A 57,671-nucleotide genomic window follows, 5' to 3' on the forward strand; every position below is an offset into this window, starting at 1 on the left:
GTCGGTGATTTCAATTTGCTCCAGCACTTTGCCTTTTTTGTCCAGCCAGACTGCAGCAAAGTTGGCCTGGGCCAGATTTGCCTGCGCGTCGGCGTAGGCTCTGGCAATCAATCCGGTATGGCCATTGGTGTGCGCCGTGGTTAAGGCCGGCGGGGTATCAACGGTGATGGTAAATTTGGTGGAGACCGGCACTGTTTCAGATTCAGTGGCCGGCTCACTATCACCGCCGCCGCCGCCACAGGCGGCAAGCAATAAACTACCTGCTGCGATCAGGCAGCATCCGAGATAAGCACGCATAATCATTTCCCCAAACACGCTTTTCTTATGTTTTGGGCTGAGTATAGGTTGCACCCCTGCGGCGGTTGTTAAAGCTGCGGCAGAGTCTTGCAGATTGAGCAGGGATCTAAGTTGTAAGAATGGTGACGACTCGTGAGGGCAGAAGGTATACGGCTTTCGGCGGAAGGTTGAAATGAAGCCGGTTGCGACAGGGTGCAACCGGCGCAGCAATTCAGGCAATCGCCAGGTACTTATGGGTCTGGATCGAAAGACGCCAGTTGCGTTTGACACAGGTCTCGATACACAGCGCGGTGGCGCGCGGTTTCTGGCTGATCGGTTGCAGCGCGATGCTGACGTCGGGCTTGAGCGAAATACCGGTCAGGAGTTGGTCGAGCTGTTCGATGTCTTTTTCAGTGCCAACCGGATGTTTGATTTCATCAGCGCGCATCAGGGCCGAAGGAAGGACCGGCAGCTTGGCTTTCATGTTGATCTTCGGAGACACCGTGACCCAGGTATTGTCCGTGGCCTGCACTTGTGAGGTACCGCTGGTTTCGATCTGGCACCGGAAACCAACCTGTTCGAGTGCTTCGGTCAGCGGGACCAGGTCGTAGATACAAGGCTCCCCGCCGGTGATCACCACGTGACGGGCAGTATATCCTTCTTCTTGAAGTAAATTTACCACGCCTTGAGCATCGAGGTTGGTCCATAGCGGGGAGTCTGAAGTCTTGGCCATGACCTGATCCAAACTTGTGAAATCCTCCGGATCAGCGCTCCAGGTCTGTTTGGTATCACACCAGGCACAGCCGACCGGACACACTTGCAACCGGACGAATATGGCTGGTACGCCGGTAAATACACCTTCACCCTGAATGGTTTCAAAGACTTCGTTAATTTTATACACCGCTAACCTCGTGGCGAATCGAATCTGTCAGTATGGTGCTCTTTTGAGCAGCAGAGCATTATCCCAAAACTGACGACGCTTGTCTCTGTTAGGGTGATTTTATTTGTAAAATAACTACGAGGTGATGCGAGTGAAAAGTGGCTCAGGACACAGAATTGACGGCTGTCGGGCATTCATCGTGATGAGTATCACGTCCTGGACACAAGCGGCTTCACAATTACTTCGCAAAGTAAAAAAATTAATCACCACGTTTTTTATTGCTATTTTGTTCGGAGTATTGGCATGTATGTCGCTCAGCCTGGTCATATCGACCATATTAAGAGAAACAATGCCGGCAGCGTCTACAAGCTTATCGATCTGTACGGGCCAATCTCCCGAATTGAGCTGTCAAAACGCAGTCAGCTTGCACCTGCAAGTATCACTAAAATTACCCGCGAACTGATTGATGCACACCTGATTAAAGAAACTCAATACCAGGAGTCAACGTCGCGGGGCCGCCCGGCCATTGGGCTGTTGCCTGCTAACGAGGGATGGCAGTTTTTGTCGATCCGGCTGGGCCGGGGCTACCTGACCATAGCGTTGCATGAGCTTGGTGGTGATATCCTGGTCGAAGAACGTCAGGACATTGAAGTGCTGCACCAGGATGCTGTGCTGAAGATCCTGCTCGATGAAATCAACAGCTTTTTTGCGCGCCATGTCAGTGAATTGGATCGGATCACGGCCATTGCTGTCTCCCTGCCGGGTTTGGTCAATACCAAGCAGGGGATTGTGCTGCAGATGCCCCATTACGATGTTCATAATCTGGCGTTGGGGCCGGCCATTCATGAAGCGACCGGCTTGCCTGTATTTATCGGCAACGATACGCGCTCCTGGGCACTGGCGGAAAAGCTATTCGGTAACTCGCGCGATGTGGCCAATTCGATTCTGATTTCAGTCCATCACGGGGTCGGCGCCGGGATTGTGGTGGATAATAATGTCCTACTGGGGCAGACCGGTAATATCGGGGAACTGGGCCACATTCAGATCAAACCATACGGCAAACGCTGCTTCTGCGGTAACCACGGTTGTCTGGAAACGGAAGCCAGCCTGAGTGCGGTGATTGAAAAAGTCGAGCAGCGGCTGCGGGAAGGGCATCTGTCGACCTTGCATGGCCAGGTGCTGACCATCGAAAAAATCTGTGACGCGGCGGTCGAAGGCGATACCCTGGCACGTCAGGTGATGGTTGAGTTAGGGCATAACCTGGGCCAGGCCATTGCGATTATGGTGAACTTGTTTAATCCGGATAAGATTCTGATCGGCAGCGAATTAAACCGGGCCAAAAGTGTGCTGTATCCGGCGATTATGGAGTGTGTCCGCACCCAGTCCCTGCCGATTTACAACCAGCATCTGACCATCGAGCAGAGTTGTTTCTATACCCAGGCAACCATGCCCGGCGCGGCGTTGGTCAAGCAGGCAATGTATGATGGCCACCTGCTGATGAAATTGATTGAAGGTTAGCAGAACAACGAATTGAACTGACAATCGGCATCAAGGAATGCGATGAACCAAACCGGGCGAAAGTCCGGTTTTTTGATCGTTACGCCGCCTTGGGGTCGCATTCAGAGTGCTTGAACATTAAAGATAAATGGGTCAAAACTGGGCGGTTTCACTCAATAATGAATGCCATCCTTTGAATTGTGTCGGAAAATCCTATTTTGCTCCTGAATCGCTTCTGATTATCGAAAAATAAGTGTGCCCGTAGAGGTGGAACAAGCATATCTTAGCCGCGTTTTCGATCAGTAAGGAGTTGAACATGAAGTTGAAAACGCTCGCGGCCATGGTGACACTGTTGTCTTTGGTCGGCTGTGGTGGTAGCTCAGGGGATGGAAAGTCGGCACAAGGTCCTAAAATCAGCGAAATGACATTTTCAGACCCCGGATTAAAACAGTGCGTGCTGGATGCTGGTGTGACCTATGCCCATGAGCTGAAGGTGCTTTTTTGTGAAGAGAAGGGACTCACGGATGTGTCAAGCTTGCAGTACTTTCCTAACTTACATGCGTTGGAGCTCAGGGATAATGCAATTGAGCAAATTGACCTGTCAACCCTGACTGAGCTCGAATGGCTGACGTTGTCGGGGAACTTGCTTAGTAGTTTGGATTTAAGCCGGAATACGAAGTTAGCGGGGATTACTGTTGACAATAATTTGCTGACTTCACTCGATGTGTCCCAAAACCCTGATCTGTTATCTATCGGGGCGGTGAATAACCGTTTGTCGGCTCTGGATGTGACGCATAATGCGAAGTTGACTCATTTAGATTTGGATGCGAATGCAAATACAATTGCGACGATTGATCTGACAGGCAACCCGCAGCTTGAAAGCCTGGGAATGAGCGGTAATCAACTTGAGAGCATTGATCTCAGTGCCAACACCAAGCTGAAAGAGTTGGATCTTACAGATAACAAGCTGACCACGGTGTCGCTGAAGTTCAATCTGCAACTAGAAGATGTCACTCTCGATACGAATCAGATCACTACGCTTGATCTGTCGGCGAATCCCAAACTGACCCGTGTCAGCGCCAGCAGTAATGCACTGACTGAAATTGATGTTTCGAAAAGTACAGCACTGAAAGATCTATTGTTGGCTGATAATCAACTCACGACGATTGATTTGTCACAGAACCGTCAGCTGGAGTGGCTGCTGCTGCGAGACAATCAGATAACAGACATTGATCTGAGCCAAAACTCATTGTTGAAGACGCTGGCGATTTCGGCGAACCCTTTGAATGCCATTGATGTTGGCCAAAACCCGAAGTTGGAGTCGATCTTCCTTCATGCCGATACGTTGAACTATCCGCTGTCGGGGCTGACAGCAATTAACCTGTCGCAGAATGTGTTGCTCAAGGATTTAATTATCAGCGGACATTCATTGGATAGTCTGGATTTAAGTCAGAACGCCAACCTTGAATACCTCAGTGCCGGTAGTAATAACCTATTGACTATTGATTTGCAGCATAACCCGAAGTTGACCACGGTGAATCTGGAGGGGAATCAGCTCGCGACGATTGATGTGTCACAGCAACGCATGCTTTCATGGCTTCAGGTATCGAGTAATCAGCTGACAGATATCAACCTGGATCAAAATCCTAAGCTGGTCAGTGTGACTGCTACACTGAACCCGCTATCAGAACCAACCAAGACTTATCTGGATGCCCTGGTAGAGCGTGGGGTCCAAGTGACCTATTAATGACATCTTGGAAAGAAGCAAAGGCGCATTGGTTGATGCGCCTTTTGCTGTGTGTAAGGCATGTGGCATTACTCATTTGTGGTCAACACTTTGTTTTTGTGAACTCACCGCGGATACTGAAACGCTATCTGGCTAAAGCAATGCCATCGATTGGTGTAACAGGGGGGCGGCGCTTTCGGAATCAGACTGACCCAGTGTGGCAAAGCCTGATTCAGGGGAAGTCGATGTCATTCATTAGGTATTACAGAGAGAAATAGCGGCAAGGATAGCTTATGAATATGAATCAAATCACGTTAGCGGTGCATGATATTGATTTGGCCGTCGAGTTCTATAAAACACTCGGCTTGGTCCAAATCGTTGCTGACGAGCATTATGCTCGGTTTTCTTGCCCTGAAGGGGAGTCGACATTTTCAGTATATTTAGACACGGAAAAGCAAGGGGTCGAATGTCGAGGTGTCGTTTACTTTGAACACCAACAACTTGATGAGCTCGTCGATGACTTGAAATCAAAAGGGCTCCAATTTACCCAAGAGCCGACCGATCAACCCTATCTCTGGCGAGAGGCCTCTTTAAAGGATCCATCGGGAAATATCATCAAGCTTTATTGGGCAGGGGAAAATCGACTCAATCCGCCCTGGAAACTTGAAGAGCGTGCCTAACGCTCATAATTTGGGGGGCCAGCGTGAATCATTCAGGTTATCTCGTATCGAAGATAGCCGTCTATCCGCGTTTCTTTTGAAGCACACCTTGCGGCAATCGATCCAGAGCCGGACTCAGAACCGCTCCTGAATGGCGAGGTAACGCTCACGAATGTGTTCGATCAGCGCCTGGATCCGTTTGGCCGGTTTGCGGGTGTATGGGTAGACGGCATAGATCCCCACCACTTTGCCGGTGTGCTCGGGCAATACTGTCACCAGCTTGCCTTGCTGCAAATCATCGTAGATTAAACAAGTGGGCAAATAGGCCAGGCCATTGCCCGCCAGTGCGGCCTTGCGCAGGGCAGCGGCATTGTCGGAGGCGAAATTTCCGGCCACTTTGACGGTGTAAATCTCGCCGTTGCGGGTAAACAACCAGTCAAATGCGCCGGTGCTCTGCTTGTTGTAGCCGAAGCAGTTGTGATGCTGCAGGGCTTTCGGGGTCATCGGCATGCCGTGCTTTTCGATATAGCCTGGTGAGGCGCAGATCTGCCAGCGCGAGTTGAAGATATGCCGGGCGATCAGGCTGGAGTCTTCCAGGTAACCGGTACGGATCACCAGATCGATATTTTCCGACAGCAAATCGACAAATTCATTGTCCAGCGACATTTCCACCGTCATGCCCGGATGTTTGGTGCAGAAATCAGAAACAGCTTCGGCCAGCAGCATTTCACCGGAGATGGTCGGGACCGACATTCGGATATGGCCCGACAGGGCTTCGCTGTAGCCGGTGACGGCATCAAACGCCGAATGGGCCACCTGGCGAATATCTTTGGCTCGGTGATACAGCACTTCACCCGGCTCGGTCAGGGTGAGCTTACGGGTGGTGCGGTAGATCAGCTGGACGCCCAGCTCGGATTCGAGCTTACTCACCCGCTTGCTGACCACGGATTTGGTGATGTTGTTCAGTTCGGCAACTTTGCTGAATGAGCCGTGCTCGATGACTTGGGTAAACAGGACGAGATCGTCAATTTGCGGCATGGGAATCGTCATTTATCAATACTGAATGCATTATAAATAACAAGGCGGCAGAAATACAAAAGATGCGCCATCGGGCGCATCTTTCATTGGAGTGAACCGGGAGCTAAATCGGTTACATATCGTCGATAATAATGTAGGTCGCGTAAACCGGGCCGTGAACCCCGACGACCTTAATCAGTTCGATATCGGCGGTCGAACTCGGACCGGAGATGAAGTTCACGCACGATGGCATGCGCTCCCCATTCCTGGCTTTCTCATGCAGTGCAGCAGTGGCCTGAGTCAAACGGGCAACCAGCGTGCTTTTCGGCACGACAAAAACCGAGGCTTCCGGCAGCAGGCTGACGGCTCGACCTTGTTTCGGATTGCTGTAGAGCACCATAGTGCCGGACTCTGCCAGCGCCTGTTCGGCAAAGACCACCCCGACTTTGGCGCGCTCGGCAACCGCGATGTTCGGCTCGTATCCCGCCGCCTGATCCCAGATATGGATCTGGTGGCCGTCTTCGGCCAGAACCGCCGGGTTGACCAGTGCCAGCAGACGCGGATCTGCGGAAAGGATGGTTTCTCCGGCGTACTGCGCAGCGTCACCGGCTTCGCTGGCTTCAGTGCGGCAGTAATCCAGGCAAACTGATTTCAGGGTTTGTGCCAGCTCGGCCTGGGTTGTAGTGATCGCCTGTGAACCCAGTGCAGTCTGCGTATACTCGATCAGCACGTCTTTCAGCTCATCCTGGCTTTTGTCGGCCATCACGTCATGGTGGCAGCGGTATTTCAGGGCAGGGCGCTCGACCGGCGTGGTGCGGCGCTCACGGCCCAGCTGCTTAGCAATGTTGTCCAGAAAGCTGTCGCGGTTATAAATACGCGGTTGGTCAGCGGCTGGTGCGGTCTTTTCAGTGTGATTCGCCATCTTATTCCCCTTTACCCTGCTTGCGTTTTTTGAACCAGCTGCGGAACGATTCACCATCGCCCTGCGGTAGATCGCGTGACTCGGTCCAGGCTTTCAGGCCGATGTTCACCGGCAGCTTGCCGTTGCGGATCAGGCCGCTGGTGACCGTGGCACCGACTTTCACCGTGCTGCTCCACAGCAGTGGGCGGGCATTGATAAAGTTGAAGGCACCCACGGCTGCACGCTCGAGCAGCGGCGTCTGATCGGACTCTGCCATCTTCTCGCGGTGTTTGAGCAGCAGATCAGAGAGCGGGATCTTCACCGGACACACGTCATGACACGCGCGGCACAAACTACAGGCGTACGGTAGCTCTTTAAAGTCGTCATAATCGCCCAGCAGCGGCGACAGAACGGCGCCAATCGGACCGGAATAGATCGAGCCGTAAGATTGGCCGCCGATATGACGGTATGCCGGACAGGTGTTGACGCAGGCAGCACAACGAATACAGCGCAGAATGTCGCGGAACTCAGAACCGAGGATCTCGGAGCGGCCGTTATCGACAATGACCAGGTGGAACTCTTCCGGGCCATCGCAATGCTCATCTTCGCGCGGGCCGGTCAGGGCCGTGACATAGCCGGTCAGCGGCAGGCCGACGGCGCTGCGACACAGTAGGCTGACCATGATATCCAGCTCTTCAAAGGTTGGAACCATCCGTTCCATGCCCATCACCGCAATATGGGTTTTCGGCAGGCTGGTCGACAGGCGGGCGTTGCCTTCGTTGGTCACCAGGGTCACGGTGCCGGATTCGGCGACGGCGAAGTTACAGCCGGTGATGCCGATATCAGCCTCGAGGAAATCATGGCGGATGTAGTTCCGGACATAGCGGGTCAGCTCTTCCGGATCGTCGGAGCCGTCATAGCCGATTTTGTCTTTGAACACATCGCGGATTTGCATCCGGTTTTTGTGCAGGGCTGGAACCACGATATGTGACGGTGGATCGCAGTCATCAACCTGGAGAATGTATTCACCGAGATCGGTTTCTACCACTTCGCAGTCATTGCGCTCAATGATCTGGTTCAGGCCGATCTCTTCAGTGACCATCGACTTGGACTTGACGACTTTTTTGGCATTTTTCTGCTGGATAATGCCTTCGACATATTTGGTGGCTTCTTCGGCCGTTTTGGCGAAGAAGACGTGGCCGCCGTTCTTCTGAACGTTGTCGCTCAGTTGCTGTAAGTAGTAATCCAGGTTTTCCAGTACATGGTTGCGGATGTCCATCCCCATCTCACGCCACTCTTCCCAGTTGCCAAGCTTTTCGGCAGCAATCGCGCGGTTGGTAAACATACGCTCTTGAGCGTTGGCGACCGATTTGCGCATGAATTCGTCTTTCATCTGAACGTCAATACGTTCCTGAAAGTTGACCTGACTGGTTTTCATCGACATAACAACGCCCCTCTTAACGGCTCATCAGCACATCGACAATGTGCATCACTTTGATCGGGCGACCTTCGCGGGTCATGCGGCCACCAATGTTGATCAGGCAACTGATATCGGCGCCGATCAGGTAGTCTGGTTCAACCGTGCTGATGTGGTGAACTTTCTCTTTCACCATCTCACCGGAAATTTCGGACATTTTGACCGAGAAGGTCCCGCCGAAGCCACAGCAGGTTTCCTGGTTTTTGATTGGCACCATTTCCAGCCCGTCAACATTGGCCAGCAGGCGCAGCGGCTCTTCACGCACGCCCAGCTTACGGATTAGGCTGCAGGACGGGTGATAGACGGCGCGACCTTCGAGGCGGGCACCAACGTTGTCGACACCCAGGATGTTGACGATAAACTGGGTCAGTTCGTACAGGCGATCGGCCAGTTTCTGTGCTCGGGCTGCCCACTCCGGCTCATCGGCCAGGTATTCCGGGTAGCGTTTGATCGAGGCGGCACATGAGCCGGCCGGGGTGACGATCAGGTGATCATTCTCCTCAAACGCCATAATCATATTTTTCATTGCCGGTTTGCTGCCTTCAATGTAGCCACTATTCAATGAAGGCTGACCGCAACATCCTTGTTTTTCAGGAAAGATGATTTCGCAGCCAAGCTGTTCCAGCAGCTCGACAGTCTTTTTGGCAACTTCGGCTTTGACTGTGTCGCACAGACAGGTGGCAAAAAAGTTTACCTTCATGATATCGCTCCAGTGACGGTTGAACCGTGGTTATCTTTTTATTATATCTTCAGTGACCGGCGGTAAATTTCCGCCGGCATCGGGATTGCTCAGTCGTGCTTAGATAAAGGCACTGACCAGGCCGACAATCACCCCGTAGATCACCATAGGGACCACGGTACGCTTGATGATGTAGCCTTCTTTGTTGGCAATCCCCAAAATGGTTGAAACAGCGATGATGTTATTGATACATACCATGTTCCCCATCGATGCGCCGACCGATTGCAGGGCCAGAATTGTTGTTTCCGGCAGACCGACTGTGTGGGCAATGGTCTGTTGGATCCCGCCGAACGTCAGGTTCGAGACCGTCGCAGAGCCGGAGAAGAACGCGCCCAGCGCACCCAGGTAGGAAGCAACCCACTGCCAGTTGGCACCCATCAGATCAGCAAAAGCTTGGCCTGTGGTCATGATGGGTGAACTCTCATCACCGACCATCATAAACTTCACCATGATCAGGGCACCGACCAGGGCGATGAACGGGATTTTGATCCGGCTGGCCGTTTCTGTGAACGCCTGCTTGGCCAGTTGGCCACTCATGCCCAGCACTGGAATGGAGATCAGCACCACCAACAGAAATGGGATCAGCGCTGGAACATACAGAGTCTTATAGGCCCAGCTGGTGTCGGTACCCAGAATGTTGCTGAGTTTGAAGATCAGCGCCTGGCTCACACTCAGGTCGGCAAAACCCAGGTTGAAATTAAACATCTGAGTACTGTCGTTCAGCATCCCTTTGATACCCAGCTGCTGAATGCGGGTCACGATCAGGATCCCAATCAGCATCAGAGTCGGGCTCATAGCTTTGAGTACAGTCCCGAACGGTATTTTTTCCGGTTTGGCATGCGTGCTTGGTTCCTGTGTTTCCAGGCCAACATTCATGCGGGCCAGTAGGATTGACAGCGACAGGCCGATTGCTCCGCCAACCAGAGCCGGGAACTCATAGTTCCACTGTGCGAACAGCCAGTAAGGCAGAGTACAGGATACGATGCTCAATTGGATGAACAGCAGGTTACGGCGAATGGCTTGCCAGCTGACCACAAATTTCAGCGCGATGATCGGAATAATGAAAGCGGCAATGGCATGAAGCAGGGCAGACTGGCGACCGGTTTCCAGCAGGGCGGTTTCATCCAGGCCCAGGCCGGCGAGGCCAAACCAGGTCGGGGTGCCGACGGCGCCGAAAGAAACCGGGACTGAGTTCATCACCAGCGCCAGAATCGCGACTTTCAGGGGATTGAAGCCGAGGCCGACCAGAATTGGGGCGGCAATGGCTGCTGGCGTCCCGAAGCCCGAGGCACCTTCAATCATAAAGGCAAATGCCCAACCGATGATCATCAGCTGCGCGACCTGGTTACGGCTGATCCCTTCCAGCCACTGGCGGATCACATCTTCGGCACCGGACAGGGCGATGACGCGGTTAAGCAGGATGGCACCGGCAATAATAGAGATAGGGGTGATCGCAGACAGCATGCCGGAAATCATGTTGGCAGAAAGCAGGGTGGCATCTGTCCCAAAGTAAAAGAGTTGCAGCAAGCCGATAATCAACGCGGTGACCGGCAGTGCGATATGTGACGGTAGCGAGTTGCGCTTGGTCATCATCCAGATGAGGAGCAAGATCGGTACGACAGATATTGCAAGGTTTAACATGAATTATCCCACTCTATATAGGTTTGTGTTCTTGTCGTGATTTGACGTTATTTTTCTAATTGTCAGTTGCGGGTGGTTTCCAAACGACCCGGCCACATTGTGGGGGGAGTATTCTAGGAGGGAAAATCTGTGTGGCTATTAGTTTTTAAATTGTTAAATGTATGACAAATGATGGGTTTGTGACAATTCTCCGAATGTTAAAAAAATACGGGTATCAACATTGATTTAAATCAATGGCTTATAAGTAACCCCACCTGTCACTCAGGCTTATTGGTTTAGATTTGGAAACAATAAATTTTCGATTGTTCATTAATGATTTTGGTGTTTTTTTAACGGGTTTTGGGTTGAATTTTCTTAATTGGGAATAGTTATTATTTGTTTTGGCTCTAAATGTTGTAATTTTACGACAGGTTTGGCGCTTTATTGCTGGATATTGTGACGCTTTACCTACACTGTAAGAGGGAAAAAACATCAAATTTGGCACCGGAGGAGATGCATGAATAAACCCAGGTTGATCGTATTTTATGATGGTGCCTGTGAAGGGTGCGTGAAAGACCGGGCGCGTTATGAGCGCTGGCTCGGACGGGACACCGCGCGAGTACACTGGTTCGATATTACGGATCAGGAAGCGCAATTGGAAGCGCGCGGTATTGATCCGGCACGGGCATTGCGCGAGCTACACGTTGAAGATCAGCGTGGTGTCGTTCGGCGTGAGCTGGATGCTTATATTCTGTTATTTTCGCTGATCTGGTGGCTCAAACCCCTGGCCTGGTTAGTCAGTTTGCCGGGGATCCGGCCGCGGGTTTCTCGCTGGTACCGGAGACATGTCGATGCGCGGCTGAATCGCGATGGACGCGGATAGTCTTGATTGTGGTGGTTTGTATTGTGGTTGGAGCCTGTACTCTGGATAAGTCTGCTGGGTTCACCTCAACCACTGTCTATGTGTAATCAGCACGTCCGGCAGACAGAGATTGAGAGCAAGTTGCTCAGGTAATTATTCTTCTTTCAGTTGCTCATCGATGATGTTGTGGAGAAACGAGAGTGCGGCGCGGTGGTCATTGCGGCTCATGAACCACTGTTTCTGATTGGTCTCCAGCGGTAGGAGTTCCAACCAGCGCTGACACACCCAGGTGGTGTCATTGAAGTCGGGCTCCGGGTAGTTGGTTGCGTGTTCCGGGTACTCTTCAAACAGCGCCTGCAGACTGTGGGCTATCCCCCGATCGGCAAACTTCACCGTCACCGGCGACCAGTTTTTGATGGGCGAGATATCGCCAAAGCGGAGTCCGTCATCCTCCTGCCAGTGATCATTGATCACGAACTTTTCAACCGCCTGGACCGTGATTCCGAGTAGGCCGTCGGAGAGGCGCTCAAAATCGGTGATGATAGTTCGGGTGCCAAAATGGCATAAAGCGTCGCCATCTTTCATACAGAGACCAAAGCCTTCGCCGGATGCCATCGCCAGTTTGACCAGGCGAATGTAGCGGGGCTCAAAAATTCTCAGTTTGCTGATCCCACCCGGCAATAAGTAAAGCTGTAACGGAAAAAGGGGTAGCTGCATAGTATTAGCCTTTACTGACGTATTATTTTGATTGTGACGTTAGCCATAGTATAAGCAGACAGGATTGGGAATCTGTCTGCTTTTCGATACTAGCCAAGAGTTATCAAAATTGCGGAAGTAAGACGGCTAAGTTCCTGTTGATTAATGATAAATGGCGGCATGATGTAGACAAGTGTGCCAAAAGGGCGAATCCAGACACCTTGGTCGACAAAACGCTGCTGAATTTCAGCCAGGTCGACCGGTTCATGCAGCTCTACAACGCCGATGGCACCGAGCCAGCGGACATCTTTCACGGTTTTAAGCTTGCCAATTTCAGGTAAAGTTTCCGCCAGCTGTTTTTCAATGCTTTCAACCTGTTGTTGCCACTCACCGGTTTGCAGTAGGGTTAAGCTGGCATTTGCCACGGCACAGGCCAGTGGATTGCCCATAAAGGTGGGCCCGTGCATGAAACAGCCGGCAGCGCCGCTGCAGACAGTATCGGCGACGTGCTTAGTGGTCAGGGTTGCTGACAGGGTCATGTAGCCGCCGGTCAGGGCTTTGCCGACACATAGGATATCCGGGCTGATCCCGGCATGCTCGCAGGCAAACAGTTTCCCGGTGCGGCCAAATCCGGTCGCAATCTCATCAGCGATCAGCAGCACGCCATACTCATCGCACAGCTCGCGAACCCGCTGGAGGTAGGTTGGGTGATAGATCCGCATTCCGCCGGCCCCCTGGACAATCGGCTCAAGAATGACCGCTGCAACCTCCTGGTGATGGGTATCTAGCTGCGCAGCAAAATCCCGGATGTCGTCTTCTTGCCAGTCCTCGCCAAACCGGGTGGTTGGCGACTTGGCAAAAATATGCTCAGGCAGAAACCCTTTGTATAGCCCGTGCATCGAGTTGTCCGGATCGGTCACCGACATCGCAGCAAATGTATCACCGTGGTAGCCATGACGTAGGGTGAGGAACTTAGGCCGCTGCTCGCCTCTGGCATGCCAATATTGCAGCGCCATTTTCAGTGCAACTTCCACCGCAACCGAGCCTGAATCGGCCAGAAAGACCTGCTGCAACGGCTCGGGGGTCATCTCGACCAGTTTGCGGCACAACTCAACGGCCGGCTGGTGGGTGATCCCGCCGAACATTACATGGGACATCTGGTCGATTTGCGCTTTGGCGGCGTTGTTGAGTTGCGGATGATTGTAGCCGTGGATCGCCGCCCACCAGGAAGACATGCCGTCGACCAGCTCCCGGCCATCTTCCAGTTTCAGTAGGACGCCGCTGGCGCTTTCTACCGGATAGCAAGGCAGCGGGTTGAGCGTTGAGGTGTAGGGATGCCAGACATGCTGCTGGTCAAATACCAGATCAATTGAGTTGTTTGTTTTTCGCACAGTTGTAAACCCGGGTTCTCGTTTGTGGTTGACAGTCTACTAGGTAACAGTAGACTAGCCAAGCATAAACCCTTATCTGAATCGCGGTTTAATCGGCTGATTCACGAAGAAATAGAATAAAACAATTTGCTGTTCGGTCTCTGGCCCTATTGAAAGTTACTGGTGCCGAATTGTCTTAACCTGAGAGGTGATTACACGTGGAAGTACGTCACGATTGGACAGTCGAGGAAGTACAAGCGCTATTCGACAAGCCGTTTATGGATCTGGTGTTTGAAGCACAGCAAGTGCACCGTCAGTATCACGAGCCGAACAAAGTTCAGGTCAGCACCCTGCTGTCCATTAAGACCGGCGCGTGCCCGGAAGACTGTAAGTACTGCCCGCAAAGCGCGCACTACCGCACTGATGTTGATCGTGAGCGTCTGCTGGAAGTAGAACGTGTGTTAGACGCTGCCGGGAAAGCCAAAGCATCCGGCGCGACTCGTTTTTGTATGGGCGCCGCCTGGAAAAACCCGAAAGAACGCGATATGCCGTATCTGTTGGATATGGTGCGTGGGGTCAAATCCATGGGGCTGGAAACCTGTATGACGCTGGGGATGATCACGGGCGATCAGGCCAATGAGCTGGCCGATGCTGGTCTGGATTATTACAACCATAACCTCGACACCTCGCCGGAGTATTACGGCAATATCATTACCACCCGGACTTATCAGGATCGTCTCGATACCCTGGGCCATGTGCGTGATGCCGGGATGAAAATCTGCTCGGGCGGGATTATCGGGATGGGGGAAAGTGACCGTGACCGTGCCGCATTGCTGGTCGAGCTGGCGAACCTGCCGGTTCATCCGGAAAGTGTGCCAATCAACATGCTGGTCAAAGTTAAAGGCACGCCGCTTGAAGATGTCGATGATGTGGATCCGTTTGATTTCGTGCGCATCATTGCGGTGGCGCGTATCATCATGCCGCTATCGGCCGTTCGCCTATCGGCCGGCCGTGAAGATATGAACGAGCAGATGCAAGCACTGTGCTTCATGGCCGGGGCCAACTCCGTGTTCTACGGCTGTAAATTGCTGACAACCCCGAACCCGGGTGAAGACAAGGACATGCAGCTGTTTGCCAAACTGGGGATTAACCGCCAGGAGCAGGCAGCCAAGCCGGATGAAGTTCAGGAGCAGGAGCTTCTCGGCCAGGTGGCACAGCGCGTGGCAGCTCGTCCGGGGAAAGATGATCTGTTCTATGATGCCTCGCTTTAAGCAACGTATTGATCAGGCTCTGGGCGAACGTCAAGATCAGGGCCTGTATCGTCAGCGGACCTGCCTTACCCGCACTGCGTTACAGACCATGGGGCCGGATGGCGCCATGATCAATTTTTCCAGCAATGACTATCTGGGGCTGGCCCAGGATCCGGAGTTGATTTCAGCTTGGCAGGAAGGGCTGTCGCAATATGGTGCCGGCAGCGGGGCCTCACCGCTGGTGACGGGCTTTCAGACCCCGCACCAGGAACTCGAAGCCCTGCTGGCCGACTGGCTGGGTTTCGATCGCGCGCTGCTGTTCAGCAGTGGCTTCAGCGCCAATCAAGCGCTGCTGTTTTCCTTACTCCAGGCCGACGATTTTCTTCTGCAGGATAAACTCAACCATGCCTCGCTGATGGAAGCCGGTAGCCTGTCTCCGGCGACAATGCGCCGTTTTCCCCATAACGATATGCAGGTCTTGCAGCGTCTGCTGAAGCGTTCAGATGCAGCAGCCGGTGACCGGCTGGTCGTGACCGAAGGGGTGTTCAGCATGGACGGGGACCTTGCCCCGCTGGCTGAGATCCACACCCTGACGCGGGCGCACCAAAGCTGGCTGGCCGTCGATGATGCCCATGGTTGCGGCGTCTTGGGGGAAGAAGGCCGTGGCAGCTGCGATTTCGCCGGGATCCGGCCGGATATTTTGGTGGTGACGTTTGGTAAGGCATTCGGGCTTCAGGGGGCGGCGATTTTATGTGATCACGGCACCGCTGAATATTTGGTGCAATTTGCCCGGCATTTTATTTACTCCACTGCGATGCCACCGGCCCAGGCACATGCCCTGAGCACGGCTTGCCGTTTGATCCGCCGGGATCAGTGGCGGCGGGACAAGCTGGCGGAGCTGAGCGCGCTGCTCAGTGAACTTGTTGATCCGGCAATTGCGCTGCAATCGACACCGACCCCAATCAAGCCGTTGATCATCGGCGGCAGTGAGCAGGCTGTTGCGGTATCGACCGCGTTGCGAGAGCGGGGGATCTGGGTGAGCGCGATCCGACCGCCGACCGTGCCGGCAAATAGCGCGCGGCTGCGGATCACATTGACGGCTGCCCATAGCCAGGCTGACGTAAAAAAACTGGCACACAGTATGAACGAGGTGATTCATGGCGAATGAAATGAATGCAGTCACTCAAACATCGACTCCGGTCCAGATTGGAGCCCCGCCACAGCCCCACGACAAACGGGCGATTGCTGAGGCATTTGGCCGTGCTGCGGATCATTACGATCAGGCCGCGGCCTTTCAGCGCTTGGTGGGCCATCGTCTGCTTGAACAACTCCCGGCGCTCTGTCAAGCCGGAAGCCGAGCCCTGGATTTGGGATGCGGCACCGGGTATTTCACCGAGCAGCTTCTTTGCCGTGGTTATCAGGTGTGTGCGGCCGATCTGTCGGTTCAGATGCTGGTGAAGGCCGGACAGCGCTGCGGCGAACGGGCGACGTATCTGGAAGCCGATGCGGAAGCATTGCCACTGGACGATAACCAGTTTGATCTTGCATTCAGCAGCATGGCCCTGCAATGGTGTGACGATCTGGCAACGCCGCTCAAAGAGCTGAAACGGGTGGTCAGGCCGGGTGGGTTGATAGCTTTTACTACCCTGGTTGACGGCTCGCTTCATGAGCTGGCGGCGGCTTGGGAAGAGGTTGATTCACGTCAACATGTGAACCGGTTTCTGTCGCAAAAGGAGATAAACCTTGCGCTGGCGCAAGTTGGGGGGTCAGCGGATCTCCTAGACTTTTCACCAATCACTATGCATTACCAGACGGCTGTTGAGCTGATGAAAGATCTCAAAGGGATCGGCGCGACCCATCTACATCAGGCCCGAAAATCAGGGCTTGCCGGGCGTCAAACCATCCGTGCCGTCGAACGTGCTTATGATGCGTTTCGTGACAGTCGCGGACAGTTGCCGGCGACTTACCAAGTCTGCTTTGGAGTAATTACAAATGATTAAGGCTTTTTTTGTTGCCGGAACGGATACCGATGTCGGCAAGACGGTCGCTTCCCGTGCGATTTTACATGCAGCCGGCAAGGCAAATATTCAAATCGCCGGTTTTAAACCGGTCGCTTCAGGAAGCAAGATCACTGAAGCGGGCGTCCGTAACTCAGATGCGCTGTATCTGCAGGAAGCGTCTGTGGTGCCTTTGACCTATGATGAAGTCAATCCGTACGCTTTTGAAGAGCCCATCTCTCCCCACCTGGCTGCTGAGCTGGAGCAACGGACAATTGACTTCGGCGTGTTGTCTCAAGGGCTGGCTGAGCTTCAACAGAAGGCGGACATGGTGCTAGTCGAGGGAGCTGGTGGCTGGCGCGTCCCCGTCAGTCATGAAGATTGCTTGTCGAGCTGGGTGAAACAGGAAAAGTTGCCTGTGGTGTTGGTGGTCGGTGTGAAGCTGGGCTGCCTGAGCCATGCAATGCTGACGGCAGAAGCGATTGAGCACGACGGCCTGGAAGTTGTAGGCTGGGTTGCCAACCGGATTAATCCGGGCACAGAGCACTACGCAGAAATTATCCAGATGCTGGAGCAGAAACTCCCCGGGAAAAAGCTGGGTGAAATTCCTTATATGCCGGGGATCAAAAAGCGGAACCTGGCAGACTATATCGATTTAACGCCACTTGGGCTGGCTGTCGAGGCCTGAAGTTCGTCAGAGTATGGCAAGTTCAATCGCCACCAAAGTTGAGTCATAAAAAGCCCTGCAGGTAGCTGCAGGGCTTTTTACTATGGTGTGTCCCGTCCCCTGTCCTGAGCGGGGTTAGTATTAGTATAATTTGTTGCCATCCCAGCCAAAGAGTAGCTTTAGCGAGATTTCTTGAGCAGGGTCGGCAGACAGTACCAGGCTGCTGCAAAAGCAATCAGGGTGTAGGCCAGCAGCTCGGTGCCTTCTTCGGCCAGGTTTTTCACCGGACGTATGTAGGCATCCTGCATCAGGGCTTGCCATAAATCGCCCATGCCGAACAAGCGGGCAAAAACCAGCAGCGTCCCCATCCCGGCCAGCATCAGGCCAAAACTACGGTGTTGGGTATAGTCGATCAATGGCTGTGTCGTGACGGCTTTATGCCGGACCCCGTAGATGATAGCACTGGTCGCTAACAACCATGCCGGATATTTCCAGAAGCCGTGGCTGATCAGATCAAACAGGCCGTCGAGTTCGCGGATCATCAGCATGTAGAAAAAGGCGCTGGCCAACACAGCAAACCCGCGCTGACTTGGTCGGCGAATTGCCACTGCTGCGAACAGGCTACCGGTCAAGAACAGGTAGGCTTCCTGGAGGTATTCAATCAGTGAATTTTCACCGGCGTTGCCGCTGATATTCACTACTTCCAGGTGGATCACCGCTGCCGATGCTGCCAATAAAAGCGCCAGGGTAAAAAACAGCGCACCCGGCAGAACCATTGGGTTCATTGGCTTGACGATGATTGCTCGGCGCTGAGAGTGTTTTGAACGAATCAGAGTAGATTGCATAGTATGCACCATTGTATTTGCCCGGTGGACATCCAAGTCGTTTAGGAGCAGTTCGTATGACAAATAATTGTGGTTATTATGCTAAGGAGAAGCTGAATGCGACCTGTACTGAAATGGTGACGTTGGTCACAATAAGAGTAGCGGTGAGTGGGAGGGCTGTCATCAGAGTGAAATAAAAACGCCCTTACAAAAGTAAGGGCGCTCATTCATTCGATAGGGATATTTGGGAGCCTTAGGTGGTGATTAACCTTCTTGCGTCAGCCCCAGTAAAGCGTCATGGGCATCTGACAGAGAAGCCTTGCTGGCTGCGTCGATCCCTAGTTCACGGTGAGCTTCGTCTGTGGTCATCCCCAGGTGACAGCGCAGGATATCAATCGCAACCTGGTAGTTCTGGTTATCGGCCATCATTCCTCCATGAAATTTGACAACGGTATATGTAATTTAAAGTTGTATGCTTGAGACGATAGTAGAACGCGCCTTGCCTTTCAATAAGACTAAAGTCTAAACCTGTGCTTGTTTGACGCCAGTCACGGGATGTCAGGGATTTCGGGTGTACGCGTCAGGTTTTCGACTGCCCCCGAGAAGGTGGGGCTGCTGATGAACCTATCCTTACGAAACGTAACAATTTCCTCCTTTCCCTTGTAATTACTTTGAACGACCATACTATTAATATTCCTGTAAGGTGTTCCCTTATATCGCTGAACAACAGCTCTTTCTGATTGATTGGAGATAATTAAAAATATGAAGCGAATTGCATTGTTCCTGGCAACAAACCTTGCCGTGATGCTGGTCTTCAGTGTTGTCCTGAACTTAGTGTATGCCTTTACCGGCCTGCAGCCGGGGAGTCTGAATGGCTTGCTGGTGATGGCGGCGCTGTTCGGGTTTGGTGGATCGTTGATTTCACTGTTCTTGTCAAAGTCGATGGCTTTACGTTCGGTCGGCGGGATGGTGATTGAGCATCCGCGTAATGAAACGGAGCACTGGTTGATGGAAACCGTATCCCGCCAGGCGCAGCAAGCGGGGATTGGTATGCCGACGGTTGCAATCTACGACTCGGCCGATATCAACGCTTTTGCCACCGGCGCCAAGCGGGATGACTCGCTAGTTGCGGTGTCTACGGGGTTGCTGCACAGCATGACTCGTGACGAGGCAGAAGCCGTTCTGGCGCACGAGGTCAGCCACATTGCCAATGGTGACATGATCACCATGACCCTGATGCAAGGGGTGGTGAATACCTTTGTGATCTTTATCTCTCGTTTGATTGCCGGGGCAATCAGCGGGGTGAATGATGAAGAGGGCGAGGGTGAAGGCGGTAGCTTCCTGGCTTATTTCGTGGTCTCGACCATCCTGGAAATCCTGTTCGGGTTCCTGGCGAGTATCCTGACCATGTGGTTCAGCCGTCATCGTGAATTCCGGGCGGATGCCGGTTCTGCGAAGCTGGTTGGCCGCGATAAGATGATTGCAGCGCTGGAGCGCCTGAAAGTGAGTCACGAATCGCAACTGGAAGGTTCGATGATGGCTTTCGGGATCAACGGTAAGAAATCGCTGTCAGAGCTGTTCATGTCTCACCCGCCGCTGGAAAAACGGATTGATGCCCTGCGTCGCGGGACACACCAGTAATTACGCTGTCAGCCCGTTATTCATCAAGGCCCTCTGACCAAACCGGTCAGAGGGCCTTGTTGTTTGGAAGCCGAAAACAACCAATGATACGTCGGGGCTATTTGGCAGGCGCCAGGCGATACAGGTTGCCGCTATCGGTGGCAAAATAGATCCAACCTTCCGGGCTTTGCAGCAGGGCCCTGATGCGCTCATTCAACGCACCGACCAAACGCTCGACCTCCCGGGTTTTCCCATCATCACTCACCGAAATCCGGTTGAGGTGCTGGAGTTTCAGCGCGCCGGCAAACAGATTTCCACGCCATTTCGGAAATGCTTCGCCGGTGTAGAGCAGCAAACTACCCGGCGCAATTGACGGTACATAAACGGTGCGTGGCGACTCAATACCGGGCTTTTCCTCAGCTTCACCCACATCCAGTGGCCCCCAGTACTCTTTACCATGCGAGGTCACCGGCCAGCCGTAATTTCGTCCCTTCAGAATCAGATTGATTTCATCGCCGCCGCGCGGCCCGTGCTCGATAGACCACAGGCGCTGGTGCGCCGGATCGTAGGCCATCCCCTGCGGATTTCGGTGGCCGTAACTCCAGATCTCCGGGCGCGCCGTCGTTTGATTGACAAACGGGTTGCTGCCGGGCACCGAGCCGTCCAGGTTCAGCCTTATGATACTGCCGGCATGGGTCGTGAGATCCTGGCCATTGGGTCGCTCTCCGCGATCTCCGACCGAAAAAAACACATGCCCTTGCTGATCAAAGGCAATCCGGCTGCCGAAGTGACGGCTGGTACCGGTGGCTGAAGTGGTCACCAGCAGATCTTGCCAGTTGGTGAGATTGTTTTGCGTCAGGCGGGCTCTGGCCAGGGTGGTGACGGCGCCATCTTGGGTCGGTTTACTGTAGGTAAAATACAGCCAGGGTTCACTGCCGATCAGTTGGTTGCCGATCAAAAGTGAATCCGGGCTGATCGCGACATCCAACAGGCCGCCCTGACCCCGGTAGGCGACTTTGGGCAGCCCGCTGATCCGGGCTTGTTTTCCGGTGTTGAGGTCGAGTTTGAGCGCGGTTCCGGGGCGCTGGGTGATGATTAACTGTTCTGGTGCGATCCAGGTCATGCCCCAGGGCGAACCCAGGCCGTCTGTGATTTTGGTGATCTCCCAGTGCTGGCCTTCACTGACGCCACGCAGGATTGGGGCCGCAAAGCCCTGCAGCGGGATCAGGAGCAGGATGAAGCAGACAATGGCGTTCGCTTTGCTGCCGCGCAGAGCCGAGGCGCGTGAACGGCGCCAGGGAGCTATCGAACTCAATAACCAAGTACGCATCCGGTTTGTTTTCATCGGGGTCCTTCCTTTGGGTCAGATACCATGGGTTGAGCTTGGCGCGCTTTAGGCTGAAGATCAATGCAGGGAAGCCTCGGGCTTGAGGTGTGTCGCAATGATATCGGCCAGGCTACGAAGTCCATTCAGCCAGTGTGGCGTTTCCGTAAACGTGGCGAAACTCAGGCGAATGCAATGCTGATAATGCGGTTGGGTGCTGAACATGGTGCCGGGCAGAATGCTGATATCCCGCGCCAGTGCCTGCCGATAGAGTATTTCACTGTCCGCGTGCTCGGGCAGGGTGAGCCAGCATAAAAATCCGCCTTCGGGCTGGCTGATCAGATATCGCCCTTGCAGCCAGGCATATTGGTCGAGCGACTCACAAAGTATCCGGGTAAACTGGCGTTGTTTGCGGGCGTAGCTGCGGCGAATTTTGTGTAAGTGCTGACGATATTTGCCGCTGCTGAGAAACGCACCGACGGCGGATTGCATCAGGTTCAGGCTGCCCATGTTATCGGTCATCAGCCGCTTCTCGATCACCGGTTGGTACTTGCCGGCTATCACCCAGCCGATCCGCAAGCGCGAATCCAGAGTTTTGGACAGCGAGTTACAGTAAATCACCCGATCCTGCGTATCCAGCGTTTTGAGCGGTGGCGGTCGACGGCCGTAGGCCAAATCGCCGAACACGTCGTCTTCGATAATGGGGATCTCGCCGGTCATCGCCAGCAACTGACGTCGATCCGGCTCTGACATCAGGTACCCGGTCGGGTTGTTGAAGCTGGGGTTGAGAATGATCGCCGAAACGGGCCAGTTGTCGAGCGCCTTAGCCAGAGCCGGCAGATCAATGCCGTGGCTCGGGCTGGCCGGAATTTCGATGACCTGTAATCCCAGCGATTCGAGCAACAGCAGATTACCGAAGTAACAGGGCGATTCCACCAGCACAATATCGCCCGGTTGGGTCAGCGCCTGCAGGCTGAGACTGATCGCCTGCTGGGCGCCATGGGTGATGAGTAACGCCTGGGCGGACGTGGTGATGCCAAGCTCCTGGTTGATATAGACCAGCTGGCGTAACAACACTTCATTGCCGGGGGGCAGCTGGTAGTGGCTGGGAATATGGGTTTGATAACGACTGTGGCGGCCGATTTCGGCATACAGACTGCGGATGGCCGGAAAACTGGTATCCGGATGGGCAGAGCCGGTAGCGAGAACCTGTCGGCTCGGCGGCAGGCTCATGATGTCTTTGCTCAGTGTCATCAGATCGACATAGCTGGGCTCGGGTTGTGCCGCGTGGGCGATGGCTGGCTGGGCGATGACATAGCCGGAGCGGGGAAGCGCTTCAATGCGCTGGTTGGCTTCCAGCTGCTGATAGGCGCGGATCACGGTATTTTTGCTGATCCCCAGTTGGGTGCTGAGGCTGCGAATCGACGGTAGTTTATCCCCGGGCAAGTAGCTTTGCTTGTCGATCCGCTGGTTGATCAAATCAATCACATCCTGGTACTTCTTGGTCAAAACCGGCTCCTTGCACTCATCTGTACCCTAAAAAATATCTAAATCTGTCTCTATTTAATTGTTTGTACCTCATTAAAGTCATGTCTTACAAATCAATTTCACGGAAAGCAGGTTATGGCGACGCGTTTTATCCCTTTCATTTTTGTCATCTTGTGGAGCTCCGGATTTATCGGTGCCCGGTATGGCTTACCGTATGCGGAGCCGGCCACTTTTCTGGAGCTGCGAATGCTTGCGAACGTGGCGATGTTTCTGATCCTGACCGTGGTCCTTCGGGCAAGACTGCCAACCGGGCGCGCGATGGGTCACTCGATGGTTGCCGGCGTATTGATCCACGGATTTTACCTGGGCGGGACCTATCAGGCGATTTCCTTAGGCATGCCGGCCGGGCTTTGCTCACTGTTGGTCGGGTTGCAGCCGATCCTGACGGCGGTGTTGATGGTCGGGATCTATAAGTCCCAAATGCGGCTGATGCAGTGGTTCGGGCTTGCGCTTGGCTTTATCGGGATCAGTCTGGTTCTGCAAGGCAACATGGCCTGGCAACAGGAAGGCCACCGGGAAGCGGCGTATGTCTTTACCTTGTTCGCCCTGCTTGGGATCACTTTGGGTACCTTGTACCAAAAGCGTTTTTGCCAGGGTGTGGATCTGATTGGCGGGGCCGTGTGGCAATATGTGGCGGCCGGCCTGCTGTTCGCGCCGGTTGCACTGTTGACCGAAAGCCGGGTGGTGCAGTGGACCCCTGAATTTATTTTCGCGCTGGTCTGGCTGGTGGTGGTGCTGTCGGGAATTGCCATTTTACTGTTGCTGTACATGGTTAAACATGGCGAATCGGCTAAAGTTGCCTCGACTTTCTATCTGGTGCCTCCGATGACCGCATTTCAGGCCTGGCTGATGTTTGGCGAATCCTTCGACAGTTATGGCGCGTTGGGTTTCCTGCTGGCTGCAGTGGCCGTGTATCTGGTGATCCGCCAGCCGAAAAAGTCAGCACAGTCGATGCCTGAGCTGCAAACCCAGCGTCCGTAACGGATGGTATTTGAAGCAAACCTGCCAGGTTACGCCCGAAATGCCGGAGAACTGAGCACTTGGTCAAATCAGGTATTTACAGTCTGAACCGGGCTGTGTATCATGCGCTCCACTTACGGAGAGATGGCTGAGTGGTTGAAAGCACCGGTCTTGAAAACCGGCATACGTTTATAGCGTATCTAGGGTTCAAATCCCTATCTCTCCGCCACATTAAAAAGCCCTGTCGTCAGACAGGGCTTTTTTCGTTGTGCGCCGAGCATGGCGTTGTTCTAGGAGGTGAAAGTCCTCTACGGGCTCAGTCGAGCGAGAACCGTTAGCCTATGCAAGGGTGCCCACCGTGAGGTGGGATCTGAAGGAAGCAAACGGCAAAACTTGGGTGTGACGAACAGAAACCTGATAGTAGGCCAGTACAACTTGGGTAACCTAGCAATATATAGAACAGCCCAATGCCTCGACGGGAAGTGTGTACGGGTAAATCAGGCACAGCCAAGGGAAAGAACAACGTCTTACCTCGGGAGATCTTACGACCTGTCTCGGATGAGACTAATACAACAGTGATGTTGTGTGACGGGTAATAAGAAGTCAGCAGAAGGCATAGTACCTTGGGGAAGTACAACCCAAGGGAAGGCCGGAACTGAATATATCAAGAAGCAGTCACTAGACACTCAATCATGTGGGGTCATAGCAAGATGAACAACATCTCTACGTACTACTGGGCAACACCGCAAGTGACGCTCATGGCCACGAAGAATGACAAGCATGATCGGCGTAGACAGGAGGACGAGTCTTGGTGACCTCAACTCAGTTGATGGAGCGGATCTGCTCCTCAACAAATCTGAACCAAGCCCTGAGAAGAGTGAAGAAGAACAAGGGATGTGCTGGGGTTGATAAACTCGACATAACAGCGACTATCTCGATGCTTCGGCAGTCTTCTAATGGGCAAGCGCTCCGCCAGAGCCTTCTGGACGGGAGCTACCAACCGCAACCCGTTCTGGGTGTAGAAATTCCCAAACCTAGCGGGGGAGTGAGGCAGCTAGGTATCCCAACTGTACTTGATAGGGTAGTCCAACAGGCCATTACCTCAGTACTGACAGATATCTACGAACCTCAGTTTTCAAGCAACAGTTATGGGTTCAGGCCTAACCGCAGTGCCCACCATGCATTGGTGGCAGCAAGCCACTACATCAGGGAGGGGCGGGGTTATGTAGTCGACATAGACCTGGCGAAATACTTCGATACTGTGAACCACGATAGACTGATGCACAGGCTATCGGAGGACATCACAGATAAACGGGTCCTGAAGCTGGTCAGGTCATACCTACAGGCAGGCATAATGCGAAACGGGTTAGTTGAGCAGAGGCAACGAGGGACGCCACAGGGTGGACCATTATCTCCGCTGCTATCAAATATCGTATTAGATGAGTTGGATAAAGAGCTTGAGCGAAGAGGGCATAAGTTCTGCCGATATGCAGACGACTGCCAAATCTACGTGCACAGTGAGGAAGCCGCCAATCGAGTAAAAGCCTCAATCACGGAGTTCTTGGAGCAGAAACTGAAACTCAGGGTTAACCGTGAGAAAAGTGCGGCAACGAGAGTGACAGAGCGGACTTACCTAGGCCATCGCTTTCAACGAGATGGAAGCATCCATATCTCGAAGACAGCACAAACTCAGATGAAGAAGCGAGTGCGTCAAATAACGAAGCGGAATCGAGGGCGAGAGTTGAAGACAGTCCTAGTCGAACTCACTCAATACCTAAGAGGTTGGCAACACTATTTCAAGCTTGCCATACGGAAAAGCGCGATGCAGCGCTTGGATGAATGGATAAGGCGGCGCTTACGGTGCTATCGCCTCAAGCAGCGCAAGCGCAGATACAGCATAGCGACATGGTTACGCCAAGAGGGTGTAAGCGAACGCAATGCGTGGAAGCTGGCGATGTCAGATAAAGGGTGGTGGCACTTGGCTTTATCGCCCCAGCTCAATCAGGCCATGCCAATGAAATGGTTCAAGGAGATGGGTCTGTACTCGTTGCGAGATGGGTACGAGTCACTGAAAATATATTCGGAACCGCCGTATGCGACCCACGCTTGTACGGTGGTGTGAGAGGACGGAGGCCGTGAGGCCTCCTCCTACTCGATTCAGGTGATGTGCCTGAGTGTCGGGATTTGAAAAATCCCTCCATACCCCGAGCGCTCCGCCACATTTAATAAGTCAGCTTAACAGCTGGCTTATTTGCATCTGTCGCTTGGCAAAGAAATAGATAGGATGCGACCCCTAGAGAAGCGAGTACGGCGAGCCTTCAGCCGAGCGAAGCGAGATAAGGTTACCAGCCGAGAATGACTGCCTTGGCTTTCAGCCCATGTGCTTACCCGAGCGGGTCTACAACGCTCAGAATGGCGAACACGCGCTGAGCTGTACTTATCAACAGTTATAAGTGAAAACCGCCAATTTCTGCGTATCCCGGGGGACTTAACGAGACAGGAATTGCTTGCTTTGTTTAACATAAAAAACGCTATCTGATTGATAATTATTGATTTTATATGTCATGTTGGGTGCATATGCGGTCTCGTTAAATCACAATGCTTCGTTTGCACGGACGATTCAAGCTAGATGATGGTATTTTGGTGACATAACCAATTGAATACGGTGATGCTTTGTGACTATAGTGTGTCAAATTGCCAGTGCGGTAGCTGCGTGAAACCGAGCATGCTGCACAATAAGCTGTTAGTTTCATAATGTCACCTATGCACAACTGAGTGCATATGTTATTCTTTTTTCATGAAATAAGCCCTAAAGTTATACATGGATGAGTGATGAGTAACGTAATTTCAGTTAGCAGTTTGCCGTATAATTTGCCAAGCAATGAGCAAGAACAATTAAGAATATTAGCTAAAATAATCGATTTTAAACCCGAACTACTTGTTGGGGCTGGAAAAGTAGAAGTAGATGCGATTTGTTCCATGATCTTGTATAGACATCTCAGTCAGAAGCAACGAGTAGATGCTATGAAACTGATACGAAGTGTTTCGAACAGAGCCTTAATGGGAAAATTAGTAACAGGAGCGTTAGACACTACTTTTGTTAACCCACAATATGGCATGTGGTCAATGACTGAGAAAGAGTTACAGTCTGATAAAGATTTTCATAGCTTTTTAGACAATTTCGCTAGTTATGTAGGTATTGGTGCTTCAAGCCTTGGACTCAAAGACCTATACAAGGAATCTAAAGCTAGAGGTAAACTTGGCAGAGGTGGTTTAGCTATGCTTGTCATTTGGGGAGCTGTTGCGTTTAATAAGTCTGAATTAAAAAAAGTTAATACAGAGCTAGAAAATCGAAGTGTACGATTGGTTTCGGGGCTTCATCAATGATTTCAAATATTATTTCTTATGTGCTTGTCACTGTCTTCGCTATATGGTTGTGGAATGATGCTCCAGCTCAACATAGAGATAACCTGTTCTATGTGGCTGTAGTATGTTCTCAAATCGGTTTCTTTATTTATTCTCGAAAGTTAGAGAAACTTAAAAATAAGGTAAAAGACTTGGAAAATAAGCACTCTCTAGAAACAAAAAACTAACACATATGAGCCTTCTCACCTTAACAGGGCTTCATGGACTCCCCTAGCTGTCAACAACAGCGTCAAGGTTTGGGACTGCCGCTCTACATTCGGTCTGTTTATTGGCACTGATGCCATGATCCTGATGACAGGACGCGGTTGCGGTTCCTCATTCGTTAGAAGGCATCAAACGTGCCCGACGCTCGACCAGATTTTGCACCATAAACTCAGCCGATCAGTGTTATCGCCAAGACTGGCGATCACTGCCCGTGTTGAATAGCCACCGACTTGATAGACACCTTTTAGTTAGACAAAATGATTAGCAGAGAGGTGCTTATGAGCAGCAAGCGATACCCAGAAGAATTCAAAGTTGAAGCCGTCAAACAGGTTACTGAAAAAGGTCATAGTGTAGCCGATGTGGCAAATCGTTTAGGGACTACCACGCATAGCCTTTATGTGTGGATTAAACGCTACGGGCCAGATTCCTCCCAATATCAAGCCAAGTCCGATGAAAGTGCCGAAATTCGTCGACTCAAAAAGGAGCTGCAAAGAGTCACCGAAGAAAGGGACATATTAAAAAAAGCCGCGGTGTACTTCGCAAGCCAGTCCGACTGAGGTACGCCTTTATCAAAGCCAATCAAGCTGTTTGGCCTGTTCGACGTATGTGTAAAGTCCTTAGCATCCACCCAAGTGGTTATTATGCCTGGCTTAAGCAACCCGATAGCAGACAGGAGAAACGGCGTAAATACCTTTTCGGACTCATCAAGCAGTTCTGGCTGGAATCTGGTGGCGTTTATGGCTATCGAAAAATATACAGTGATTTACGTGATGAAGGTGAATGTTGCGGTATCAACCAAGTTCACCGCTTGATGAAACGAGAAGGCTTACAGTCGCAAAGAGGATATCGAAAACCCAGGCCCAAAGTGGGCACAGAGAATGTCGTTGTTGCGAATAAGTTGGCCAGGGAGTTCAACCCGACTGCTCCAAATCAGTCTTGGGTGACCGATATCACGTATATAAAAACTCACGAAGGTTGGCTATACCTCGCAGTCGTCGTTGACCTGTTCTCTCGGAGAGTGATTGGTTGGTCGATGAAAAGCAGAATAACGAAAGAGCTGGTGTTGGACGCGCTCCTGATGGCGATATGGCGACGCTCACCGTCAGAGAAGGTACTCGTGCATTCCAATCAAGGAAGCCAGTATACAAGTCATGACTGGGATAAATTCTTAAAGCAGCACGGTCTGGAATCAAGCATGAGCCGTCGGGGCAACTGCCATGACAATGCGGTAGCTGAAAGTTTTTTCCAGTTACTGAAAAGAGAAAGAGTGAAGCGAAAGATCTATTCCACTCGGGAAGAAGCGCGGATGGATATCTTCGAATATGTCGAGATGTTCTACAACGTCAAACGCAGACACGGTTCCAATAATCAGTTGTCACCAGTAGAATATGAAAAGCGGTATGAAGAAAGGTTAATTAGTGTCTACTGAGTCGGTGGCTATTCAATTGCAGGTTTAGCTTGTGGTCCGGGAGCGCCTGTATGTGTAAGTGTGGGTGCATTTATAGGTGGCATATTAGCCGCATTTGGAGTTAGTATCGCGTGGTAGTTGAGATGGAACTGTTATCAAAAGAGAAAGTAGAAATTCGTGACGTTGAGAAAGGAAGCGAATATATCTCTAAGAAGATATTACTGGCTATTGAAGGCAAAATCGCTAATTCTTTCGTCAAAGGCGCGCAAGTAGAATATGGCGTAAAATATGATAACAATTACGTTATCTTTGTTACTGATGACATCCTTAATGAAGAGACGCTGAGAATATATTTATTTGATCTTAATGCAAAGTTAATTGACTACTTGTATATAGGTAGTGCTTATTCAACGGGATATTTACAAGACCTAACCCTTCAGAAAGACGGTTCAATATCTTTTTTGTTTATTGGGGATACACTTTGGAATGTGAAAGTATTATCCAAGGCAAGAATGATAATCCCTTTTGTATCTAACCCGAAGGGCGTCTCCCGGAAAAACGTATTTAGTAGCTTTATACAAGTTAGAGGTTTGCCAAAAACTGAAACCTAACAACACGCCCTGAGGGGGAAGGTAATCAGAGCGACCACATAAGTGCTTAGTTTTCCATCACCTCTTAAGCGGTTGGGAAATTTGGTTGGTGATTGAGCAGCCAAAATGAATCAAGCATTTTGGCTGCGATGAAAACCGGTGGGATGGATCAGCCGCGCGGTCTTTCTCTGAGGGCTGTGACCTGGTGAAATCCGATGCCCCAATTGTCGGTATCCACTTCATCAATCACCACAAAGGTGGTTTGCGGGTCTTTATCAAGAACATCGACAACAAGTTAGGTGGCACCTTGTATCAGCGCGTTCTTTTGCTGGCTGGTGACCCCTTCTTTGGTCACTTTGATATTGATATAAGGCATAACAATTTCCTCTGTGTCGACTTAGGCGTCGGCATACATTTTATTGACGATGCGCCATTGCCCGTCTTCCTTCAACAATCCCAGAAAGTCGATATAGGTACGGCCGAGCAGTGGGCACAACACCTTCACCATAGCTTGGTCATTGATGACATCGATGGCCAGCACGCGATAGCTGAACTCAGCGTCTTGCTGAGCGGGGATCTCGCGAGTGCTCACGAGATCTAGCCACTGAGACAAGCTGCGTCGTAACCCCGGCGCTTTCAAAACGGCGTCGGGATGAAAAATACGTTGAAGCTTTGCAATATCGGCTTCATGCAGCCCGGTAAAATAGTCATTCACGACAAATGCAACCAGGTCGAGATCTTGCTGAAACGGTTTCTGATGATTCATGACATCCCCTTGCTCAAGCCAATGCCGATTTGGGTTGCTCAGCTTGAAGTGACTGCTGGAAGCTGGGCATGGTGATGACCCGCTCAATCATCTGCGCAGTTTTCTCCGGGATGGTGATGGTCACCGGGAAGCTCGCGCCCCAGCGTGAATAGACCGCGAGCATAATGTCAGCGGCGGAAACCCGCTCCCCTCCCAAGAAGGGTTGATGCTGCAGTTGGATTTCAACGACTTGCCAGAGTGCGCTGATTGACGCGGCAGCAGCGTCAAATACTTGCTGGCGGGTGTCATTGTTGTCGATAGCGCTTGCTGCAAAGAATAAGCGGCTATAGGCCGGGTGCATGGTGGCATTGGCAAACATGATGTTCTGAATCGCTTGTTGCCACGCCTTGGGATCATCACTCGGCAGCAGGTGGCTGTCGTGTTTGGTGAGCAGATAGAGCATCACCGCCGCACCTTCACGGAGCGTTTGTTCGCCGTCAATCAAAACCGGAACGGTGCCGACCGGGTTAATGGTGTGGAAATCGGCAACACTTTGCTTGTCGATGAGCTGAACGGGTTGTTTGAGTTCACGCAGCACGACCTGGGTTGCCAAAGAACATGCGCCGGGTAAGTAATACAGTTGATACATAGTGTTTCTCCTTCTGGATGTTGAAGCCGCGGTGTTGAGCCAAACCGCTGTTTGTGGTGATCGCTTCTCGTCTGAGTTCATGCTTGTCGCTCAAGTTAATAGCGGCGAAGCGATGGAGAAAAGTGTATGTGCGTGATAGTGTTTTATATATAGCGACAATATGAACCAAATGTTTCTTTTGTGGAAACAGTAAAGGATCGCCAGACACAGGGAGCCGTGGATTCAGTGAATAAACTCCGTGCGATTGAATTATTTGTCCGCCTGGCCGATCTCGGGAGCTTTACGCGGGTTGCTGAACAAATGAATACTTCGAAGTCGATGATTAGTAAGGAGATTAGTCGGCTCGAGGATGAGCTGGGTGCGCGTCTGTTACACCGGACCACCCGCAACGTGCAACTGACCCATGTGGGAGAAGGGTATTTACAGCGGGCCCGGGAAATCCTCGCCAAACTGGAAGATGCGGAGACGTTTGTCCAAGACCTCCAGCAAACGCCGCGCGGCAAACTGAAGATCAACGCGCCCATGACACTTGGCCTGACCGATCTTGCAGTGATGTTCTCCGATTTTATGCGTGCTTTTCCTGACATTGAGCTGGACATTCACTTGGGGGATGAAGATGTCGACTTGGTCGAGCAAGGGTTTGACCTGGGCTTTCGTGCTGCCAGCCGCCCGTTTGACTCGACCTATGTGGGACGGCCGCTGACGACATTCAATTACCATATCTGTGCTTCGCCCCGGTACCTTGAGAGGCATCCATCGATTGAGCAACCGAACGATTTAAAGGAACATAATTGTTTTGAATACAGCTACTTTAAAGGGAAAAATGTTTGGCCTTTAGGAGACGGTATTCCGATTAACGGTTCCCTTCGGGTCAATAATGTGCTTTTTATCTTAGAAGCAATGAAAGCTGATCTCGGCATTGGTTTTTTACCGGACTTTGCTTGTCGCAGCGCTTTGGCTGAGGGGACGTTAGTTGAAGTGTTAGCTGATTTTAAAAAACCGCAGTTGACGCTCTACGCGTTATATCCGGCTAGGCATTTTGTCCCGGCCAAAGTGGTACAGTGTATTGAATTTTTGGAACAGTGGTTTTCCACACCGCGTCATTGACTTGTGAATGAAGTACCAGCTTAGGCGATAACAGAACATGAATAAAATCCTCATCATCGGCAACTCCGGCTCGGGAAAGAGCTGGTTATCTGCGCGTCTGTCGCATCAATTGCAGTATCCTGAAGTGAATTTAGATGCGGTTGTGTGGGAGCCCGGTGGCTTTCATCAAAAACGGCCGCAAGAAGTGATTGATGGCGAGTTGACACGATTATCACGGAGAACACACTGGGTGGTGGAAGGGGTATTTGGTGAGCTTGCCGAACAGCTCATCGACTCAGCCGATACTTTATTGTTTTTGGATATGGATTGGGAACTTTGCGAACAATCACTTCTTAGCCGAGGCTCGGAAAGCTCAAAGCAACTGGACCAGGGATTGGCTGAAAAGAATTTTCAGGATCTCTTGATTTGGGCATCGGCGTATTACCATCGGCAGTCAAAAAATTCGCGGGCGTTTCACCGCCGGTTATATATCGATTTCAGCGGTCGAAAACGGCATTTCACTCGCCGGGAGGACGTGGTGGTCTTTTTAAATACTGACGTTGCAGCACCCACTGAATGAAGTTGGACACGGATGAGTCGGTAATTAAAACCCCGATAGAAAAGGAATGACATGAAACATCAGGACCCATTGATTGAAGACCTTGTCCGGGCGCTTCAGGTGCAATATCAGCCGCATACGATTATTTTTTATGGCTCGCGGGCCAGGGGAGATGCCACCGCATCCAGCGACATCGATATTGCCTGTTTTGTCGATGATCACCCGGAACTGAAAGATGCCCGGTTGTTCCAGGGCGTTTATCTTGATAACTGGGTTTATCCGACGCAGGCCATGCAACACATCTCGAAAGACACGTTAAGATTTGCCGATGGTGATTGTCTGGTGGATCAACGTGGATTGGGGAAAGAATTCCTTGCCAAAGTCCGGAACAAACTCGCTGCTGGTCCGGAAAGATTAAGTGAGTCCGATCGCACGCACACCATCGAGTGGATTTCGAAAATGCTGAAACGTATCGAAACGGAAGATGTGGAAGGGATGTACCGGCGGTGCTGGCTTCAGCTCGAATTGTTAGAGATCTATTTTCAACTGCGGGGCCAGTGGTTCTTTGGACCGAAAAAGAGTCTCCAGTACCTGAAAAGTAAGGATCCTGTTGCTTATCACTTGTTTTCTGATACTTATCGGATGCCAACAGATCTGAAAAAGCTGCAATTACTCGCTCATCACGTCATTACGATTGACTCATTTAATGGTTGGGCCATATCGGAACAAGCCGGGTAAAGACGGTTATCTCTTCAACGCAGCGCTTCGCTGATTACCTTTATGATTTTTCAAACTTTTTACGTAGTACAATTATTTGAAAATGACATGCAGGATTGGCTTAATTTGATGGTTTTCTCAATAAATGGACAGTTGCTCCAGTTCTAATTCTTATGCTTATAGCTGACACAAATAATCTCGAACAAATGGGTTAGGAGTTGGTGATGTTTGTCAAAAACAGTTCTTTGGTTGTACTGGTGTTGCTGGCTGCATGTTCTAGCTCGAAAAACACAAGTGAGCAGGATCTGGCATTTCAGCTCAGTGATCTCAAAATGGTGAAAGCGCCGGAGTCTTCAGCCGGTGTCACCCCGACGTTTGAGTTGAAATCGAAAAGCCATAAACATTACTGGCAATGTATCGGCAATGAAGCCTGTGAAACCGAGTACACCGGTTCATTCTTTCTCCATGATACGGGGACAGGGGTCGTGCCTTTGTGGGCTTCGGTTGAAACTGATTTACTTTATGATACTTGTAACGTCAACTTTGAGTTGGATACCAATTCAGATCTGTATATGTTTCAAAAGAACGCCCAATACGCTGATTATGGCTGGTCTGGAAAAAAAGAAGGCAAAGTTGATCGGGTGGTCGGGAAAGCGATCCTGAGAAGTCCAATCTATGGGACTTGGGAAGTGACCTGGAAAAGTGATAACTGCTATTAAGTTAGCGGAAACCCCCAGCTGCCAGGCTGGGGTTTTTGTTTCGGTATCTTACAATCTCCCCAACCAGAAGTACCATGCATTGAATGACGATGACATGAAGCCTGAATGCGTCATGTTGATGTCCGGGGTACTTAATGGTGAGATGCATATTTTATTGTCCGCGCTATAGCTGTGGTTACTGGTTGTCGGCTAAAGCTAAGGTGATGCTTTGGTTGTGTTTGGTTCAATTTGTCAAAACGGAAAAGAGACTATGTACACCAAACGCCTGTCATGTATGCTTCCGGGAAATATGCATTACCATGCCCATATTGATATTAACCCGAGAGGTTTTCTCCGGGTGTACCTTGTTGAAAGTAATCAAGTTCATGAAGCAGAATTTGAAGATTTACGTTTTGAGCGCCACGGAAGCATCCCGAGTGTAGTCTGTTGTGAATATGCAAAACCGCCACAGAAAGACTGGCATGTTTATTTGTCGCTGAAAGATGCCAGGGAATTGATCAATTCAATTGTGGAAGCGAGTGAAGAATACGAAATATTGATGCGGGATTTGTAAGGGTAGGCTGAGCTTTCTGAATCTGGTTTTCTGGTCGTTAATATGAATTGCGAATACTGGGCCACCCATTGTAATTCCACCGCAGAAAAGGCACAGTCATGCACTTGTATGATTATTGCTGAGGTTTGGAGTTGAAGATGTTTGGTGACCATAAATACACGCTCGCAGGCTGTGTCGCTATTTTGCTGTGGAGTACGATTGTCGGCCTGATCCGCAATGTCACTGAGCAACTGGGGCCGATTGGCGGTGCCGCGATGATCTATAGCGTCAGCTCGGTGTTGCTGGTTTTATTTGTCGGCGCGCCGAAGTTGAAAAGCTTCTCAACCAAATATCTGTTATTAGGCGGCTTTCTGTTTGTCAGCTATGAAATTTGCCTGTCGCTGGCGCTGGGGATGGCCAATGACAGGGTTCAGGCGGTGGAGATGGGAGTGATCAACTATCTCTGGCCTTGCCTGACGGTATTGCTGGCAGTGCTGGTAAGCAACAAACCGGTCAATAAACTGCTTTATCCGGCGCTGGCACTGTCATTTGTTGGTGTCGCCTGGACAGTGAGCGGCGATCAGGGATTGTCAGCGGCGCAGCTGATGGCCAATGTTCAGACCAATCCGATCAGCTACACCTTGGCCCTGACCGGCGCCTTCCTTTGGGCGGTGTATTGCAATATTACTCGGCGGCTGGCGGATGGCAAAAATGCGATTACTTGGTTTTTTATCGCCACTGCTCTGGCGTTGTGGGTGAAATATGCCTTCAGCAGCGAGCCACCGATGGTATTGAACGCTGGCGTGAGCGTTGATCTGCTTCTGGTAGCGCTTGCCATGGGCGGTGGTTATGCGTTGTGGAATATCGGGATCATTGGCGGCAACATGATTTTCCTGGCAACTTTGTCTTACTTTACGCCGGTGTTTTCGACTTTCCTGTCGGCAATGATTTTGGATATCGAGCTGACCACCAGCTTCTGGCAGGGCGTAATCATGGTCACAGTTGCTTCATTACTGTGCTGGTGGCTGACACGGGAGAAACCGCAGCAGGCCCCTGAATGGGTTGAAGAAAGCGCCTGAACCATCAGCTTCGGCTAGCTAAATAGCGAGCAAGTTTCAGGAGATGCATTTAAGGGCGCGATAGCGGCGCAGTCTATGGTGATGGGTTTTTCATCACCTGGTACATCTGTGTTCGCATATCGGGGTCGACTCTTGTCACATTTCTGAATAGCGGCTGAATAGATAGTTTCTCTATCTGAATTTGTATGCGTTTCTTGCATATAAGTCCAATAAATGACGAGACCTTGTGACAAAACACTGTAATTACCTATTGGTAATTTATAAATATTTGGTATATTTCTCATTTATGTCTGAAGTTTCTATGAAGCCGCGTGCGCTTAATTTAGTATTCGCTTGATAAATTTCAGGGATAACCTCGGTTGCCACCACGGCAACCGAGGCGGCTTAGGGTGAAACAGGAAGTTGCAGCGCCCGACAGTAGCCCATTGGTCGATATTGGTTTGGACCGGCCCCGGTTCAAGCCTGATGAGTCTGACTCATGGAAGTAGCTGCAAACAATGTGATTTATTTAACAGGAAGTTATATGAAAAAGTTCACGATGCTCCCGTTGGCAGCACTGGTTGTCTCCAGCTTCGCGATGGCTGATGACATCAAGGTGTTCAAGTTCTCTGAAGACGGCACGCCAACAACCTTCGACCCGGTGCAATCAGGCACGACCTACGCCAATACAGTCACGACAGCTGTTTACGACACCCTGTACGAGTACAAATATCTGAAGTCTCCGTTTGAACTGAAGCCAAACCTGGCTGTCGATATGCCTCAGGTATCCGAAGACGGTTTGACATACACCATCAAACTCAAACAAGGTGTGAAGTTCATCGATGATCCGGCGTTTGAAGGTGGCAAAGGGCGTGAAGTGACCGCAGATGACTTTGTCTATTCGATTAAACGTCACTTTGATGTGAAGAACCGCTCTCAGGGCTCCTGGCTGTGGGCTGGCAAGATCGTTGGTCTGGATGCCTGGAAAGATGCAGGCTCGGACTATGCCAAAGAAATTGAAGGCCTGAAAGCGCTGGATCGCTACACGGTTCAAATCAAGCTGGTGAAGCCGTTCCCGCAGCTGACCTACACCCTGGCGATGGGTTACTCCGGTGTTGTGCCGGTTGAAGCCGTCGAGAAGTACGGTCGTGAATTGTCGATCCACCCGGTGGGCTCGGGTCCGTTTAAACTGGTTTCTCACAACAGCACCAAGACAGTGCTGGAGAAAAACCCGGACTACCGTCAGGAAACTTTCGATCTGGCCGGCGCTGGCTATAACGAAGAAATGCACGGTTTCACCGGCATTGCATCGCTGGATGGCAAGCAACTGCCGATTGTTGACCGTGTAGAACTGAACTGGATCAAACAAGCCTCGGCGCGCTGGAACTCGTTCAGCAAGGGCAGTGAGATTGTCAACACCACACTGCAGAATGAGCAAATGGATGAAGTACTGGCCAGCAAGCACCCGGTGAAGCTGAAACCGGAGTATGCCGAGCAGTTCAATTTCCGTGTCAATCCTGAAGCAGGCCTGGTGTACAACTTCTTTAACTTTGACGATGAGTACTTTGGTTACTCTGACGATCCGAAAACCAATGCGCAGAACAAAGCCCTGCGTTGTGCGATCGTGAAATCCTTCGACTGGCCGCAGCGGATCAGCCGCTTCTACCTGGGTATCGGCGAAGCATACCCTGGCTTTATCGTTCCGGGCACCGATGGCTTCGATCCGAACATGGATGATTCTTCCATCACACAGGATCTGGCTGGTGCGAAAAAACTGCTGAAAGAGTATGGCTGGAACAAGCAAAACTTGCCGGTGATTTACTACCCGGGCACGGCCAGCACACGAAACAAACAGTTCTTTGAGCAGTTCCGCGGCAACCTGACCAAGATTGGTTATCCGAAGAACAAGATCAAGCAGAAAACCTTCGCCACGTTCGGTGATTTCAACCGTGACGTGAAAAACAGCAAAACTCAGCTGATCCCAATGGGCTGGGGCCTGGATTATCCGGACGCCGAGAACACCCTGCAGCTGTTCTATGGCCCGAACCGCTCACCAGGTTCGAACAGTGCGAACTACAACAACCCAGAGTTCAATAAGCTGTATGAGCAGGCATCTGTGATGCAGCCAAGCCCTGAGCGGACGGCGCTGTATCAGAAGATGAACCAGATGGTTGTCGATGACTGTGTCGGCATTGGTGGTTACTCGCGCACGCGCATCCGGATGTGGCATAAGAACGCCATCATGTGGCCGCAGCGCGACGTGATGGGTAACTATCTGAAGTATGTTGATATCAAATCATAAGTAGCTGGGTCATTATGGAGATTTTAAAACACTGTTTCCGGAAGCTGATTTACAGCATCCCATTGCTTTTCGGGGTGACCCTGATCAGCTTCGTATTGATGGTTTATTTTGGTCCGGACAAGACGTATGACTTGCTGGGCCGGAACCCGACGATTGAGGAGATTAACGAGATCCGGCATCAGCTGGGTTATGACCGGCCTTTCTTTGTCCGTTACTTTGAGTACGTCAAGGAGGTGCTGGTATTTGACTTCGGCTATTCCGACTCGACCGGCGAGCAGGTGACGTCAATTCTGGCGAAAACCATTCCGGTATCCATCGCTTTGCAGCTGCCCGGCTTTATTCTGGGCAATGTGCTTGGGGTACTACTGGCGTTGTTTGCAGCGATGCACCGCTCAAGTTGGTTGGACAAGATGATCATGTCGTCTTCGGTGGTGGGGATGAGTATCTCCTACCTGATTGTCATTATCGCGACACAGCTGATTTTTTGCTCCAGTTATGGCCTGAATCTCTTCCCAGTCTATGGCTGGGAAGTGAATTCGCTCCCGGATTATCTCTACTACATCACGGTACCGACGATATCTTCGGTGTTCGTGGCGCTGGGCTACAATACCCGGTTCTATCGCGCTGTGATTGTAGAAGAGACGACCCGGGATCATGTGCGTACGGCCAAAGCGTTTGGCCATAGCGCTAATACGATCATCTTTAAACATGTCCTGAGAAATGCCTTGGTGCCGATTGTGACCCGCATTGTGTTCTCCATCCCGTTTGTGATTGTGGGTGGTGCACTGTTGCTGGAAAGTTACTTCGGGATCCCGGGTGTCGGACTAACGGCATATGATGCAATTACGACCGGTGATCTGCCGGTGTTGAAAGCGATTATCGTGCTGACAACCTTGTTGTTCATCGTGGTGGTGAGCCTGGTTGATGTGCTCTATCGCGCCGTTGATCCGCGTATTTCATTAAAATAAAGGACGCAAGCAATGTCGGAAGCAATTATGGAGCAGGGCGCGAGCGTGGCCAAACCGGCCAAACGAGAGTCTCTGTGGACGAAAGCTTTTTATAAATTTACCCGTGATAAGGTGGGGATGATCAGTCTGTCGGTGGTATTGCTGTACTTTGTGGTGGCGATACTGGTCTGGTTCGGGTTGATTGCCCAAGACTGGGACGCGCTGCTGGCACCGGGTCAGATGGGGCCGACGGCAGAGTACTGGTTTGGCACCAATATAAACGGCCAGGATATTTTCCAGCGGGCGATTTACAGCACCAAAACAGCGTTTGAAGTGGGCCTGACCGTGGCGATTGTCGCCACGATCACCGGTGCGCTGGTGGGGGCGACCACCGGGTACTTTTCAGGTACCGTTATCGATGAGCTGTTTCTGTGGCTGATGAATTGCCTCGATTGTATCCCGTACTTCCTGATGGTCGCGGCGTTTGCCGTGGCTCTGGCGGAAAACCCATATGCCATGCACATCGCTATGATGTCCTGTTTCTGGATGGGCACGGCACGTCTGGTGCGTGGTGAAGTGATCAAACTGAAAAACATGGAATTTACCGAAGCGGCCCGGTCGCTCGGGGTTCCGGTCTATCGCGTGATCTTTAAACACCTGTTGCCGAATACCTCGCACATTCTGCTGGTGGAAATGACGCTGCTGTTTATCACGGCGATCAAGAGTGAGGTCATTCTGAGCTTCCTTGGACTGGGTGTGAAGGACAGTATCAGCTGGGGTCTGATGATTTCGGAAGCGAGTGGCGAAGTCACCGCCGGTCATTTCTGTAACTTCTTCGCTGCCTCCGGCCTGCTGTTTGTGCTGGTCCTGGCATTCAATATGTTCTCTGATTCGCTGCAAGACGCGCTGGACCCAAGGAAGATTTAAATATGTCTGAGCAAACCCCATTGCTGTCAGTGGAAAATCTGACCGTCGAATTTAAAACAGACAAAGGCACGGTTCGCGCGATTAACGGCGTGAACTTCAAAGTCATGCCGGGCGAGACGGTGGCGATCGTCGGTGAATCCGGCTGTGGTAAGTCGGTTAGCTCGCTGTCGATTATGGGTCTGGTTCCATCGCCGCCGGGTAAAATTGTCGATGGGAGTATCAAGTTCAAAGATCGTGAGCTGATTGGCCTGGGCGAGAAGGAGTACCGCAAGATCCGGGGCAATGAGATCTCGATGATCTTCCAGGAACCGATGACGGCCCTGAACCCGGTACTGAAAATCTCCACGCAGATGATCGACGTGATCCGTCTGCACAACGATGTGAGCAAGGCGGAAGCGCGCAATCGGGCGATTGAGATGCTGGATAAAGTCGGCATTCCGTCACCGGAAAAACGTATCAATCAGTATCCGCATGAGCTGTCCGGCGGGATGCGCCAGCGGGTGATGATTGCCATGGCGCTGTCTTGTGGTCCGGAACTGCTGCTGGCCGATGAGCCGACCACCGCGCTAGATGTGACCATCCAGGCGCAGGTGATGGATGAGATGGTGCGGCTGCAAAAAGAACTGGGCATGGCGGTGATCCTGGTGACCCACGATCTGGGTGTGGTGGCCGAGTCCTGTCAGCGCGTGGTCGTGATGTACTGTGGTCAGATCATCGAAGAAGGCCCGGTTGAAGAAATCTTCGCCAATCCGAAACACCCGTACACCAAAGGGCTGCTGGAGTCGATCCCGGTTGTTCGTGACAAGAAGATCCCGCGTCTGCCGACCATCAAAGGTGTGGTGCCGGATCTGTTGCACTTGCCGGAAGGTTGCCGTTTTGCGGATCGCTGCGACAAGGTACAGTCGGAATGTCGCCAGGCAATTCCGCAATTGACCGGGGACGTGCATCACAGGGTCGCCTGTTTTCGTCCGAATGGAGATGGACAATGAGTGAAGTATTACTAGAAGTGAACGGCCTGAAGAAGCATTTTGCTGCCGGTAGCCGTTTCTTTGGCACCCAGACATTGTGTAAGGCCGTGGACGATGTCAGCTTTACCATTGAGCGCGGCAAAACGTTAGGTCTGGTCGGTGAATCCGGTTGTGGTAAGTCGACTTTGGGTCGCTGTGTCTTGCGCTTGCACGAGCCGAGTGGCGGCGAGGTCAAGCTGGAAGGTAAGGATATTGCCCATTTCAGCGCCAAAGAGATGAAAGCGGTTCGCCGTGATATTCAGATCATCTTCCAGGACCCGTATGCATCGCTGAACCCACGGATGACGATCCATGAAATCCTGCGTGAGCCGCTGGATACGCACCAGATCGGCACGCCACAGGAACGGGAAGATAAGATTGCTGAAGTCATGGCGATTGTGGGCCTGCGTCCACAGGTGCTCAACCGTTATCCGCATGAGTTCTCCGGCGGTCAGCGCCAGCGGATCGGGATTGCCCGGGCGCTGGTGCTGGAGCCGAAATTTATCGTCGCGGATGAGCCGGTGTCTGCGCTGGACGTCTCGGTCCAGGCTCAAGTGCTGAACCTGATTGCTGAATTGCAGGAAAAGAAAGGCATTTCATTTCTGTTTATAGCCCACGATCTGGGCGTGGTTCAGCACATCTGTGACGAAGTCGGTGTGATGTACCTGGGGCGGATCGTGGAAAAGGCACCGGCGGAGGTGCTGTACCGCAACCCGAAACACCCGTACACCCAGGCCTTGCTGTCGGCGATCCCGGTACCGGATCCAACGATCAGTAAAGAGTCGCTGAAGCTGGAAGGGGACGTGCCGTCGCCGCTGTCACCACCGAGCGGTTGTACGTTCCGGACCCGTTGCCCGCATGCCACTGAGCAGTGTAAGCAAACCCGCCCGGAAACCCACAACACGGGCGAAGCAGGTGTTGAGCATTTGGTTGCTTGTCATTTGTTTAACTGATCCGGTTTCACGGATCCAGAAATCACGTTCATCGTGAACAAAGCCAGCCGGTTTCGGCTGGCTTTTTTTTAGCCACTCGTTTATTAATCTCGGCCGATACTGAGGCCAGCACGTCCAGATGGGTAGAGACACTGATTCCGGCCCCATCTCGCGACGCAGGTAGTCTCCATGGGGGATGAACGCTGTGGTTATCGCGGTGATGCTCCAGCTTTGCTGGTGAGAAAAACAGCGGCTGAAGGTTTCACAGAACAGTCGTTGTTTTGAACGGTTGGGCGCTGATTTTAACTATAGTTGAAAGGGTTAAGCAGCGAGGATTTGGTATGGACTGTATTTTTTGTCAAATTGCCAGCAATGCGATTACAGGTAAGCGGGCTTACGAGGACGATCAGGTGGTTGCTTTTTATGATAATAATCCGCAGGCGCCGACGCATATTCTGATCATCCCGCGCCAGCATATTGCCACTACGAATGAACTGGAGTTAAACCATAGCCCCTTGATTGGTCATATGGTGCTGACCGCGACCAAGCTGGCTAAAGAGCTCTCCCTGGCTGAAGATGGCTATCGACTGGTCTGGAACTGTAATCGTCAAGGGGGTCAGGCGGTCTATCATATTCACCTCCACCTGCTGGGGGGGCGGGCGATGCGCTGGCCGCCGGGCTGAGAATTCAGGTTGAGATAACATCTTGAAGGTGAAGCGTTTGACATTTTTCCTGTGCCTGTCTTAACTGGTCTAATCAGTCAATGAATAAGGATAGATGCTATGGACAGCCGAGTCGCGGGTGCGAATGCAATGTTGAAACAATTCGCTGAGCAACATGTCAAACTAATTGATTACTGCTCGCCAGAGATCCTGGCGATCAGCGACGATCATCTGGCGCTGTCGATTCCGCTTAATGAGCACACCAAAAATCACTTGCAAAGTATGTACTTTGGTGCACTGGCAATTGGAGCGGATGTTGCGGCCGGTCTACTGGCGATGGAAATGGCGGCCCGCTCAGGGCTGACGTTATCGCTGGCCTTTAAATCGGTTCAGGGGGAATTTCTGCGTCGTCCCGAACAGGATGTGATCTTCAGTTGTCATCAGGGCGCGCTGATCCGGGATATGCTCCAACGCTGCCGTGAGACCGGCGAGCGGGTGAATGAGCCGGTGGAGGTGGTGGCCACTTGCCCGAGCCAGGATGGTGATGCGCCGGTTGCTCGGTTTACTCTGACGCTATCACTCAAGGTCGTTCCGGCGACGGCTTCAGCTTAATTGCAAAAAGTATCTGGCGCATAAAGCTTGCTGCGGGGCTGAGTCGGCGCCCCGCACGTCTTCAATCCGAGGTAATCTTTACTTCCCGTCACACACCTGGGTGGCATGGACAGTGACGCCGAGCATCGATGCAATCAAGGCGCATTCCAGTCCGAACGGCAGATAACCGGCGTAGCCTAATAAAGGCATCTCGAACAGGTAGAAGCGATCGACATACGGAATGTTGTAGATCCACGGTGCTTTGCTGCCGAAATTCCACAGCTCCCACAACAAGCCGCATTGCAGACCTGCCAGCGCCGGAAGCGCGAACGGGCGCCAGTCGCCGCCCGGTATCACCGTGAACAGGGTCGGTTTTCCAGCCAGAGTTTCCAGCGCAACCAGCACAATTAAAGGGGATACCCAAACCAAGGGGAAGAAGCTGTCTGGCCAGGCCCCGAGCGCAAATAGTGACGCGATGGCGGCCAGTAAAGCCAGCCCGGCCAGCAACTTCGGTCGGGGGACCGGAAAGGTCACGTACCGGGTGAAGGCGCGCTGACAGCGCTGAAAGCCGGCCAGCCAGTAGAGGGTACTCATGACCGCCGGTAAGACGGTGGAGAAAGACAAGCTGGCGGTCAGGGTACGGGTCAGTGGGGTGATTGGCGGGCCGATGTAATACCAGTTGTGAACAAACAGGTTAAGGTACTCAAAGAACCACCAGAACACTGCACTCACGAGAAACAACCACCCAAAGCGACCGGGTTGGCTGCGGATCAGGCTGTTGCCGTGTTGCTTTTCACACCATGCATTGATGAGCAGAATATAACCGAGCCAAAGCGGCGTGAAGGTGTAACGTTGCCAGGGTGGTCCGCCGGGAATATCGGCCCAGGCCAGTCCCCAACTTGAGGTGAGGAGAATAAGCCCCAGCCAGCCCCACTTGGGAAATGCAGCACTAGGTTTGCAAGCCGAGTGGTTCATGGGAATGCTTCCAACTGGCGGATACGCAAGCCGGTAGAGGAAGGGGAGTGTGCAACAGCCAATCAACAGGGCCAGCATGACAAAGACGGGCCATGAAAATGCCGGCTTCTCGACATACAGAGTTGAAGGCATGAGCGTGAGATAGGGGGCAAGCGGCTTGCCGGAAAACATTACCCCAACCAACGGCGGGGCAATGAGCAACACGCCGGCGATGAGCAGCCTGAGAAACTTCCAAGTCATGTTTCCAAGTGTCCGTTGTTGCGATGGTACCGGGGTCATGGTGGGGGCGGTACATCCGATGGTGGAGCAATCTTAGTGTTGGTTTTGCGTGTGTTTACAGGGTTTGAATCTGGAGGGGCATTGAGTATTTGTTCATGATTCTGCGACATTGCAAACTGTAATTTCGATTTTAATTGTGTTTGTTTTTCTTTGGCGCCATGGCCCAGTAACAGAGAAAAAAGTCGAGTAAGTCCCATGCATTTTCTCCTTTCATTGGCATTGAGAAAGGTTTCTCCGTTGAAACCGAACAATTCATTGAATTATTTATTCATAAGTTTAGGTGACATAAAAATAACTGCCATCAGCGCGTGGTGCAGAATGAATACAGAGACTATCAGCAGGTGATGGGTTATTTGTGGTTCTTCGGATCTTTGCTCAAGCTCCAATAACGCTGCATTTCCAAATAAAGGAAGGACGCTGTCCAGGTAATTAAAACCAGGCCGGTTAATGATTCAATACCGGTTAAAAATCGAAGATGGCCGACCGGTTCGATATCCCCGAACCCCAGCGTTGTATAGGTGGTAAAGGAGAAGTACACACAGTCGAGCAGGCTGCTGTCGAAGTTTCCGGTCAGTTCGCCCCAGTGATCTGAATGATGCAGTCGATAGTAAGCAATTGCAAAGATCCAGACCTCAACGGTATGGGCGATCAGGGCCCCCATGACCCCGATCAGAATCTTGAATCCATGGAGCATTGGGATTTTGGGGATGTACAAACTCATTTGCCGCAGAAACGCGTAGTGAAGAATGACGGTTATAGCAACAATGGCACTGTTGACCAGAAATAGCGTTATCACGTGATCTCCTCGTAAATTCTTACATTTTATTTTGTGTTTCGGTGCGTCATACAGTCCATGAGTTGCTTTCAAATCAGGGTAGATCAGCACTTGCTATATACTTAATTTTACAATGTTTTTATGTGAATCATAACACTTCATGCGCAAAGGGCATGGCTTTGTGGCATAAGTTGCGCTGTTTGAATTTAATCAGAGGGGTTCATATAATCCGGGCGAGTTGCCCGCTATTTATCGTACGAAAGGTTCAAGCCCAATGTGGATAAGGTTTTTGCTCGTTTTTTTCTGGCTTGTGCCGGCGGCTGCGTTTGCTCAGTCCCACCCGATCGTGCTGTTGATCAACTCTTATGACTCCCAGTATCCCTGGAGTGAGGCACTGACCCGCGGCGTGAAAGATGAGTTCTCCGCAACCATTCCAGATTATGACCTGCATGTGGAGTATATGGATGAGCGCCGCTTCTTGGATGATGAGCAATACCATCGCCTGCTGGTGGATTTGCTGAAGTATAAATACCGGCGTTACACCCCGGAGATTATTATCGCAGGCGATGATCTGGCCTATAACTTCATGCTGGAACATGCCGAAACCCTGTTTCCGGGAACCCCAGTCGTGTTTAGCGGGGTGAATGTATTTGATCCCGATGCATTGGCGGACAAACCGAACTTCACCGGAATCCAGGAAGGGATGGAAATTCAGGGCAACCTAGCCTTGATTCGGCAGCTTCAACCTGAGGTTGAGCGGATTGTTTTGTTGGGCGATCGGACCGAGTTGGGCCAAAGGATGGTCCGCCGGGCGCTGGCGATCAAAGCCCAATGGGAAACCGACTCGGCCAAGTCCCGGGTTCAACTGGATATCTGGGATGACTTTACGCTGCGTGAGTTAAATGAACGAGTGAAAGTGCTTGGAAAAAATACCGCCATTCTGATGATGGCGATACATATGGATAATGAAGGCACTTATTTTTCCTACCGGTACGATCTGCCGTTGTTGGCAAAGCATAGCCCAGTGCCCATTTACGGGATGTGGGGGACATTGTTGATCGGCAACTGTGTGATTGGGGGGCTGATGAATGATCCATACCAGCATGGCCGAAATGCAACTAAAATTGCCGTTCGTATTTTGAATGGAACACCGGTCGAGACAATTCCGGTCAAGGATAAGGCCGCGTATGCCCCAGTGTTTGATTATCCTGTTCTGGAGAATTTCCAAATCGATTTGGATCGGCTGCCACCGGACAGCAAAATCGTGGGTAAACCGGTTTCGTACTATGAAGAGCATATGGCGCTGGTAAACACGACTGTGGCCGTGGTGCTGGTGTTGCTGGGGATTATCTCTGCTCTGATGGTGAATATTTATCAGCGCCGGCGGGCACAAAAACAGTTGGATGAATTTAACCATTCACTGGAAACCTTGGTGGAGCGAAGAACTCAGGAGCTGGATGCGCGGAATCAGGAGCTGAAGAAAGCATCGAAAATTTTACAGTCCCTGGCCTATACCGACCCGTTGACCGGGCTGGGCAATCGCCGGGCGGGGGCGAGTGAACTGAAGGCTCGCATAGAGCGCCGTCAGGATATGGAGCCACTGTGCCATGTCGCTTTACTCGATATTGATTTTTTCAAGCAGATCAATGATACCCACGGCCACCCAGCCGGGGATGCCGTGCTGTGCGCTGTCGGTCAGGTGTTAACGGAGAATATTCGTGCTACCGATCGGGTCTATCGCTGGGGGGGAGAAGAGTTTTTGCTGCTGATGACTTGTCAGGAAGCGGGGGAGTGTGCCGAGCTGCTCCAGCGACTACGGACTCAAATTACGCAGCTGTCGGTGGGTGACGTTGAGCGTATCACGATCAGTATCGGCACCGCAGCTTTTGTGGGTGATGATAGTTTTGATTCTATTTTGCATCGGGTCGATCAGGCGTTGTATGCAGCGAAACATAACGGGCGAAACCAGGTCGTGGCTTTCTAGGTCTGTTCGCGGGTAAGTGAAGGCGTCACTTGTGTTTGAGCCAGAATAGTGGGCTGGTGAGCCTGAAACGCTTCCGGTTATCCGGCCGTACGATTTGCCGGCCGGATAACAAAAAGCGACTTGTCATATAAGCAAGCGCGGGATTAGCTCATCTGGGATTGCAGATAATTCGGCAGGCCGATTTTATCAATGAGGCCAAGCTGTTTTTCAAGCCAGTAGGCATGATCTTCCTCGGTATCTGCCAGCAGCTTCTCGAGGATTTCACGGGACTGGTAGTCTTGCTCCTGCTCGCAAACCTGGATCGCCGTCTTGAGGGCTTTGTCGACATCATATTCCAGCTCAAGATCATTTTTGAGCATTTCCGGAACATCTTTGCCGATTTTCAGGTCGGCGCGCTTGGTCAAATCCGGTGTACCTTCCAGGAACAGAATACGTTCTATCAGCAGGGCGGCATGGCCTTTCTCGTCATCAAACTCGTGGTCGATACGTTCATAGAGTTTGTCTAACCCCCAGTCCTGGTACATACGAGAGTGAATGAAGTACTGGTCCATGGCGGTCAGCTCGCCAGCGAGCAGCGAATTTAGGGTATCGATGATCTTGCTATTACCTTTCATGCGAATCACCTCTTAGGAAATCTGAGATTGGAGGTAGTTTTCAATGCCAATGTTGCTGATCAGTTCTTGCTGGGTTTCTATCCAGTCGACGTAGTCCTCTTCGTAAGCAAGGATACTTTCCAGTAGTTCACGGCTGACGTAGTCGGACTCGGTTTCACAGAATGCGATCGCTTCTCTCAGTAAGTCCAGCTGCTCCATTTCCAGAACCAGATCGCACTGCAACATTTCTTCGGCTTCTTCGCCGATACGAATTTTTTCCAGGTGCTGCAGGTTCGGTAGCCCTTCGAGGAACAGAATTCGCTCAATCAGATCATCGGCCTGCTTCATGTCTTTGATTGATTTTTTGTATTCTTTGTCGTTGAGCGCTTCCAACCCCCAGTTGCGAAACATTCTGGCATGCAGAAAGTACTGATTGATTGAGGTGAGCTCGAGGGTCAGCACCTGATTGAGGTAACTGATGATCTGCTGTTTACCTTGCATGGAACTTCCTCCTTAAGTGACTTTTATTGTCATGATTTTTGCTATGGTTAAGCATAGGTGCTGAGTCAGGTTTGTGGGGAGTGAAGCTCAAAAAATATTGATTTTATTCCTGATTTTGGCTGAAGAGAGTAAAACTGACACAAATCAGAATAGTTATCATTTGTTTCTCGGCGATAAGCTTTGTTTCCTTCGTTGCCGACTGATCACCACAAGCCAGGCTTTTTGGCACTTTCATGTCACAGTGCGTGGGTGGCGCCGATGACTGTGTAAATCACGTGTGTCTCTCTATTTCATCCCGTCTTAAGATGCCTGAGTACCTATCTGAGCAGATATGATGCATATGTGGTGGGTGATTTTATGTACGTTGTTGTCTAAAATACTGGAGTTGGCCATGCGGCTTCTGACTGAGTTTTGAGGCATCTATGCGTGGCTGAACAGGAAAAATAAGTAAGATAAATCAAGTAGAAACAGATGTTTTTTGCTAGCTTTGTTCATTGAGTGGCGAAGTTGCTGAGAAACTATGAAGTTTGCACGTTTCGCAACAAGCCCGGTGCTGAGGCACGGGGGAATCGTGACAGCAGGATTTACTGACTAAGATATAACCAATTGGATATATTGAATTTTATACTTTATTTTTTCAGATATATGGTAAATACTGCTGTGTAGTTTGTTCAATTTACAAATCTGCGTTTAAAAGCTTTCATCCCCATTTTGTCAAGCGACGCCTGGCAGAGAAACTTTGCGCTGAGACACAGAAACAGTGGCAGCTCAGATTTCAAGTTAAGGTAAAATTGGGTAAGATCAGTAATAGCTATCCTGCCAATTCCGGCTGGGTGCAGAGCCAAATCATATTGGAGATACAGCTTGATTAATGTATTCCTTGTAGATGATCACGAACTGGTTCGCACAGGGATCCGACGTCTTCTTGAAGATGTCCGTGGTATTAAAGTGGTAGGGGAAGCCGACAGTGGTGAAGAAGCCGTCAAATGGTGCCGCCAGGAGCATGCGGACATCGTGCTGATGGATATGAATATGCCGGGCATCGGTGGCCTTGAAGCGACGCGTAAAATTCTCCGCTTTAGTCCCGATGTCAAAATCATCGTTTTAACCATTCATACCGAGAATCCGTTCCCGACCAAAGTGATGCAAGCCGGTGCTGCTGGCTATCTGACCAAAGGGGCTGGTCCGGATGAGATGGTCAATGCGATCCGGATGGTCAATAGTGGCCAACGGTATATCTCGCCTGAAATTGCCCAGCAGATGGCTTTGAGCCAGTTTGCTTCGGATGCGGAAAATCCGTTTAAGGATTTGTCTGAACGTGAGCTGCAGATCATGATGATGATCACCAAAGGGCAAAAAGTGACTGAGATTTCAGAGCAGTTGAACCTGAGTCCGAAAACGGTCAACAGTTACCGCTATCGCTTGTTCAATAAGCTGGATATCAATGGTGATGTCGAGCTGACTCACCTTGCAATTCGTCATGGAATGTTAGACACAGAGACGTTGTAGTAGTGTCAGAACCGCTTGAATCCCACAGCTTTGATTCGAAAAGCTTCCTGAAAACAGTGACTCACCAGCCTGGCGTGTATCGGATGTACGACCAGTCCGGTGAGGTCATTTATGTCGGCAAAGCCAAAGATCTGAAAAAACGCCTGTCGAGCTATTTTCGGACCAATGTTGCGGGAGAGAAAACCCGGGCGCTGGTCCAGAAGATTTGCAAGGTCGATGTAACCGTGACCCACACGGAGACCGAAGCGCTGATCCTAGAGCACAACTACATTAAGTTGTATCTGCCGAAATATAATGTTCTGCTCCGCGATGATAAATCGTATCCCTATATTTTCCTCAGCAGCAGTACCCACCCGCGATTGACGATCCACCGTGGCGCTAAAAAGCGCAAGGGAGAATATTTCGGCCCGTACCCGGATTCGGGCGCGGTGCGTGAAAGCCTGCACCTGCTGCAGAAAATTTTCCCCGTTCGTCAGTGCGAAGACTCGGTGTATGCCAACCGTAGTCGGCCGTGTCTGATGTATCAGATTGGTCGCTGTCTGGGCCCGTGTGTCAAAGGGCTGGTGAGTGATGATGATTACCAGGAGCAGGTGAACTACGTCCGGTTGTTCCTCCAGGGGAAAGATCGCCAGGTGATCGCTTCACTGGTTGAGAAAATGGAGCTGGCGAGTCAGCAACTGGCGTTTGAAAAAGCGGCGACTTACCGCGATCAGATCCAGGCGCTGCGGCGGGTTCAGGAGCAGCAGTTTGTCAGCCAGGACAGCGACGATGATATGGACGTGATTGGGATTGCCCACGAGCAGGGCATGGCCTGTATTCATGCGCTCTATATTCGCCAGGGCAAAATCCTCGGCAGCCGCAGTTACTTCCCTAAATTGCCGACTGACACTGAGCTCACTGAAGTCTTGTCCAGTTTTGTCAGTCAGTTTTATCTTAATCAGGCAGAAGGCCGGGTGATTCCGTCGGTGATTTTGCTGGGGGCGGAGCTGGGTGAGGAGAAAGCTGTGATCGGCAATACACTCTCGGAGCTGGCTGGTCGAAAAATCGAACTCCGAACCCAGTCACGCGGCAGCCGGGCGCGATTCCTCAAGTTGGCCCAGACCAATGCCAGCACGGCGCTGATCAGTAAGCTCAACCATAAAATGACGGTTCACCAGCGCTTTACCGAGCTGCGTGAAGTGCTTAAGCTCAATAGCCTGGCGCGGATGGAGTGTTTCGACATCAGCCATACCATGGGTGAGAAAACCGTGGCATCGTGTGTGGTGTTCAACCAGGATGGGCCGCTGAAGCAAGAATATCGCCGCTATAACATCACCGGCATTACCGGCGGGGATGACTATGCCGCGATGGCACAAGCTTTGGCCCGGCGATATGATAAACAGTTGGATCCGGACAAAATCCCCGACATTATTTTCATTGACGGGGGTAGAGGTCAGCTTTCAAGAGCGTATGATGTAGTGGCGCCGCTGATGAGCGAGTGGCCGAAACGTGCGCTGTTGGTCGGGGTCGCCAAGGGCACCACGCGTAAACCCGGACTGGAAACCCTGCTTCTGGTGACAGGCGAAGAATTTACCATGCCGTCGGACTCGCCGGCGCTGCATTTGATCCAGCATATTCGTGATGAAAGTCACAATCACGCCATTAGTGGGCATCGGGCACAGCGGGCAAAAGTGAGAAAGCGCAGTGTGCTGGAAGATGTGGAAGGGATCGGGCCAAAGCGTCGCCAGGCACTGTTGAAATATATGGGCGGGTTACAAGAACTGAAAAGAGCAAGTCGAGAAGAAATTGCCAAGGTACCTGGTATCAGTCGTGCGCTGGCAGAAAAAATCTATGACGCATTGCAGCACGGCTAGCTTTGCGGCACCCTAATAAAATTAATCATAAGAACTAGTTATTATGCGTTTAACGATTCCGAACATCCTCAGTTTTATCCGGCTGCTCCTTATTCCTTTCTTTGTGGTCACTTTTTATCTGCCGTATAGCTGGGCTCCTTTTGCAACTGCGTTGATTTTTTTCATTGCCGGTGTTACTGACTGGTTCGATGGCTATCTGGCACGAAAGCTCAACCAGACCACCCGGTTCGGGGCGTTCATTGATCCGGTGGCAGACAAGGTGATGGTCGCAGCGGCGATGGTGCTGGTCGTTGAACATTTTCATTCGGTTTGGGTTACGATTCCTGCCGTGACTATGATTGGCCGGGAAATTATTATCTCTGCGCTGCGTGAGTGGATGGCTGAGCTGGGCAAGCGCTCGAGCGTGGCGGTGTCCTGGGTCGGCAAGGTCAAAACCGGCTCGCAGATGTTTGCCTTGATGGTGTTACTCTGGCACCCGAATGAATGGCTGGTTTGGGTCGGTTATGTTGCCCTGTATGTGGCGATGGTGCTGACCTATTGGTCGATGTATGCCTATCTTCGGGCAGCGAAGGATGACCTGCTGAACTCTGAAGATGCCTGATCGCCACCGGTGATCGATGGATACTGAGCGGTAAGTGTTTTATAAGCGGCATTTGTTGCCGCTTTTTGTTTGCCGGCGTGAGCTACATATTTATACCAATCGCAGTAATTAATACCAATTGCAGTAAATAACTGGTCATCCTAGCTTGTTCAAATGCTCGATAACTGCGTTAGAATTTTTGATTGTAGAATAACTACTTATCTAAAAACTCTGCCTTGCTCTCAAACATTTTTCCGGCACGATTTCTGATCACTTACTTACTTTGATTGGTATTGCATGATTGCTGGCGTTTTTTCTCTCATAGAGCCGTTGTTTTAATAGTTTTGGCGAAAAATGAAACGAACAGCTGTGTTTTTTCATTTTTTTCGTGACAGCCTGGTGTGGATCTGTAAAATGGCCGCCATACCGAACGGGGCGACCCGAAACGGTAACACTACAGAGGCGCGTTGGCAGAGTGGCTATGCAGCGGATTGCAAATCCGTGGACCTCGGTTCGACTCCGGGACGCGCCTCCATTTCCTATCGATTCGGTAGGAAATCAAACCAGCATCAAGCTGGTTTTTTTGTATCTGGCATTTAGCTTTTCTCCTGCTTTGAGCCTCCCCTCTGAAGCTGACGACCCACTTTTGAGCGATTGGTAAACTTTTTGCAACAGGTTTGTGAATTCGAGTTTATTTATTTGCTAATATCCCCCCGATAAAATACGGCTATTCCAATCACTGCCAGTTTCGGTGTGTTTTCTACCCGGCAGGCAGAACATAATAAATAATCCCTCGGGATGAAGTACACGGAGCCGCCATGCAGCAACCCTATAACACCCTGATTGCGCAGTTACAGGAGCGCATAGATGCCGAGCGGATCATCACTGATCCGACGCTGACGCTGGCCTATGGAACTGATGCCAGTTTTTACCGCCTAGTGCCGAAATTGATCCTGCAACTGGACAACCTGGAGGAAGTGGTTTTTGCGATGAAGGCGTGCTATGCCCTGAATATTGCTGTGACCTTCCGCGCCGCCGGGACCAGTTTGTCCGGTCAGGCACTCTCAGATTCGGTGTTGATCACCCTGACCACGAACTGGCGCCATCATGAAATCTTAAACGGCGGCGAGCAGATCTGGTTACAGCCGGGCGTGATTGGGGCTGAAGCCAACAAGTTGTTGGCCCCGTACGGCCGAAAAATCGGGCCGGATCCCGCGTCAATCAACACTTGTAAAATTGGTGGCATTGCGGCGAATAACGCCTCGGGGATGTGCTGCGGGACCGCCCAGAACAGCTACAAGACACTGGCGGGGATGACGATTGTGCTGGCCGATGGCACAGTATTAAATACTTTAGATGACGCCAGTGTTGCAGCGTTTCGCCGCAGTCACAGCGAGATGCTGGATGACTTGACCGCGCTTGCGCGCAGCTGCCTGGACAATCCGCCACTGGCAGAGAAAATCCGCCATAAATACCGCCTGAAAAATACCACTGGGTATAGCCTGAACGCATTGGTTGATTATCAGGATCCGATCGAGATCCTTCAGCATTTGATGATCGGCTCCGAAGGCACCCTCGGTTTTATTGCTGATATCACTTATAACACCGTGGTTGATCATGCCTTTAAAGCGTCGGGCTTGTTTGTGTTTGCGGATATTGAAACCACTTGCCTGGCGGTGAGTGAGCTGAGCAAGACCCGGGTTGCGGCGGTGGAGCTGATGGACAGCCGTGCGTTGGCCTCGGTCGCGGATAAGCCGGGAATGCCGGACTTTATCGCCCGCCTGGGCGCGGAAGGTAATACGGAGGCAGCAGCGTTACTGGTGGAGATCCACGCCGAAGACGATCCGGGTCTGAGTGAGCAGTCGGATGCGCTGACTAATCTGATCAATGGCTTTGCGCCGATCGAAACGGTGCCGTTTAGTCGCGATCCGCAAGTGTGCGCACAGCTTTGGGGCGTTCGCAAAGGTCTGTTCCCGGCGGTCGGGGCGGTCCGTGAAACCGGTACGACAGTGATCATTGAAGATGTGGCGTTTCCGATTGAGCAACTGGCACCGGCGGTACGTGAGTTGCAGGAGCTGTTCACCACTTATGAATATCATGAGGCGATCATCTTTGGTCATGCTTTGGCGGGGAACCTGCATTTCGTGTTCACCCAGGCATTTGATACCGATGCTGAAATTACCCGCTATGGCGCTTTTATGGACGCAGTGGCCAAGCTGGTGGCGGTGGATTATCAGGGCTCACTGAAAGCTGAGCATGGCACGGGCCGAAACATGGCGCCGTTTGTCGAGCTGGAGTGGGGCAGTGAAGGTTATGCCTTGATGCAACAAATCAAGCGGATTTTCGACCGCACCGGCATCTTAAACCCGGGGGTGATCCTCAATGATGACAGCGATGCCCACGTCAAAGATCTCAAAGCGATGCCCGCGGCCGATACGCTGATCGATAAGTGTATTGAGTGCGGCTTTTGTGAGCCGGTTTGTCCGTCACGCAACCTGTCGCTGACGCCGCGCCAGCGCAATACCGTGTATCGTGAAATTCAGCGCCTGCGCCGCAGTAATGAAGATCCGGCCCGACTGGCGCAGATTGAGCATGCGTTTCAGTACCAGGGGGTTGATACTTGTGCGGCGACCGGCTTGTGTGCCGAGCGGTGTCCGGTCGATATCAATACCGGTGATTTGATGCGTAAGTTACGAGCAAATCACTCAGCGATGGCAACGACCATTGCCCGCTGGACGGCGGATCATTTTGATGGCGTCACGTCAGTGACCCGGCTGGGCCTGAATGCCGCCAATGGTTTACACGGCTTGCTAGGCGGCAGTGCGATGCGCTCGGCGAGCAAAGCGGCCCGCAAGCTCTCCGGAAACCGGCTGCCACTGTGGACACCCCATATGCCGCGCTCCGCAGGGAAGCTGCGCCAACCATCCGGGTTGAAGATCAACGCCATCGGGCGGGAGAAAATTGTCTACTTCCCGAGTTGTGCCTCGCGCAATATGGGCACCGAGAAGGATGCGATGGATGCAAGGCCACTGTTTGAAGTCACCTTATCGTTGCTGGCCAAAGCCGGATACGAGGTCGTGATCCCGGACAACCTGAATAGTCAGTGCTGCGGCATGCCGTATCAGAGTAAGGGCTTTCCGGAGACGGCACACAGCAAGGCCAAACAGCTGGAAGCCGCGTTGTGGCAGGCATCCGAGCAGGGCAGGTTACCGGTACTGATGGATACCAGCCCGTGTGCCAGCCTGAGTAAAGATACGCTGCGATCAGATTTGACGATTTATGAGCCGTTCCAGTTTGTCGCCGAGTTTGTCATGCCGCGACTGGAGATCACCCCGCAGGATGAGCCGGTAATGCTGCATATTACCTGTATTTCCCGGCGCAAGGGCCTGGCGGGTGTGATGCAAAAAGTGACGGAAGCCTGCGCAAAACGGGTGGTGATCCCGGAAGATATTCAGTGTTGCGGCTTTGCCGGGGATAAAGGCTTTACGACACCCGAGCTTAATGCATCGGCCCTGTCGCCGCTCAAGGCACAGGTGCCGGAAGACTGCCGGGAGGGTTATTCCAATAGCCGGACCTGTGAGATCGGCCTGTCGGAGCACAGCGGGATTGAATATCGCTCGATTTTGTATCTCGTGGATAAGGTGAGTCAGCCGGTTGCCGGCAAATGAAGCAGCACGCCCCCTGTGGCCGGAACCCGGTCACAGGGAGCGTGGTTCAGAACTTCTCCTTGTGCTGCTGATAGCACTGGTACAGGTGTTCAATAAACAGACGGATTTTAGCCGGCTGGTGGCGGGTATACGGATAGATGGCGTAGATCCCGAGCCGTTTGGCGACCTGATCCCGCAGCACTTCTACCAGCTCTCCCCGGGCCAGATCATCGGCCACCAGAATTCGCGGTACATACACCAGCCCCTGACCAAGCAGGGCAGCGCTACGCAGGGAGGATGCGTTGTTGGTGCTGAAATTGCCGTTGACTCTGACGGTAAACGGGCCGCTTTTTCCTTTGAATAACCACTCAGTTGCCCCGGTTTCCTGGTAGGAATAGGCCAGACAGTTGTGCTTATCCAGCTCCTGGTAGGATTTGGGCGCTTTATGGCGCGCAAAATAGCTTGGGGCGCCACAGATGACCCATTGTGCTTCGACCAGCCGGCGAGCGATAAAGCTGGAATCAGGCAACATCCCGGTGCGGATGGCCAGATCATAGCCTTCTTCCACGATATCGACAAACCGGTTGTCCAGATCCATCTGAATCGTGATTTCCGGATATTTCTCGCTGAATTCTGCAATTGCCTTGGGTAGGATCAGCTCCCCGGAAATCGTCGGTACGGTAATGCGAATGGTCCCGGACAAGCGCTCTCCCAGACCGCTCATGGCATCTTCTGCGTTTTGCACTGAGAGATAGACTTCACGGGCATGGCTGAAGAAGACTTCGCCGGCTTCGGTGAGCGTCAGTTTCCGGGTCGTTCGGTAAAGGAGTTGGACCCCGAGCTCTTCTTCGAGCCGGGTCATGCGTTTACTGACAACGGATTTTGTCAGGCCGATATGCTCAGCTGCTTTACTGAAAGAGCCTTGCTCGATGAGGTGGTAAAAAATCAGGAAGTCATCGGTGTTTCGCATGATTGATAAACTTAATGCAACAATAATTATTATTGTTGCATTATACGCGGGAGAATGGAATTCCCCTAGGGGAAGTCACCACAATTGGGCGAAAGCAATGTATTACCGTTTGTTGATACCCGCAGGATGGGGTTGTCATAAAAATATAACAATGTAGTAAAAAATAATGTTTGTCATTCCCATCGACACTATGTTACGTTCTGCGCAATCTCAGACAATAGCTTTCTGAGACATATGCGCTGTGATGAATTCAGGCTGATTGCACCACAGCGGTCGTAGGTACTGACAGGTCAACTGTCAGTAGAAGGGCATTGATAGCGCTAACCTGCCAGAAGTAAGCAGGAGCATATTGAAGGAACCCAACAGTGATTACACTCATATCTAAAAATCAAATCAGCTTCGTCTTACCGACCTGCAGTATTATTACTGAGCCTTGATTTTCCATCTCTGATCAAAACAGCTTTTGGCTGTAAACCCGTGACTTTTTCGGCGCACCGCTGATGGTCTCCTTGTGTTTACAGACCGGGAACATATCTCTGATCTATGACATAAGTATCTGAATTTTGGTTAATTGATGGCCATGTCAGCCCATTGTGTTGTTGTATAGCTCAGATTGCTATGTTTTCTGTCGACCGCTGGCAGCGGAATTAATTTTTGGATCGCACTCATGAGTAATGTGTTTGATTTTGATGGCATCAAGCTAGATTCAACTGTACCGAATGTACAGGATTTATACGACTTAACCCCGGATGAACTTTTGCTCAGCCAAGAGCATTACGAGTCAGAAGTTCGTTCGTATCCAAGACGCCTGCCGTTGGCAATTCAGAAAGCCTCCGGTGTTTTAGTGGAAGACAGCCGGGGCCAGGTGTTCCTCGATTGTCTGGCGGGGGCTGGTACGCTGGCCCTGGGCTATAACCACCCGGAAATTAATCAGGCGATCATTGATCAACTCCACCAGGGGCTGCCTTATCAGACACTGGATATGACCACGCCGGTCAAGGATAAATTTATCAAAGAAGTGATGAATTTCTTGC

53 protein-coding genes, 2 tRNA genes and 1 pseudogene (2 of these 56 cut by a window edge) are annotated in these 57,671 nt (G+C 51.6%); 35 read left to right on the forward strand and 21 right to left on the reverse strand.

Features of this window, described 5'->3' with window-relative positions; genetic code table 11:
- Window positions 1-297: the start of a hydrogenase expression protein HypA gene (locus NNL38_RS05815; RefSeq protein WP_255390081.1), read on the reverse strand. It extends 2,520 nt beyond the left edge of the window; the window shows 297 of its 2,817 coding nt (coding positions 1-297); it begins with the start codon at window positions 295-297; its stop codon lies beyond the left edge, outside the window.
- A 211-nt stretch (window positions 298-508) separates the two neighbouring features.
- Entirely contained in the window at window positions 509-1,177 is a 669-nt protein-coding gene (gene queE, locus NNL38_RS05820) for a 7-carboxy-7-deazaguanine synthase QueE (protein ID WP_255390082.1), read from the reverse strand.
- Between the two features lie 282 nt (window positions 1,178-1,459).
- On the opposite strand from queE, the gene mlc reads away from it, so the two are divergent.
- The 3 genes from mlc (at window position 1,460) to NNL38_RS05835 (ending at window position 5,059) form a co-directional block, all read left to right on the forward strand.
- Window positions 1,460-2,674, forward strand: a complete 1,215-nt coding sequence (gene mlc, locus NNL38_RS05825; RefSeq protein WP_255390083.1) for a sugar metabolism global transcriptional regulator Mlc — start codon at window positions 1,460-1,462, stop codon at window positions 2,672-2,674.
- Window positions 2,675-2,969: 295 nt separating this feature from the next.
- Window positions 2,970-4,400, forward strand: a complete 1,431-nt coding sequence (locus tag NNL38_RS05830) for a leucine-rich repeat domain-containing protein (protein WP_255390084.1) — start codon at window positions 2,970-2,972, stop codon at window positions 4,398-4,400.
- A 272-nt stretch (window positions 4,401-4,672) separates the two neighbouring features.
- Complete coding sequence (locus NNL38_RS05835; protein WP_255390085.1) at window positions 4,673-5,059, forward strand: VOC family protein; 387 nt, start codon at window positions 4,673-4,675, stop codon at window positions 5,057-5,059.
- 114 nt (window positions 5,060-5,173) lie between these two features.
- Here NNL38_RS05835 and NNL38_RS05840 read toward each other — a convergent pair whose 3' ends face one another.
- The 5 genes from NNL38_RS05840 to NNL38_RS05860 form a co-directional block, all read right to left on the reverse strand.
- Window positions 5,174-6,076, reverse strand: a complete 903-nt coding sequence (locus NNL38_RS05840) for a LysR family transcriptional regulator (RefSeq protein ID WP_255390570.1) — start codon at window positions 6,074-6,076, stop codon at window positions 5,174-5,176.
- Between the two features lie 112 nt (window positions 6,077-6,188).
- Window positions 6,189-6,977 carry a LutC/YkgG family protein gene (locus NNL38_RS05845; protein ID WP_255390086.1) on the reverse strand — a complete coding sequence of 263 codons (789 nt, stop codon included), beginning with the start codon at window positions 6,975-6,977 and terminating at the stop codon, window positions 6,189-6,191.
- A gap of 1 nt (window position 6,978) precedes the next feature.
- Window positions 6,979-8,400: a LutB/LldF family L-lactate oxidation iron-sulfur protein gene (locus tag NNL38_RS05850; RefSeq protein ID WP_255390087.1), complete on the reverse strand. Its 1,422-nt coding sequence runs from the start codon at window positions 8,398-8,400 to the stop codon at window positions 6,979-6,981.
- 13 nt (window positions 8,401-8,413) lie between these two features.
- Window positions 8,414-9,133 carry a (Fe-S)-binding protein gene (locus tag NNL38_RS05855; RefSeq protein ID WP_255390088.1) on the reverse strand — a complete coding sequence of 240 codons (720 nt, stop codon included), beginning with the start codon at window positions 9,131-9,133 and terminating at the stop codon, window positions 8,414-8,416.
- A gap of 99 nt (window positions 9,134-9,232) precedes the next feature.
- Window positions 9,233-10,813, reverse strand: a complete 1,581-nt coding sequence (locus tag NNL38_RS05860) for an L-lactate permease (protein ID WP_255390089.1) — start codon at window positions 10,811-10,813, stop codon at window positions 9,233-9,235.
- A 496-nt stretch (window positions 10,814-11,309) separates the two neighbouring features.
- Here NNL38_RS05860 and NNL38_RS05865 point away from each other — a divergent pair, with 496 nt between their 5' ends.
- Complete coding sequence (locus tag NNL38_RS05865; protein WP_255390090.1) at window positions 11,310-11,675, forward strand: thiol-disulfide oxidoreductase DCC family protein; 366 nt, start codon at window positions 11,310-11,312, stop codon at window positions 11,673-11,675.
- Window positions 11,676-11,807: 132 nt separating this feature from the next.
- Here NNL38_RS05865 and NNL38_RS05870 read toward each other — a convergent pair whose 3' ends face one another.
- Window positions 11,808-12,371 (reverse strand): LON peptidase substrate-binding domain-containing protein, encoded by a 564-nt coding sequence (locus NNL38_RS05870; protein WP_255390091.1) that lies wholly within the window; start codon window positions 12,369-12,371, stop codon window positions 11,808-11,810.
- Window positions 12,372-12,460: 89 nt separating this feature from the next.
- Window positions 12,461-13,720: an adenosylmethionine--8-amino-7-oxononanoate transaminase gene (gene bioA / locus NNL38_RS05875; protein WP_255390571.1), complete on the reverse strand. Its 1,260-nt coding sequence runs from the start codon at window positions 13,718-13,720 to the stop codon at window positions 12,461-12,463.
- A gap of 218 nt (window positions 13,721-13,938) precedes the next feature.
- Here bioA and bioB point away from each other — a divergent pair, with 218 nt between their 5' ends.
- From bioB to bioD, 4 genes are read left to right on the forward strand one after another with little or no spacing between them, the layout of a single operon-like run.
- On the forward strand, window positions 13,939-14,991 hold the full coding sequence (gene bioB / locus NNL38_RS05880; RefSeq protein ID WP_255390092.1) for a biotin synthase BioB: 1,053 nt from the start codon (window positions 13,939-13,941) through the stop codon (window positions 14,989-14,991).
- Window positions 14,978-16,138 (forward strand): 8-amino-7-oxononanoate synthase, encoded by a 1,161-nt coding sequence (gene bioF / locus NNL38_RS05885; RefSeq protein WP_255390572.1) that lies wholly within the window; start codon window positions 14,978-14,980, stop codon window positions 16,136-16,138. Before bioB ends, bioF begins: the two co-directional genes overlap by 14 nt.
- Window positions 16,128-16,970 (forward strand): malonyl-ACP O-methyltransferase BioC, encoded by an 843-nt coding sequence (gene bioC / locus NNL38_RS05890; RefSeq protein WP_255390093.1) that lies wholly within the window; start codon window positions 16,128-16,130, stop codon window positions 16,968-16,970. The genes bioF and bioC overlap by 11 nt, the downstream gene beginning before the upstream one ends.
- Window positions 16,963-17,655, forward strand: coding sequence for a dethiobiotin synthase (gene bioD / locus NNL38_RS05895; RefSeq protein ID WP_255390094.1), 693 nt, complete (start codon window positions 16,963-16,965; stop codon window positions 17,653-17,655). Before bioC ends, bioD begins: the two co-directional genes overlap by 8 nt.
- Window positions 17,656-17,813: 158 nt before the next feature.
- On the opposite strand, the gene NNL38_RS05900 is transcribed toward bioD, so the two are convergent.
- Both NNL38_RS05900 and NNL38_RS05905 read right to left on the reverse strand, forming a co-directional pair.
- Window positions 17,814-18,479 carry a hypothetical protein gene (locus NNL38_RS05900; RefSeq protein ID WP_255390095.1) on the reverse strand — a complete coding sequence of 222 codons (666 nt, stop codon included), beginning with the start codon at window positions 18,477-18,479 and terminating at the stop codon, window positions 17,814-17,816.
- A 243-nt stretch (window positions 18,480-18,722) separates the two neighbouring features.
- Window positions 18,723-18,884, reverse strand: a complete 162-nt coding sequence (locus NNL38_RS05905; RefSeq protein ID WP_255390096.1) for a hypothetical protein — start codon at window positions 18,882-18,884, stop codon at window positions 18,723-18,725.
- Between the two features lie 336 nt (window positions 18,885-19,220).
- Between NNL38_RS05905 and htpX the strand changes: the two genes are divergently transcribed.
- On the forward strand, window positions 19,221-20,099 hold the full coding sequence (gene htpX, locus NNL38_RS05910; protein ID WP_255390097.1) for a protease HtpX: 879 nt from the start codon (window positions 19,221-19,223) through the stop codon (window positions 20,097-20,099).
- Between the two features lie 97 nt (window positions 20,100-20,196).
- Here the strand turns inward: htpX and NNL38_RS05915 are convergent, their stop codons facing one another.
- A complete protein-coding gene (locus NNL38_RS05915; protein WP_255390098.1) occupies window positions 20,197-21,423 on the reverse strand; it encodes a PQQ-dependent sugar dehydrogenase in 1,227 nt (408 codons plus the stop codon).
- 60 nt (window positions 21,424-21,483) lie between these two features.
- Entirely contained in the window at window positions 21,484-22,911 is a 1,428-nt protein-coding gene (locus NNL38_RS05920) for an aminotransferase-like domain-containing protein (RefSeq protein WP_255390099.1), read from the reverse strand.
- Between the two features lie 114 nt (window positions 22,912-23,025).
- Between NNL38_RS05920 and NNL38_RS05925 the strand changes: the two genes are divergently transcribed.
- The 6 genes from NNL38_RS05925 to NNL38_RS05950 all read left to right on the forward strand — a co-directional run bounded on the left by NNL38_RS05925 (window position 23,026) and on the right by NNL38_RS05950 (window position 29,559).
- Window positions 23,026-23,931, forward strand: coding sequence for a DMT family transporter (locus tag NNL38_RS05925; protein ID WP_255390100.1), 906 nt, complete (start codon window positions 23,026-23,028; stop codon window positions 23,929-23,931).
- Window positions 23,932-24,048: 117 nt separating this feature from the next.
- Window positions 24,049-24,139 (forward strand) — tRNA-Ser (locus NNL38_RS05930).
- A 600-nt stretch (window positions 24,140-24,739) separates the two neighbouring features.
- On the forward strand, window positions 24,740-26,032 hold the full coding sequence (gene ltrA / locus NNL38_RS05935; RefSeq protein ID WP_369414611.1) for a group II intron reverse transcriptase/maturase: 1,293 nt from the start codon (window positions 24,740-24,742) through the stop codon (window positions 26,030-26,032).
- A gap of 710 nt (window positions 26,033-26,742) precedes the next feature.
- Window positions 26,743-27,297, forward strand: coding sequence for a hypothetical protein (locus tag NNL38_RS05940; RefSeq protein ID WP_255390101.1), 555 nt, complete (start codon window positions 26,743-26,745; stop codon window positions 27,295-27,297).
- A 521-nt stretch (window positions 27,298-27,818) separates the two neighbouring features.
- Window positions 27,819-28,969 (forward strand): IS3 family transposase gene (locus NNL38_RS05945; RefSeq protein WP_255390102.1). Its coding sequence is split into 2 segments (ribosomal slippage): window positions 27,819-28,056 and window positions 28,056-28,969, totalling 1,152 coding nucleotides; the frame shifts between segments, so codons are not numbered across the junction.
- Between the two features lie 122 nt (window positions 28,970-29,091).
- Window positions 29,092-29,559 carry a hypothetical protein gene (locus tag NNL38_RS05950; protein ID WP_255390103.1) on the forward strand — a complete coding sequence of 156 codons (468 nt, stop codon included), beginning with the start codon at window positions 29,092-29,094 and terminating at the stop codon, window positions 29,557-29,559.
- 148 nt (window positions 29,560-29,707) lie between these two features.
- Here the strand turns inward: NNL38_RS05950 and NNL38_RS24835 are convergent.
- The 3 genes and pseudogenes from NNL38_RS24835 to NNL38_RS05965 all read right to left on the reverse strand — a co-directional run bounded on the left by NNL38_RS24835 (window position 29,708) and on the right by NNL38_RS05965 (window position 30,932).
- Window positions 29,708-29,914 (reverse strand): annotated as a pseudogene (locus NNL38_RS24835) (tautomerase family protein).
- A 21-nt stretch (window positions 29,915-29,935) separates the two neighbouring features.
- Window positions 29,936-30,304 carry a nuclear transport factor 2 family protein gene (locus NNL38_RS05960; RefSeq protein WP_255390104.1) on the reverse strand — a complete coding sequence of 123 codons (369 nt, stop codon included), beginning with the start codon at window positions 30,302-30,304 and terminating at the stop codon, window positions 29,936-29,938.
- Between the two features lie 13 nt (window positions 30,305-30,317).
- Window positions 30,318-30,932: a glutathione S-transferase family protein gene (locus NNL38_RS05965; RefSeq protein ID WP_255390105.1), complete on the reverse strand. Its 615-nt coding sequence runs from the start codon at window positions 30,930-30,932 to the stop codon at window positions 30,318-30,320.
- Between the two features lie 225 nt (window positions 30,933-31,157).
- Between NNL38_RS05965 and NNL38_RS05970 the strand changes: the two genes are divergently transcribed.
- The 13 genes from NNL38_RS05970 to NNL38_RS06030 all read left to right on the forward strand — a co-directional run bounded on the left by NNL38_RS05970 (window position 31,158) and on the right by NNL38_RS06030 (window position 42,992).
- Window positions 31,158-32,039, forward strand: coding sequence for a LysR family transcriptional regulator (locus NNL38_RS05970; RefSeq protein WP_255390106.1), 882 nt, complete (start codon window positions 31,158-31,160; stop codon window positions 32,037-32,039).
- A 37-nt stretch (window positions 32,040-32,076) separates the two neighbouring features.
- Window positions 32,077-32,598: a P-loop NTPase family protein gene (locus tag NNL38_RS05975; RefSeq protein ID WP_255390107.1), complete on the forward strand. Its 522-nt coding sequence runs from the start codon at window positions 32,077-32,079 to the stop codon at window positions 32,596-32,598.
- 51 nt (window positions 32,599-32,649) lie between these two features.
- The gene (locus NNL38_RS05980; RefSeq protein WP_255390108.1) at window positions 32,650-33,315 is read left to right on the forward strand and encodes a nucleotidyltransferase domain-containing protein; all 666 of its coding nucleotides are present in this window, start codon (window positions 32,650-32,652) and stop codon (window positions 33,313-33,315) included.
- 203 nt (window positions 33,316-33,518) lie between these two features.
- Window positions 33,519-34,013: a hypothetical protein gene (locus NNL38_RS05985; protein ID WP_255390109.1), complete on the forward strand. Its 495-nt coding sequence runs from the start codon at window positions 33,519-33,521 to the stop codon at window positions 34,011-34,013.
- Between the two features lie 250 nt (window positions 34,014-34,263).
- Window positions 34,264-34,566 (forward strand): hypothetical protein, encoded by a 303-nt coding sequence (locus NNL38_RS05990; RefSeq protein WP_255390110.1) that lies wholly within the window; start codon window positions 34,264-34,266, stop codon window positions 34,564-34,566.
- Window positions 34,567-34,703: 137 nt separating this feature from the next.
- Window positions 34,704-35,624 carry an aromatic amino acid DMT transporter YddG gene (yddG, locus tag NNL38_RS05995; protein ID WP_255390111.1) on the forward strand — a complete coding sequence of 307 codons (921 nt, stop codon included), beginning with the start codon at window positions 34,704-34,706 and terminating at the stop codon, window positions 35,622-35,624.
- 523 nt (window positions 35,625-36,147) lie between these two features.
- Entirely contained in the window at window positions 36,148-37,905 is a 1,758-nt protein-coding gene (locus tag NNL38_RS06000) for an ABC transporter substrate-binding protein (protein WP_255390112.1), read from the forward strand.
- A 14-nt stretch (window positions 37,906-37,919) separates the two neighbouring features.
- Window positions 37,920-38,873: an ABC transporter permease gene (locus NNL38_RS06005; RefSeq protein ID WP_255390113.1), complete on the forward strand. Its 954-nt coding sequence runs from the start codon at window positions 37,920-37,922 to the stop codon at window positions 38,871-38,873.
- Window positions 38,874-38,885: 12 nt separating this feature from the next.
- Window positions 38,886-39,779 carry an ABC transporter permease gene (locus NNL38_RS06010; RefSeq protein ID WP_255390114.1) on the forward strand — a complete coding sequence of 298 codons (894 nt, stop codon included), beginning with the start codon at window positions 38,886-38,888 and terminating at the stop codon, window positions 39,777-39,779.
- 2 nt (window positions 39,780-39,781) lie between these two features.
- On the forward strand, window positions 39,782-40,768 hold the full coding sequence (locus NNL38_RS06015) for an ABC transporter ATP-binding protein (protein WP_255390115.1): 987 nt from the start codon (window positions 39,782-39,784) through the stop codon (window positions 40,766-40,768).
- Complete coding sequence (locus tag NNL38_RS06020) at window positions 40,765-41,739, forward strand: ABC transporter ATP-binding protein (protein WP_255390116.1); 975 nt, start codon at window positions 40,765-40,767, stop codon at window positions 41,737-41,739. The genes NNL38_RS06015 and NNL38_RS06020 overlap by 4 nt, the downstream gene beginning before the upstream one ends.
- Before the next feature lie 320 nt (window positions 41,740-42,059).
- Window positions 42,060-42,401 (forward strand): histidine triad nucleotide-binding protein, encoded by a 342-nt coding sequence (locus tag NNL38_RS06025; RefSeq protein ID WP_255390117.1) that lies wholly within the window; start codon window positions 42,060-42,062, stop codon window positions 42,399-42,401.
- 99 nt (window positions 42,402-42,500) lie between these two features.
- The gene (locus NNL38_RS06030) at window positions 42,501-42,992 is read left to right on the forward strand and encodes a PaaI family thioesterase (RefSeq protein ID WP_255390118.1); all 492 of its coding nucleotides are present in this window, start codon (window positions 42,501-42,503) and stop codon (window positions 42,990-42,992) included.
- 78 nt (window positions 42,993-43,070) lie between these two features.
- Here NNL38_RS06030 and NNL38_RS06035 read toward each other — a convergent pair whose 3' ends face one another.
- Both NNL38_RS06035 and NNL38_RS06040 read right to left on the reverse strand, forming a co-directional pair.
- Window positions 43,071-44,186, reverse strand: coding sequence for a hypothetical protein (locus NNL38_RS06035; RefSeq protein WP_255390119.1), 1,116 nt, complete (start codon window positions 44,184-44,186; stop codon window positions 43,071-43,073).
- A gap of 388 nt (window positions 44,187-44,574) precedes the next feature.
- On the reverse strand, window positions 44,575-45,021 hold the full coding sequence (locus NNL38_RS06040; RefSeq protein WP_255390120.1) for a potassium channel family protein: 447 nt from the start codon (window positions 45,019-45,021) through the stop codon (window positions 44,575-44,577).
- 253 nt (window positions 45,022-45,274) lie between these two features.
- Here NNL38_RS06040 and NNL38_RS06045 point away from each other — a divergent pair, with 253 nt between their 5' ends.
- Window positions 45,275-46,984 (forward strand): ABC transporter substrate binding protein, encoded by a 1,710-nt coding sequence (locus tag NNL38_RS06045; protein ID WP_255390121.1) that lies wholly within the window; start codon window positions 45,275-45,277, stop codon window positions 46,982-46,984.
- Between the two features lie 143 nt (window positions 46,985-47,127).
- On the opposite strand, the gene bfr (NNL38_RS06050) is transcribed toward NNL38_RS06045, so the two are convergent.
- Both bfr (NNL38_RS06050) and bfr (NNL38_RS06055) read right to left on the reverse strand, forming a co-directional pair.
- Window positions 47,128-47,598: a bacterioferritin gene (bfr, locus tag NNL38_RS06050; protein ID WP_255390122.1), complete on the reverse strand. Its 471-nt coding sequence runs from the start codon at window positions 47,596-47,598 to the stop codon at window positions 47,128-47,130.
- Between the two features lie 12 nt (window positions 47,599-47,610).
- Complete coding sequence (gene bfr / locus NNL38_RS06055; protein WP_255390123.1) at window positions 47,611-48,078, reverse strand: bacterioferritin; 468 nt, start codon at window positions 48,076-48,078, stop codon at window positions 47,611-47,613.
- A gap of 864 nt (window positions 48,079-48,942) precedes the next feature.
- Here bfr (NNL38_RS06055) and uvrY point away from each other — a divergent pair.
- The 5 genes from uvrY (at window position 48,943) to NNL38_RS06080 (ending at window position 55,688) form a co-directional block, all read left to right on the forward strand.
- Window positions 48,943-49,587 (forward strand): UvrY/SirA/GacA family response regulator transcription factor, encoded by a 645-nt coding sequence (gene uvrY / locus NNL38_RS06060; protein ID WP_255390124.1) that lies wholly within the window; start codon window positions 48,943-48,945, stop codon window positions 49,585-49,587.
- Between the two features lie 2 nt (window positions 49,588-49,589).
- Window positions 49,590-51,440 (forward strand): excinuclease ABC subunit UvrC, encoded by a 1,851-nt coding sequence (gene uvrC / locus NNL38_RS06065; protein WP_255390125.1) that lies wholly within the window; start codon window positions 49,590-49,592, stop codon window positions 51,438-51,440.
- Between the two features lie 43 nt (window positions 51,441-51,483).
- A complete protein-coding gene (pgsA, locus tag NNL38_RS06070) occupies window positions 51,484-52,041 on the forward strand; it encodes a CDP-diacylglycerol--glycerol-3-phosphate 3-phosphatidyltransferase (protein WP_255390126.1) in 558 nt (185 codons plus the stop codon).
- A gap of 440 nt (window positions 52,042-52,481) precedes the next feature.
- A tRNA-Cys gene (locus NNL38_RS06075) sits at window positions 52,482-52,555 on the forward strand.
- A 283-nt stretch (window positions 52,556-52,838) separates the two neighbouring features.
- A complete protein-coding gene (locus NNL38_RS06080) occupies window positions 52,839-55,688 on the forward strand; it encodes an FAD-binding and (Fe-S)-binding domain-containing protein (RefSeq protein ID WP_255390127.1) in 2,850 nt (949 codons plus the stop codon).
- 46 nt (window positions 55,689-55,734) lie between these two features.
- Here the strand turns inward: NNL38_RS06080 and NNL38_RS06085 are convergent, their stop codons facing one another.
- Window positions 55,735-56,637: a LysR family transcriptional regulator gene (locus tag NNL38_RS06085; RefSeq protein WP_255390128.1), complete on the reverse strand. Its 903-nt coding sequence runs from the start codon at window positions 56,635-56,637 to the stop codon at window positions 55,735-55,737.
- 667 nt (window positions 56,638-57,304) lie between these two features.
- Between NNL38_RS06085 and NNL38_RS06090 the strand changes: the two genes are divergently transcribed.
- Window positions 57,305-57,671, forward strand: the 5' portion of a protein-coding gene (locus NNL38_RS06090) for a pyridoxal phosphate-dependent class III aminotransferase (RefSeq protein ID WP_255390129.1). It continues 2,522 nt past the right edge of the window; 367 of the gene's 2,889 nt are visible here — the first part of the coding sequence; the start codon lies at window positions 57,305-57,307; its stop codon lies off the right edge, out of view.

It is taken from the genome of Photobacterium atrarenae (genome assembly GCF_024380015.1).
Classification (GTDB): Bacteria; Pseudomonadota; Gammaproteobacteria; order Enterobacterales; family Vibrionaceae; genus Photobacterium; species Photobacterium atrarenae.

Bases quoted from the DNA above. Each gene is read 5' to 3' on its own strand.
- bfr (WP_255390123.1), bottom strand. From the start codon at position 48,078: ATGCAAGGTAAACAGCAGATCATCAGTTACCTCAATCAGGTGCTGACC.
- NNL38_RS05855 (WP_255390088.1), bottom strand. From the start codon at position 9,133: ATGAAGGTAAACTTTTTTGCCACCTGTCTGTGCGACACAGTCAAAGCC.
- ltrA (WP_369414611.1), top strand. From the start codon at position 24,740: ATGGAGCGGATCTGCTCCTCAACAAATCTGAACCAAGCCCTGAGAAGA.
- NNL38_RS05960 (WP_255390104.1), bottom strand. From the start codon at position 30,304: ATGAATCATCAGAAACCGTTTCAGCAAGATCTCGACCTGGTTGCATTT.
- NNL38_RS05870 (WP_255390091.1), bottom strand. From the start codon at position 12,371: ATGCAGCTACCCCTTTTTCCGTTACAGCTTTACTTATTGCCGGGTGGG.
- NNL38_RS05965 (WP_255390105.1), bottom strand. From the start codon at position 30,932: ATGTATCAACTGTATTACTTACCCGGCGCATGTTCTTTGGCAACCCAG.
- NNL38_RS06000 (WP_255390112.1), top strand. From the start codon at position 36,148: ATGAAAAAGTTCACGATGCTCCCGTTGGCAGCACTGGTTGTCTCCAGC.
- NNL38_RS06080 (WP_255390127.1), top strand. From the start codon at position 52,839: ATGCAGCAACCCTATAACACCCTGATTGCGCAGTTACAGGAGCGCATA.
- NNL38_RS05900 (WP_255390095.1), bottom strand. From the start codon at position 18,479: ATGCAATCTACTCTGATTCGTTCAAAACACTCTCAGCGCCGAGCAATC.
- bioF (WP_255390572.1), top strand. From the start codon at position 14,978: ATGCCTCGCTTTAAGCAACGTATTGATCAGGCTCTGGGCGAACGTCAA.
- NNL38_RS06030 (WP_255390118.1), top strand. From the start codon at position 42,501: ATGGACAGCCGAGTCGCGGGTGCGAATGCAATGTTGAAACAATTCGCT.
- NNL38_RS05950 (WP_255390103.1), top strand. From the start codon at position 29,092: ATGGAACTGTTATCAAAAGAGAAAGTAGAAATTCGTGACGTTGAGAAA.
- NNL38_RS06020 (WP_255390116.1), top strand. From the start codon at position 40,765: ATGAGTGAAGTATTACTAGAAGTGAACGGCCTGAAGAAGCATTTTGCT.
- NNL38_RS06025 (WP_255390117.1), top strand. From the start codon at position 42,060: ATGGACTGTATTTTTTGTCAAATTGCCAGCAATGCGATTACAGGTAAG.
- NNL38_RS06005 (WP_255390113.1), top strand. From the start codon at position 37,920: ATGGAGATTTTAAAACACTGTTTCCGGAAGCTGATTTACAGCATCCCA.
- NNL38_RS05835 (WP_255390085.1), top strand. From the start codon at position 4,673: ATGAATATGAATCAAATCACGTTAGCGGTGCATGATATTGATTTGGCC.
- NNL38_RS05830 (WP_255390084.1), top strand. From the start codon at position 2,970: ATGAAGTTGAAAACGCTCGCGGCCATGGTGACACTGTTGTCTTTGGTC.
- NNL38_RS05975 (WP_255390107.1), top strand. From the start codon at position 32,077: ATGAATAAAATCCTCATCATCGGCAACTCCGGCTCGGGAAAGAGCTGG.
- NNL38_RS05860 (WP_255390089.1), bottom strand. From the start codon at position 10,813: ATGTTAAACCTTGCAATATCTGTCGTACCGATCTTGCTCCTCATCTGG.
- mlc (WP_255390083.1), top strand. From the start codon at position 1,460: ATGTATGTCGCTCAGCCTGGTCATATCGACCATATTAAGAGAAACAAT.
- yddG (WP_255390111.1), top strand. From the start codon at position 34,704: ATGTTTGGTGACCATAAATACACGCTCGCAGGCTGTGTCGCTATTTTG.
- NNL38_RS05865 (WP_255390090.1), top strand. From the start codon at position 11,310: ATGAATAAACCCAGGTTGATCGTATTTTATGATGGTGCCTGTGAAGGG.
- NNL38_RS05980 (WP_255390108.1), top strand. From the start codon at position 32,650: ATGAAACATCAGGACCCATTGATTGAAGACCTTGTCCGGGCGCTTCAG.
- NNL38_RS05845 (WP_255390086.1), bottom strand. From the start codon at position 6,977: ATGGCGAATCACACTGAAAAGACCGCACCAGCCGCTGACCAACCGCGT.
- NNL38_RS06045 (WP_255390121.1), top strand. From the start codon at position 45,275: ATGTGGATAAGGTTTTTGCTCGTTTTTTTCTGGCTTGTGCCGGCGGCT.
- NNL38_RS05905 (WP_255390096.1), bottom strand. From the start codon at position 18,884: ATGGCCGATAACCAGAACTACCAGGTTGCGATTGATATCCTGCGCTGT.
- NNL38_RS06010 (WP_255390114.1), top strand. From the start codon at position 38,886: ATGTCGGAAGCAATTATGGAGCAGGGCGCGAGCGTGGCCAAACCGGCC.
- bioD (WP_255390094.1), top strand. From the start codon at position 16,963: ATGATTAAGGCTTTTTTTGTTGCCGGAACGGATACCGATGTCGGCAAG.
- NNL38_RS05940 (WP_255390101.1), top strand. From the start codon at position 26,743: ATGAGTAACGTAATTTCAGTTAGCAGTTTGCCGTATAATTTGCCAAGC.
- htpX (WP_255390097.1), top strand. From the start codon at position 19,221: ATGAAGCGAATTGCATTGTTCCTGGCAACAAACCTTGCCGTGATGCTG.
- NNL38_RS05990 (WP_255390110.1), top strand. From the start codon at position 34,264: ATGTACACCAAACGCCTGTCATGTATGCTTCCGGGAAATATGCATTAC.
- bfr (WP_255390122.1), bottom strand. From the start codon at position 47,598: ATGAAAGGTAATAGCAAGATCATCGATACCCTAAATTCGCTGCTCGCT.
- NNL38_RS05925 (WP_255390100.1), top strand. From the start codon at position 23,026: ATGGCGACGCGTTTTATCCCTTTCATTTTTGTCATCTTGTGGAGCTCC.
- NNL38_RS06085 (WP_255390128.1), bottom strand. From the start codon at position 56,637: ATGCGAAACACCGATGACTTCCTGATTTTTTACCACCTCATCGAGCAA.
- NNL38_RS05915 (WP_255390098.1), bottom strand. From the start codon at position 21,423: ATGAAAACAAACCGGATGCGTACTTGGTTATTGAGTTCGATAGCTCCC.
- pgsA (WP_255390126.1), top strand. From the start codon at position 51,484: ATGCGTTTAACGATTCCGAACATCCTCAGTTTTATCCGGCTGCTCCTT.
- NNL38_RS05850 (WP_255390087.1), bottom strand. From the start codon at position 8,400: ATGTCGATGAAAACCAGTCAGGTCAACTTTCAGGAACGTATTGACGTT.
- NNL38_RS06015 (WP_255390115.1), top strand. From the start codon at position 39,782: ATGTCTGAGCAAACCCCATTGCTGTCAGTGGAAAATCTGACCGTCGAA.
- NNL38_RS05985 (WP_255390109.1), top strand. From the start codon at position 33,519: ATGTTTGTCAAAAACAGTTCTTTGGTTGTACTGGTGTTGCTGGCTGCA.
- bioC (WP_255390093.1), top strand. From the start codon at position 16,128: ATGGCGAATGAAATGAATGCAGTCACTCAAACATCGACTCCGGTCCAG.
- NNL38_RS05840 (WP_255390570.1), bottom strand. From the start codon at position 6,076: ATGCCGCAAATTGACGATCTCGTCCTGTTTACCCAAGTCATCGAGCAC.
- NNL38_RS06035 (WP_255390119.1), bottom strand. From the start codon at position 44,186: ATGACTTGGAAGTTTCTCAGGCTGCTCATCGCCGGCGTGTTGCTCATT.